Origin of the sequence: Streptomyces sp. NPDC088254 (assembly GCF_044740925.1) — a bacterium.
Lineage (GTDB): Bacteria > Actinomycetota > Actinomycetes > Streptomycetales > Streptomycetaceae > Streptomyces.
Map to the genome: position 1 here is coordinate 110888 of NZ_JBIURQ010000017.1, position 42774 is coordinate 153661.

Consider the following 42774-nt stretch of genomic DNA (forward strand, 5'->3'; position numbering starts at 1 on the left):
TTCGCCTACGGCTTGGGCACGGTGCAGCCGGCCGCGCTCAGGTTGAGCTGGTTGCCGCTGGTGAAGCAGGCGGCGAACAGGTACGTCTCCTGCGCGTAGTTGGTGCCCTTGCGGACGGTCACATTGCCGTTCGCGTCGACCTCACAGGGGTTGTTCTCGGTGCAGCGCCCGCCGTCCTCGTTGCCGGTGTTGTTCACCGCGACGACCTTGCCGGTGGCCTGGTCGATCACCGGGGAGCCGGAGGTGCCGCCGATGGTCTGGCAGGCGGAGGTGTAGCGGACCGAGTCCTTCCAGGTCCAGTCGCCCTCCTTCATCCGGTACACGAACCCGTCGATGTTGCAGCTGTAGAGCCGCTTCCAGTAGCCGGAGGCGACGGTGATGGCGGTGCCGGCCGTCGGGTGGGTGTCCTGGACGGTGAGCGCGCTGATGCCGTACGTGTTGCGGATCGTCGCGTAGGTGCTGGTCAGCTGGTAGATCGCGGCGTCGGTGTCGGTCATCGTGCCGTAGGCGATCTTGTTGGCGCGCAGGGTGGCGACGCGGGTGCCGGCGGAGTTGAGCAGGCCGAAGGAGCGGGTGGACGTCCGGTTGACGAGCACCTCGCCGGGCTCCGGGAAGCCGGTCTCCAGGCAGTGGCCGTTGGTGAGGACCAGCGCGGGGGCGGTGTCCAGGGAGTTGGGGAAGCGCACGACGGAACCGGAGCAGTTGCTGAGCGCGACGGTCCCGGCGAAGTTGACGGCCTTGAGGGTCGGCGAGGCGGCGGCCAGCTTCACCGTGGTGCTCGCCGGGGTCTGCGCCGCGTTCACGGCGGCCGCGGCGGGGGCGGTGGTCGTGGAGGCGGGCGCCGCGGTCGCGGGCGCCGCGCCGGCCCCGGCGATCGCCAGGGCGAAGAACGCGGCGACGAGAGGCTTTCTCATGTGGGGGGTCCCCTCTGCATGACAGGGCGACCGGAGATCGTCCGGCCGCCCACCGATTTGTCATGCGCATTGTTAGCGCGAGGGAGGGAGAGAACAAGCAGTGGCTTTCAGCCACGGGACGCCCACGGCCGGTCGGCCCGTGCCCTGTCCGGCCCAGGGCATGTCCGGAGAGCCCCGTCCGGTTCCCGGCGGACGACGCCGCTTTCGAACCACGCCCTGGCGGCGGCCCTTGACCGTCCCCTGGCCGCGCTCTTTCCCCTTGGTCCGCTCGGACGGCGTCACCGACGCGGACGCCGAGGCGGCGGGCGCCGGACTCGTGGCGCTCACGGTCGAGGACGCGACCGCGGAGGCCTCCGAGACGGCGGCCGAGGCAGAGGGAGTGTCCCGGGAAGCGGGAGCCCGCACACCGGGATCGCCGGAAGCGCTCACCGCCGTGGAGGGGGAAGCGGGCTCCACCGGACCGGCGGAGCCGTCCGTCGCCGAGCGGGTGCCCTCCGGGCCCGTCCGCCGCCCGCCCTCAGGGCTTGAGGACAAGCCCAGCGCCGCGACCACGGCCCCGCGGACACCAGGCCCGCGGCGCCCGCCGCGAGCTCCACTCGCCGTGAACGGCGCCCTCCGACCCGGCGGGCGTCGCGCCGCCGGCCGGCCCGCCCGGCCGAGGGGCCGACGACACCGGCCGACGGGCCGACGCGGGGCAGCTCGGCCGTCTCGTCGTACGCGTTCTGCCGGCCGTGGGCGGCGGCCGGATCCACGTACGCGTCGTACGCCGGCACGTCCGCCCCGCTCGGGAGGTACACGTTCGGCGCAACCCGGGGGGTTCCTTTTTCACCAGGCCTGGACATGGCCGCGCATTCCAGAGACCAGTGGGGCCGTCGGGACAGCGAGCGGCGATACCCGCCCAAAGCACTCGTCCCACGTGGCGGAAAACACCCCCCGAGAGCCGTTACCGAGCCGTAAGCTCCCAGACATGCAGGTGATCCAGTCGACCAAACTCGCCAACGTCTGTTACGAGATCCGGGGGCCGGTTCTCGAAGAGGCGATGCGCCTGGAAGCGGCCGGGCACCGCATCCTGAAGCTGAACACCGGCAACCCCGCCGCCTTCGGCTTCGACTGCCCGCCGGAGATCCTGGAGGACATCCTCCGCAACGTCTCCTCGGCGCACGGCTACGGTGACGCCAAGGGCCTGCTGGCCGCCCGCCGCGCGGTCGTCATGCACAACCAGACCCTCGGCATAGAGACGGACGTCGAGCACGTCTTCATCGGCAACGGTGTCTCCGAGCTGATCGTGATGGCGATGCAGGGCCTGCTGGACGACGGCGACGAGGTGCTCGTCCCCGCACCGGACTACCCGCTGTGGACCGCCGCCGTCTCCCTCTCCGGCGGCACGGCCGTGCACTACCGCTGCGACGAGCAGTCCGACTGGATGCCGGACCTCGCCGACATCGAGCGCAAGGTCACCGACCGCACCAAGGCGATCGTCATCATCAACCCGAACAACCCCACGGGCGCGGTGTACGACGAGGCGATGATCCGCGGGCTCACGGACATCGCCCGCCGCCACAACCTCCTCGTCTGCTCGGACGAGATCTACGACAAGATCCTCTACGACGGCGCCACGCACACCCCGACCGCCGCGATCGCCCCCGACCTGCTCACCCTCACCTTCAACGGCATGTCGAAGGCGTACCGGGTGGCCGGTTACCGGGTGGGCTGGATGTCGATCTCCGGCCCGCGCGCCCACGCCGACTCCTACATCGAGGGCCTGACGATCCTGGCGAACATGCGGCTGTGCGCGAACATGCCGGGACAGCACGGCGTGGTGGCCGCCCTCAGCGGCCGTCAGACCATCGACGACCTGGTGCTGCCCGGCGGGCGGCTGCGGGAGCAGATGGACACCGCCTACGAGCTGCTGACGCAGATCCCTGGCGTGACGTGCGTACGCCCGAAGGGCGCGCTGTACCTCTTCCCGCGCCTGGACCCGACGGTGTTCAAGATCAAGGACGATCGGCGGATGGTGCTGGACCTGCTGCGCCGCGAGAAGATCATGGTGGTCCAGGGCACGGGCTTCAACTGGCCCGAGCCGGACCACTTCCGGGTGGTGACCCTGCCGACGGTGACGGACCTGCGGGACGCGGTCGGCCGGATCGGCCGCTTCCTGGACGGCTACAGCCAGCACTGACACCGGACACGGCCGGCACCGATCCGGAACACGACTGACGGCGAACCGAACCAATTTCACCCTCGACTCAACTTTAGACGCAATCCAAGCTAGGATGGCTTCCTGGAAGCACTCAGGAGGCCCTCCCATGTACGAACCGATCCGCACCAAGTCGGTCCACAGCACGGCGGACGGGCCCAACCCCAGCTTTCCGCACCGGTCCCGCGAGGAGGAGCTGGACATCCAGCTCGCGGGCCATCTCGCGGCCCTGCTCGCCGTCACCGACGAACTGCGCGTGCTGACGCCGTCCGCCGACCTGGACACGGCGGCGGACCGGCTCGCCCAGCAGGTGACCCGACTGCGCGGCGGCCGGGCTCCGGCCCGCTCCACGACGTCCGGGGCGGGCGGGCCCCAGGCGGCGGCCCTGCACCGGCGGGCGCACACCCTCGCGGGGCGCGCCCTCGTCGTCGCCGCCTCCCGCGCCGACACGGCGGCCGCGATCCTCACGGCGGAGCGCATGGACGCCCACTCCGCCGCGCTGGCGGACGGACGACTGGCCACCGCCGGCTGACCGACCCCGCCCAGGGGTCCCCTCATCGGCCCCGGTTCGCGTGCACCCGCAGCGACGCGCGGACCGGGCGCCATCAGCGCACCCGGCCTTCTGCGTACATTCGGGTGGACCGCGCCCCGGAGAGCCCGCCGGACGACGGCGGCGCCGACGGGGCCTCGTAACGTCAGCGGACGAATACGCCGAGCGGTCGCGGCCGGTCCTCCCCGCCGTTCCCAGCACCGGAAGTGCCCGGAATCCCGCTCCGACCGCCTGGCTCCCCCTGATCGAGACCAGCAGGGAGCATCAGATGACGTCGACCGCGACACCCAGGTTCTCCGTCTTCACCCCCAGCCACCGGCCCCGGTTCCTCGACGAGTGCCTGGCGACTCTGCAGGCGCAGACCTGCCCGGACTGGGAATGGATCGTCCTGCTCAACAACGGGGCCCGCTGGCGGCCGGAACACCCCGATGACAGGGTTCGGGTGGAGATCGCCGACGATGCCCTCGGCGTCGGAGCGGCCAAGCGCAGGGCCTGTGAACTGGCCCGGGGCGAGATCCTCGTGGAACTCGACCACGACGACCTGCTGGCGAAGGCGTGCCTGGCGGAACTCGGCGAGGCCTTCGACGCGCATCCCGACGCCGTTTTCGTCTACAGCAACACCGCGCAGATCACCGAGGACGGCAAGCGGGACGACAGCCGCTTCAACGAGACGCACGGCTGGCACTACGAGGACGTACGCGTCGACGGCCGCAAGCTGCTGCAGGTCCGGTCCATGGCGCCGACCCCGCACAACGTCGCCTACATCTGGTACGCGCCCAACCACGTCCGCGCGTTCCGCAAGGAGGCCTACGACAAGGCCGGCGGCTACGACGCCACCCGCACGGTGCTGGACGACCAGGACCTGATGTGCCGTCTCTTCCACGTCGGCGACTTCCACCACATCCCCCGCTGTCTGTACCTCCAGCGGATGCACCCCGCGAACACCCAGCGCGACCCGGAGATCAACGCGTTCATCCAGCGGGAGACGGTCGCTCTGTACGACAAGTACATCGAGGCCAACGCCCTCGCCTGGACGTACCGCAAGGGGCTCCTCGCGCTGGACCTCGGCGCGGCCCGCCGCAAGCCCCCCGGTTACACGGGAGTCGACAGACATCCGGGTGAGGGGGTCGACATCGTCGCCGCCCTGCCCGACAGGCTGGACCTGGCCGACGATTCCGTGGGTCTGGTGCGGGCGGTGAACTTCCTCGAACACGTGCCCGCGAAGGTGCCGCTGATCAACGAGCTGTACCGGCTGCTGGCCCCCGGCGGCATGCTCCTCACCACGACGCCCAGCTCCGACGGCCGCGGCGCGCACCAGGACCCCAGTCATGTCGCGTATTACAACGAGAACTCGTTCTGGTACTACACGGACGACCAGTACCGCGCCTACGTGCCCGATCTCGAGGCCCGGTTCCAGAGCTCGCGGCTGGCCACCTGCTTCCCGTCCGAGTGGCACTCCGAGAAGAACATCCCGTACGTGATCGCCAACCTCATCGCGGTGAAGGACGGCGCCGAACGGTGCGGCGGGCCGCTGCTGGTCTGAGGGGGCGGGTGCCCCCGCGGCCGGAGCCGCGGGGGCACCGCGTGGAGATGGTTACGGCACCAGGGCACAGACCACGTAGGCGGTCACGGAGGTGTCCGCGTCGGTGACGGAGCCCTGCCACCCGGTGGGAGGCGTGACGGCGGTGCCTCCGATCGGGACGCTCCCGCTGAGGATGCCCGTGGCGGTCAGAGCGCCGCCGCCGGTGGCGACGTCGTTGTCAAGGCAGTTGGCAGTCGCGGTTCCGGCAGCGGTGGCAGTGATCACGTAGGAGCTGCCGACCGTGCCCTGAGCTCCCTGGGCTCCCTGGGCTCCCTGAGCACCCTGCGCGCCCTGAGCACCCTGAGCACCCTGAGCACCCTGCGCTCCCTGAGCACCCTGGGCTCCCTGAGCTCCCTGGGCTCCCTGGGCTCCCTGGGCTCCCTGGGCTCCCTGGGCTCCCTGAGCGCCGTCGGCACCGGCAGTACCCTGGGCTCCCTGCGCGCCCTGAGCACCCTGGGCTCCCTGCGCGCCCTGCGCGCCCTGAGCACCCTGCGCGCCCTGAGCACCCTGAGCACCCTGAGCACCCTGAGCACCCTGAGCACCCTGGGCTCCCTGAGCACCCTGGGCTCCCTGCGGGCCCTGCGGGCCCTGCGGGCCCGGCTTGCCGGGCTTGCCCTGGGGGCCGCGCGGGCCCTGGGGACCACGGTCGTGACCGCCGTGACCACGGCCGTCGTTGCCGTAGTCCAGGGCGCTCGCCCGCAGCACCGGGGCCTTGCCGGCCTCGCCGGCCCGGCGGATCGCGTCGGCGATGGCGCCGGTGGGGGCGTTGTTCGCGCGCAGGTGGGTCGCGGCTCGGCCGCCACCGGACCCGTGCATCGCGTCGGCGACGGCCACCGTGCTCGGGACGACGCTGAGGGCCACGGCGACCGCGCCCACCGACACCATCGTGGCGGACCTCAGGCGCGCGATTCGAATCGTTCTACGGTTCAAGAGAACCTTCCTCACGGAAGAGGGATCAGACCGCCGGCGCGCATTTCGCGCACTTCGTCTCACTTGCGTGCCTCATCCCCTTGCGGACACAGACGAGGCAGTTCTTCCCTTTTCCATTAAGAATGATTATGTGTTCGCCCTCCTCGTGGACAAGGATCACCCGAGGGGCGCGCGCACCTTTGGCGACCGCCCGCCACACCCCCAAAAGGATGGAATCGGACCCCCTGAGCCGACTCCCGCGAAGGCCCGGCGCCGGCGAGGGCGCCGACACACGGACGAGGTCCCGCACGCCGTTGTGCGGGACCTCGTTCCTGTGGTGCTCTCACCGCGGCCGACCGTGACGATGTTGCTGGTCAGGGCACGATCGGAGCCGGCCGCGGCGTCTTGGGGGGCTTTGCTCAGCCCAGGCGCTCCACCAGCGCGCGGTATTCGTCCCACAGCTCCTTGGGCGTGTGGTCGCCGAAGGTGTTGAGGTGCTCGGGGATCAGGGCGGCCTCCTCGCGCCAGACCTCCTTGTCGACGGTGAGCAGGAAATCGAGGTCGGAGTCGGCCAGTTCGAGGCCGTCGGTGTCCAGTGCGCCCTTGGCCGGCAGCACGCCGATGGGGGTCTCGACGCCCTCGGCCTTGCCCTCGAGGCGCTCGACGATCCACTTCAGCACGCGGCTGTTCTCACCGAAGCCGGGCCAGACGAACTTGCCCGCGTCGTTCTTGCGGAACCAGTTGACGTAGTAGATCTTCGGCAGCTTGGACTGGTCCTTGTCCTTGGCTACGTCGATCCAGTGGCCCATGTAGTCGCCCATGTTGTAGCCGCAGAACGGCAGCATCGCGAAGGGGTCGCGGCGCAGCTCGCCGACCTTGCCCTCGGCCGCGGCGGTCTTCTCGGAGGCCACGTTGGCGCCGAGGAAGACGCCGTGGTTCCAGTCGAAGGACTCCGTGACCAGCGGTACGGCGGTGGCGCGCCGGCCGCCGAAGAGGATCGCGGAGATCGGCACGCCCTTGGGGTCCTCCCACTCGGGCGCGATGATCGGGCACTGCGCGGCGGGGACGGTGAAGCGGGCGTTGGGGTGGGCGGCCGGGACGCCGGACTCCGGCGTCCAGTCGTTCCCCTTCCAGTCGGTGAGGTGGGCCGGAGTCTCCTCCGTCATGCCCTCCCACCAGATGTCGTCGTCGTCCGTCAGCGCCACGTTGGTGAAGACCGCGTTGCCCCAGAGCGTCTTCATCGCGTTGGCGTTGGTGTGCTCACCGGTGCCGGGGGCGACGCCGAAGAAGCCGGCCTCGGGGTTGATGGCGTACAGGCGGCCGTCCTCGCCGAAGCGCATCCAGGCGATGTCGTCGCCGATGGTCTCCACGGTCCAGCCGGAGATGGTGGGCTCCAGCATGGCGAGGTTGGTCTTGCCGCAGGCGCTCGGGAAGGCGGCGGCGACGTACTTGGCCTCGCCCTGCGGCGGGGTCAGCTTGAGCACGAGCATGTGCTCGGCGAGCCAGCCCTCGTCGCGGGCCATGACGGAGGCGATGCGCAGGGCGTAGCACTTCTTGCCGAGCAGAGCGTTGCCGCCGTAGCCGGAGCCGTAGGACCAGATCTCGCGGCTCTCGGGGAAGTGCGAGATGTACTTGGTGCTGTTGCACGGCCAGGGCACGTCCTGCTCGCCCTCCGCGAGCGGCGCTCCGAGCGTGTGCACGGCACGCACGAAGAAGCCGTCGGAGCCGAGCTCGTCGAGGACGGGCTGTCCCATGCGGGTCATGGTGCGCATGGAGACGGCGACGTAGGCGGAGTCGGTGATCTCGACGCCGATGGCGGAGAGGTCCGAGCCGAGGGGGCCCATGCAGAACGGGACGACGTACATCGTCCGGCCGCGCATCGAGCCGCGGAATATGCCCTTCTCGCCGCTGAAGATCTCCCGCATCTCGGCGGGGGCCTTCCAGTGGTTGGTCGGGCCCGCGTCCTCCTCCTTCTCGGAGCAGATGTAGGTGCGGTCCTCCACACGCGCGACGTCGGTCGGGTCGGAGGCCGCGTAGTAGGAATGCGGGCGCTTGACCGGGTCGAGTTTCTTGAAGGTGCCCTTCGCGACCAGCTCTTCGCAGAGCCGCTCGTACTCGGCCTCGGATCCGTCACACCAGACCACGTTGTCCGGCTGCGTCAGTTCGGCGATCTCGTTGACCCACGAGATCAGTTCCTGGTGCTGGGTGGGGATGACGGGGGGAGCCGCGATGTCGCGCGCCACGATCGCTCCTAGGTGAGGGATTTTGTCCTTGTCTGCCCCGTGGGGGCCGCGGCCCGGATGCTTCGCAGCTGCCTGCTGAGCGCTCATCCGGTGCCGACCGCACTCATTTGATCATCCGCCGTATGAGCGCATCTGTCCAGGGGACGTCACAGATGAGCAGCGTGAGGCTCGCCACGTGCACCGGCCGACCCCCTCCCCCACCTGCGGTCCGGCGTGAGATGATGGCCATCGGCGGCCTCCCATCTCGTCGCACGGATCCGCAACTTACGGTTCCGTAGGTACGATGCCGGGTATGACTGCGTCCGCCCCTGATGCGCCCACGGACCAGCCGGCCGCCGGCAGCGGTCCCGTGGCGCTCTCCCTGCCGCACCCGGTCAAGCCCAAGCTGCGCGGCTGGCTGCACCTCGGTATGTTCCCGGCCGCGCTCATCGCCGGGCTCGTGCTCACAGCCCTGGCCGGCTCCACCAGAGGCCGCATCGCCTGCGGCATCTACGCACTGACCGCCTGCCTGCTGTTCGGCGTGAGCGCCCTGTACCACCGGGGCGACTGGTCTCCGCGCATGGACGGCATCCTGCGCCGCCTCGACCACGCCAACATCTTCCTGATCATCGCGGGCACCTACACCCCGCTGACGATGCTGCTCCTGCCCGGCGCCAAGGGGCAGTGGCTGCTGTGGGGCATCTGGGCCGCCGCCGCCGCGGGGATCGTGTTCAGGGTGTTCTGGGTCGGCGCCCCGCGCTGGCTCTACACCCCCTGCTACATCGCCATGGGCTGGGCGGCCGTGTTCTTCCTCCCGGACTTCATGCGCACCGGCGGCATCGCCGTCCTGGTCCTGGTGGTCGTCGGCGGCCTGCTCTACAGCGCCGGCGGCGTGATCTACGGCATCAAGCGCCCCAACCCCTCACCCCGCTGGTTCGGCTTCCACGAGGTCTTCCACTCCCTGACGCTGGCCGCGTTCGTCGTCCACTACGTGGGCATCTCCCTGGTGGCGTACCAGCACACGTAGAGCGCGGGAAGAGCACTCCCATCCCGAAACAAAGAGGGCCACGGCTTGCGAGCCGTGGCCCTTCCGCGTTGCCCGATCCGACACCGACACCCTCGCTATTGACAGCATCTACATTTTGAGAGCTACTCTCATTTCATGGACTCTGTCACATTAGAGGCCGGGCCTTCCAGCCCGGACCCCCGACGCTGGTGGGCCCTCGGGGCCCTGGTCGCGAGCATGCTCACGCTCGGCTTCGACATCACGATCCTCAACGTGGCGCTGCCCACCATGGCCGCCGACCTGGGCGCGAGTACTGGGGAACAGCAGTGGATGGCGGACGCCTACGTCGTCGTCTTCGCGGCGCTGATGCTCCCCGCCGGGCTGCTCGGCGACCGGTTCGGCCGGCGGCGAATGCTGATCACCGGACTCGGCGTCTTCCTGGCCGGCTCGCTGGCGGGAGCGCTCACCGAGAACGTGAGCGCGGTCATCGCCGCCCGCGCGGTGATGGGCGTCGGGGCGGCGCTGGTCACCCCGCTCGCCCTGTCGGTCCTGCCCTCGCTGTTCGCACCCGAGGAGCGCGCCAAGGCCGTCGGCATCGTCTCCGCCGGTTCGACGCTCGGCCTGCCGCTCGGGCCCATCGTCGGCGGCTGGCTGCTCGACCACTTCTGGTGGGGCTCGGTCTTCCTCGTCAACGTCCCGATGGCCGCGCTCGGCATCGCCTCCTGCCTCCTGCTGCTGCCGGAGACCCGCGACCCGTCCTCGCCCAAGGTCGACGCCGTCTCCACCGCGCTCACCGCGGCAGGGCTCGGCGCCCTCGTCTACGCGATCATCGAGGCGCCCGGCCGCGGCTGGGCCGATCCGCTCGTCCTCGCCATGCTGGGCGCGGCGGTCGCCCTGATCGCCGCCCTGGTGCTGCGCGAACGCCGGACGCCCCGGCCCCTGCTCGACCTGGCGCTGCTCGCCCGCCGTGGGTTCCTGTTCAACACGCTCGCGGCGACCCTGGTGGTCTTCGTCCTATCCGGGCTGCTGTTCGTGCTGCCGCCCTATCTCCAGGCAGTCCTCGGCCACGACGCCCTCGGCACCGGGGTGCGTCTGCTGCCGATGATGGGCGGGCTGGTCGTGGCCGCCCGGGCCGCGCAGCCGTTCGTCGTCCGCCTCGGGGCGCGGACCGTGGTGAGCACCGGTCTGACGGTGCTGGCCTTCGCCGCGCTCCTGGGCAGCCGTACGACGGTGGACTCCGGCTACGGCTTCACCGCGCTGTGGCTGTCGGTCGCCGGGTTCGGCTTCGGCTTCTCCCTCGTGCCCGCGATGTCGGGCGCCCTCGGCACCCTGCCGTCGGATCGGGCCGGAAGCGGCTCCGGGCTGCTGATGACGCTGCGCCAGGTGGGCGGCGCGATCGGCATCGCCCTGCTCGGCAGCCTCCTGGCGAGCGCCTACCGCGGCCGCCTCGACGTCACCGGGCTGCCCACGGAGGCCGCCGACGCCGCCGGGGAATCCGTGGTCGCCGCCCACCTGCTCGCCGAGCGCACGGGCCTCGCCGAACTGACCGCCTCCGCGAACACCGCGTACGTCCACGGCATGGACGTCGCCCTCGCGGTGTGCGGGATCGCGGCGATCGTCGCCGCCCTGCTCGCCGCCGCGCTGCTGCCGAGCACGCCCCGGCCCGCGGCTCGGGATGCCGACGAGGCGCCCGGGTCCTCGGGCGTGGTCCTGGCGCCGGGTGATGTTCGACAATGACCTGCATGACGGCCGTACAGACCACCTCCCCCGGCGACCGGCCCCGGCCGGGACTCCGTGAGCGCAAGAAGATAAAGACCCGTGAGGCGATCCGCGCCGCGACCTACGCCCTCGTCGAGGAGCAGGGGTACGACGCCACCACGATCGAGCAGATCGCCGAGCGGGCGGAGGTGTCGCCGTCGACCGTCTTCCGCTACTTCCCGGCCAAGGAGGACATCGTCCTCACCGACGAGTACGACGCCGTCCTGCTGGAGGAGCTCCGCGGCCGGCCCGCCGACGAGCCGTGGGCGGACAGCATCCGGCACATGCTGCGGGAGGCCGTCCGCACCGGCGTCGAGGAGGACCGCGAGGTGGCACGGCTGCGCACCCGGCTGATGGTCGAGGTCCCCGCCGTGCGCTCCCGGATGATGGAGAGCATGTCGGCCACCGGCCGCATGCTGTGCACCGCCATCGCCGAACGCACCGGCCGCGACCCCGACAGCCTGGAGGTGCGGGTGTACGCGATGTCCCTCCTCGGCGGCCTGATGGAGACCTCGCTGTACTGGGCGGAGAACGGCCACCGGGACGACTTCGCCGACCTCGTCGACCGCTCCCTGCGGGTCCTCCAGCAGGGCCTGCCCCGGGAAGGCCCCTGAGAAAGGCCTCCGGGAGGGGCCGGGGCAAGGCCCGGGAAAACCCCGGCGAGCCCCGGCCCTCCCCGTGCCATCCTGACCGGGTGAGCACATCCGAGATCCACGTCGAAGTCGCCCCCGAACTGGCCCTGTTCGTCCCGCACGCCCGGCGGACCGGCGTCCACCCCCTCGCCGTCGACGGCGTCTCCACCCTCGGCCACGTCGTGGAGTCCCTCGGCGTCCCGCTGACCGAGGTCGGCGCCCTCGTCGTCGACGGCCGTGAAGCGCCGTTCTCGCACATCCCGGCGCACGGCGAGTCGGTGAGCGTCCGCCCCGTCGCCCGGCCCCAGCGGGTGCCCGGCGCGCCCCTGCGCTTCCTCCTCGACGTCCACCTCGGCACCCTCGCCCGGCGGATGCGCCTGCTCGGCGTGGACACCGCGTACGAGTCGACGGACATCGGCGACCCGGCGCTCGCCGCCCGCTCCGCCGCCGAGCGCCGGGTCATGCTCAGCCGCGACCGGGGCCTGCTGCGCCGCCGCGAACTGTGGGCCGGCGGATACGTCTACAGCACCCGCCCCGACGACCAACTCCGTGACGTCCTGGCCCGGTTCGCCCCCGAGCTGCGCCCCTGGACGCGCTGCACCGCCTGCAACGGTCTGCTGAGACAGGCCACCAAGGACGAGGTCGCCGACCAGCTGGAGCACGGCACGCACCGCTCCTACGACGTGTTCGCCCAGTGCCGGGAATGCGGCCGCGCCTACTGGAAGGGCGCCCACCACGAACAGCTGGAGACCATCGTGGAACGAGCGATGGCGGAGTTCGCGCCCACCGACTGACCGCGGCCGCCGGTCACGAAACCGCTCACGGCGTGAGCCTGTCCCGCAGGGCGTCCGCGTCCGTCGTCGGCAGCTCGCACACGAACCCCCGGCAGACGTACGCCGTCGCCGCGCCCTCCACCAGCACCCGGTCCGCGAGCAGCGGGAACTCCTCGCTGCCCAGCGCGCCCCGGGCGACCACCGCGCCGGGCGCGGTGCCGAGCAGCGCGGCGCGGTGCAGCTCGTCGGCGGCGGGATCGCTCCCGGCCCGGCCGACCACGGCCACCTCACGCGGCCCGTCGAGCAGCGCCTCCGCCACGGCCAGCCCCCACCCGACGAACCGCGGCACCCGCGGCCCGAGCGCCTTCACGACCCCCAACGCCCGCTCGGCGGCGGTGCGATGGGGCTCGGAGCCGGTGTGCGCCGCGTACGACAGCAGCGCGCCCGCGGCCGCCGACCACCCCGAGGGCACCGCGTTGTCGGTCGGGTCCTGCGGCCGCCGGATGAGCCGCTCGGCGTCCGCGGCGGTGTCGTACAGCGCCCCCGACTCGGGGTCCGCGAAACGGACCAGCACCTGGTCGAGCAGGAAGCCCGCGAACTCCAGCCACACGCCCTCCCCCGTCACGGAGGCCAGCGCGAGGAAACCCTCCGCCGCGTCGGCGTAGTCCTCCAGCACGCCCGCGTTCGCGCCGACGTGCCCGTCCTTGCTGGTGCGGGCCAGCCGGGCCCGGTCGTCGAGGTGCAGCCGTACGAGGAGGTCGGCGGCTGCGACGGCCGCGTCGACGAGGTCCGGGCGGTCGAAGTACGCGCCGGTCTCGGCCAGCGCGGCGATCGCGAGCCCGTTCCAGGCGGCGACGACCTTGTCGTCCCGGCCGGGAGCGGGCCGCGCCGCCCGCGCAGCGGTCAGCCGCTCCTTGATCGAAGCGATCTTCTCCGCGTCGAACACACCGTCCTGCTGCGGGAGTTGCAGGACGGAGGCACCCTCCTCGAAGGTGCCCGCCTCGGTGACGCCGAAGTACTGGGCGGCCTCCTTCGCGTCCTCGGCGCCGAGGACCTCCGTGAGCTGCTCGGGCGTCCAGACGTAGTACGCGCCCTCGATGTGCCGGCCGGTCCCGTCGTCGCTGTCGGCGTCCAGCGCTGAGGCGAACCCGCCCTCGGCGGTGCGCAGTTCGCGCACCATGAAGTCGGCGGTCTCCAGCGCGACCCGGCGCGCGAGCTCCGATCCGGTGGCCCGCCACAGGTGCGCGTACACCCGGCACAGCAGCGCGTTGTCGTACAGCATCTTCTCGAAGTGCGGCACGGTCCAGTCCCGGTCCACGGAGTAGCGGGCGAAACCGCCGCCGAGCTGGTCGTAGATCCCGCCGCGGGCCATGCGTTCGCAGGTGTCCCGGGCCATCTGGAGCGCGCCCTCGGCACCGGTGCGGGCGTGATGGCGCAGCAGGAACTCGATCACCATGGACGGCGGGAACTTGGGCGCCCCGCCGAACCCGCCGCGCTGCGGGTCGTACTCCCGGGTCAGACCGAGCAGCGCCTGCGCCAGCTCCTGCTCGCCCGGGGCGACGTCGTCGCCGTAGGCGATCTCCCGGCCCGCCAGGTCCCGCACGATCTTCCCGGCGACCTCGGCGACCTCCTCGCGCCGGTCGGTCCAGGCGTGCCGCACCCCTTCCAGCACCTGCCGGAAGGACGGCATCCCGTGCCGGGGCGCGGGCGGGAAGTAGGTACCGAAGTAGAAGGGCTCGGCGTCCGGCGTGAGGAACACGGTCATCGGCCAGCCGCCCTGCCCGGTGGCGGCCTGCACAGCCTCCATGTACACGGCGTCGACGTCGGGGCGCTCCTCGCGGTCGACCTTGACGCTGAGGAAGTGCTCGTTGAGGTAGTCGGCGGTCGCCTGGTCCTCGAACGACTCGTGCGCCATCACATGGCACCAGTGGCAGCTGGAGTACCCCACGCTGAGCAGCACCGGCACGCCCCGCCTGCGCGCCTCCTCGAACGCCTCCGCCGACCAGGGCCACCAGTCGACCGGGTTGTCGGCGTGCTGGAGGAGATAGGGGGAGGTCTCGTGGGCCAGTCGGTTCGCCATGACGTCCATCCTGCCGCAGTACCCCGCCCCCCGTACGTCAGGCGTGCGTCCGGGACGGCCGTGGCACGGCGCGGGGGCGCGCCGGGGGCCGCCCCACGGGGCACGGTGTGCGTGGGGCGGCTCTCAGGGGCCCTCGCGCCCCTGTGGGCGGGTCAGCCGTTCGCCGGGGACGCCTTGCCCTCGGGGCCGTCGCCGGAGGGGGCCGCGCCGGAGGGGGCCGCCGTCCGGTCCTCGGGCTTCTCCTCGAAGTCGACCTTGCCCATGTGCTTGCTCATGGACTTCATCAGGCCCCACACGGCCACGGCCATCACCGCGAAGACGATGAAACCGAGGACTCCGGGGGTGACCTTGTCCTTGTCCACCTCCTTGGCGAGGGTGGCGAACTGCGTCACTGCCAGGCTCACGCTTGCGCTCATGTCAGGCATTGTCGCGGATGCCCGCAAACAGGTCGTCCTCGGGGAGGGAGGTGTCCACCCGCGACTTCGCGAGCTCGTACTCCTCCGTGGGCCAGACCTCCTTCTGGATCTCCATCGGCACCCGGAACCAGCCGCCGTCGGGGTCGATCTGCGTGGCGTGCGCGATCAGCGCCTTGTCGCGGATCTCGAAGAAGTCGGCGCACGGGACGTGCGTGGTGAGGGTGCGCTCCTTCCGCCCGAACTCGTCCCAGCGCTTGAGCCACTCCCCGTAGGGGGACTCCAGCCCGCGGTCGAGCATCGCGTGGTGCAGCGCCTCGGTGCGGGGGCGGTTGAAGCCCTGGTTGTAGTAGAGCTTCAGCGGGCGGTACGCCGGGCCGTACTCGTCCTCCGGGTACTTCACGGTGTCCTCGGCGCCCTCGAAGGCGACCATCGAGATCTTGTGGGTCATGATGTGGTCGGGGTGCGGGTAGCCCCCGTTCTCGTCGTAGGTGGTGATCACCTGCGGGCGGAAGGAGCGGATCTGGCGCACCAGCTCGCCGGCCGCCCGGTCCACGTCCTCCAGGGCGAAGCAGCCCTCGGGCAGCGGGGGCAGCGGGTCGCCCTCGGGGAGGCCGGAGTCGACGAAGCCGAGCCACTCCTGCTTGACCCCGAGGATCTCGCGGGCCTCGTCCATCTCCTTCTTGCGCACCTCGTGGATGTGCTCCTCGATGTACGTGTCGCCCTGGAGCTTGGGGTTGAGGATGGAGCCGCGCTCCCCTCCCGTGCAGGTCACGACCAGCACGTCCACCCCCTCGGACACGTACTTCGCCATGGTGGCCGCGCCCTTGCTCGACTCGTCGTCGGGGTGCGCGTGGACGGCCATCAGTCGCAGCTGGTCAGTCAAGACTCAATCCTCGAAAAGTCGGCGCCCCCGCGGGCCGGGGTGCGGTCGGCGGCTTCTATAGTGACCGAATCGGGGGCTCGATAATTCCGGAGCGGGGCTCCGGTGCCGTTTTCGGGACGTTCGTCCCGCCCCGGCGGAGAGGACGATCATGAGTACGGCGACCACGCGACCGCCCCAGGGTCGTTACGGCCGCTCCTCCGACGAGCGCGCCGACCGCACCCTCAAGCTCGTCGGCGCCGTCCTGGGCGCGGCACTGCTCGCCCTGCTCGGCTACTTCGCCTACCACTACGTGGGCCAGAACAAGATCAGCGCCGAGGTGATCAGCTTCAAGGCCACCGCGAACTCGGTGCAGGCGCATCTGGAGGTCCGCAAGGACGCCGGCACGAGCGGCTACTGCACGGTCCGCTCGCAGGCCGAGAACGGCGCCGAGGTGGGCCGCGCGGACTTCCGGTTCTCCGGCTCGGACACCCGTATCGACCGCGTGGTCACGCTGCGTACGACGGCGCAGGGCACGACGGCGGAGCTGCTCGGCTGTCACGCGGACTGACCTCACGGTCCCGGCTGCGGCCCTCCGCCCGCCGGGGAGCCTGTCTTTCCTCCCCAATACGTACACGGTGACCTGCACCGACGTAATTCTGGTGGCTTATGTCCTCCCCCTTCGGCCCCTGAATTGTTAGGCTCGTGGTTTCGCCCATCCCTGGAGGAACATGCTTCCGGGCAGGGCGAGCTGTGTATTTCCCAGTACCGACGAGGAGCACCCTGTGACCCAGACCAGCGAGAACGTCACCTGGCTGACCCAGGAGGCGTACAACAAGCTCAAGGACGAGCTTGAGTACCTTACTGGTCCTGCGCGCACGGAGATCGCCGCCAAGATCGCCGCCGCGCGCGAGGAGGGCGACCTGCGCGAGAACGGCGGGTACCACGCGGCCAAGGAGGAGCAGGGCAAGCAGGAGCTCCGAGTGCGCCAGCTGACCCAGCTCCTGGAGAACGCGAAGGTCGGCGAGGCTCCGGCGTCCGCGGACGGTGCGGTGGCCCCCGGCATGGTCGTGACGATCGCCTTCGACGGTGACGAGGACGACACCCTGGACTTCCTGCTGGCCTCGCGCGAGTACGCGAGCGCCGACATCGAGACCTACTCGCCGCAGTCCCCGCTGGGGTCCGGCGTGATCGGTCACAAGGTCGGCGAGGACGCGGAGTACGAGCTGCCGAACGGCAAGACCGCCTCCGTGCGCATCCTCAAGGCCGAGCCCTACAACGGCTGACATCCCTGATCTCTGCCCGATGCCCCCCGGCGCCCCTGTGGCGCCGGGGGGCATCGCTCATGCGGTGGCCGAGCGGTACTTGCGCACCGCCAGTGTGCGGAACACGACGACGATCAGGACCGAGTAGATCAGCGAGGCCCAGACCGGGTGCTGCATGGGCCAGGCGTCGGACGGTGACTGGCCCGGGTTGGCGAAGAGGACCCGGCAGGCCTGGACGGTGGCGCTGAAGGGGTTCCACTCGGCGACATGGCGCAGCCAGGGCGTCATGTTGCTGGTGTCCACGAACGCGTTGGAGATGAAGGTGACCGGGAAGAGCCAGATCAGCCCGCCGGAGGTGGCCGCCTCGGGGGTGCGCACGGTGAGGCCGATCAGGGCGCCGATCCAGGTGAACGCGTAACCGAGCAGGAGCAGCAGCCCGAAGGCGGCCAGGATCCGGCCGGCGTTCGTGCTGCCGTCGGAGCCGGGGCGCCAGCCGACCAGGAGGGCGACGACGGCGAGGACGAGGAGGGTGAGCGCCGTCTGCACCAGGTCGGCGAGGGTGCGGCCGGTGAGGACCGCGCCGCGCGCCATGGGCAGGGAGCGGAAGCGGTCGATGAGGCCCTTGTGCATGTCGTCGGCGATGCCCGCGCCGGCTCCGGCGGTGGCGAAGGTGACCGTCTGGGCGAAGATCCCCGCCATGAGGAAGTTCTTGTAGTCGGTGGCGCTGGTGCTGCCGCCGATCTGCATGGACCCGCCGAAGACGTAAGTGAACAGCACCACGAACATGATGGGCTGAATGAGCCCGAAAATGACCATCTCCGGAATTCGGGACATTCTGATCAAGTTGCGTTTTGCAACGACCAGGGAATCCCGGACGGCCTGCCCTCGCGGGCGGTTCGGCACCGCGGCGGGGGCGGCTTGGACGGCGGCGCTCATTTCGCTTCCTCCTTGGCGTGGTGGCCCGTCTCGCCGCTCTTCGACTCGGCGACATGTCCGGTCAGGGACAGGAACACGTCGTCGAGGGTGGGGCGGCGCAGGCCGACGTCGTCCATCTCGATGCCGCGGGCGTCCAGTTCGCGGATCACCTCGGCGAGGAGCTTCGCGCCGCCGGTGACGGGCACGGTGAGCTTTCGGGTGTGCTCCTCGACGGCGGTCTCGCCCTTGCCGAAGCCGGTCAGCACCTCGGCGGCGGCGGGGATGTGCTCGCGGTCGTGGACCACGACCTCCACGCGCTCGCCGCCGGTGCGGGCCTTGAGCTCGTCGGAGGTGCCGCGGGCGATCACCTTGCCGTGGTCGACGACCGCGATGTCGTGCGCGAGGTGGTCGGCCTCCTCCAGATACTGCGTGGTCAGCAGCAGTGTGGTGCCGTCGGAGACGAGGCGCTTGATCACGTCCCACAGGAGCTGGCGGTTGCGCGGGTCCAGGCCGGTCGTCGGCTCGTCCATGAACATCACGGGCGGTGAGACGACCAGCGCGGCGGCCAGGTCGAGGCGGCGGCGCATGCCTCCGGAGTAGGTCTTGGTGGTGCGGTCGGCGGCGTCGGCCAGGTCGAACTGGTCGAGCAGCTCCGCGGCCCGGGCCTTCGCGTCCGCGGTCCGCATCTGGTAGAGCTGGCCGACCATCTGAAGGTTCTCGCGTCCGGTGAGGTATTCGTCGACCGCGGCGAACTGGCCGGACAGGCCGATCGAGCGCCGGACCGCGTCGGGATGCTTGAGCACGTCCAGCCCGGCGACCACGGCGCGGCCGCTGTCCGGGCGCAGGAGTGTGGTCAGGCAGCGGACCGTGGTGGTCTTGCCCGCACCGTTCGGCCCGAGCAGGCCGAGGACCGTGCCCTCCGGGACGTCGAGATCGACGCCGTCCAGAGCCTTGACGTCACCGAAGGTCTTCACCAGTCCTTCGGCATGGATGGCGCCTGGCATATGGGTCTCCTGAGTCTCCGCGTCGTCGGGGATCGTCGTAGGGATGTCGTCGGGGGGCGATCGGTCGGTCGGGCCATGTGACACACACCATAACGCGATGTATCGCGTCTCTCAATGGACTTACCCGAACGAGTGAAGGAGCGGTGATCAACTCGTCGGCGACCGGTCAGTCGATGACCGTGTAGCCCGCTTCACGCAAAGCCCGACCGACCTCGACGCAGTGCGCCGGCCCCTTCGTCTCCAGATGCAGCTCGACCTCCGCCTCCGAGAGCCCGAGCCGGGGATCGGTTCGCACATGGCTCACGTCCAGGACGTTAGCGTCCACCACTGACAACGCCCCCAGCAGTGTGGCCAGAGCCCCCGGCCGGTCCGTCAGACGCAGGCGAACGGCCAGGTAGCGGCCCTGCGCGGCCATGCCGTGCCGCAGGACGCGCTGCATCAGCACCGGGTCGACGTTGCCCCCCGACAGCACCGCGACGACCGGGCCCTCGAACGCGCCGGGATCGCTCAGCAGCGCCGCGACCGGGCTCGCCCCGGCCGGCTCGACGACCAGCTTCGCCCGCTCCAGACAGAGCAGCAGCGCCGCGGACAGCTCGCCCTCCGAGACCGTGCGCACCTCGTCCACGAGATCGCCGACGATCCCGAACGGCACGTCCCCGGGGCGGCCCACCTTGATGCCGTCGGCCATCGTCGCCGGATCGCTCAGCGACACCGGACGCCCGGCCGCCAGCGAGGGCGGATACGCCGCCGCGCCCTCCGCCTGCACGCCCACCAGCCGCACGTCCGGCCGCGTCGCCTTCACCGCGACCGCGATGCCCGCCGCCAGCCCCCCGCCGCCGATCCCGACGACGATCGTGCGGACCTGCGGGCACTGCTCCAGGATCTCCAGGCCGACCGTGCCCTGCCCGGCGATGACGTCCGCGTGGTCGAAGGGGTGGATGAACACCGCGCCGGTCTCGGCCGCGTACTCCTGCGCCGCCGCCAGCGTCTCGTCGACCACCTGGCCGTGCAGCCGCACCTCCGCGCCGTACTCCCGCGTCGCGCTGACCTTCGGCAGCGGGGCGCCCTGCGGCATGAACACCGTCGACCGCACGCCCAGCAACGACGACGCCAGGGCCACGCCCTGCGCGTGGTTGCCGGCGCTCGCGGCCACCACCCCGGCGGCCCGCTCCTCCGGCAGCAGACCCGCTATGCGCACATACGCGCCGCGCAGCTTGAACGACCCCGTCCGCTGGAGGTTCTCGCACTTCAGGTGCACCGGCGCGCCGACGAGCTGGGACAGGTGCCGGCTGCCCTCCATCGCGGTCGTCCGCGCCACGCCCGTGAGCATCTTCTGCGCGCCGCGCACATCGTCGAGGGTGACGGGCCGCAAGGAGTCAGCCGTGCCGTAGCTCATGACTCCAGCATCGCAGTTCACAAGCGGGAACAACCGCTGTGACCAACCACCGAGACCGGTTTCCTCAGCGCCGGTACGGCCCGCCTTCGGGCCGCGTACCCTGTCCCCCAACCCAGCACCCCTTTTCATGAAGCGAGCCCCCGGCCATGCCCACAACACCTGAAATGTCGATGGACATGACGACCGTCGGTGACACCGGTCTTCTCGACACGCTGCAGCACGAGGTCGCGGTGTTCGCGCGCCGTGCCGAACAGACCCGGCTCGGCGGCGTCGGGCAGGTGCGCAACTCCATGGACCGCGCCGCGTACCTGCTGCTGAACCGTCTCGACAACGAAGGCCCGATGGGCGTCAAGGCGCTCGCGGCGAGCATGGGCATCGACTCCTCGACCGTCACCCGGCAGGTGGCTCCCCTCGTCGACACCGGGCTGGTCAAGCGGACCTCGCACCCGGAGGACGGCCGGGCCGTGGTGCTGCAGCTGTCCCCGCGCGGGATGTCGCGTCTGGAGGAAGTGCGCTCCTCCCGACGCAGGTTGATGGCGGAACTGACCCAGGACTGGGCGCCGGAGGAGCGCGAGTCATTCTGCACGCTCCTGACGCGCTTCAACGGCGCGCTCTCCGCGCGGATGGCCGCTCAGGGGCTCCCCGGCGCGGAGCCGGCGCCCGCTTCCTGAGCCTCCCCCGAGGCCCCCCTCGACGGGATCCCGCGCGTGCGCGGCTCTTGACCGAAACCCCGCCCCGGGCCCTATATGAGACCGGGTCCCCGTACGCACACCGCCGGGACCCGTTCCCACGGGGTCGCCGACGGGCGGGAGGGCGCGGTGAGAGCACGTGACGAGGCGCGGGCGGCCCGCCGGGCCAGGGAGTTCCAGGCGTTCGTCGCCGGCGCGGGCGGACGGCTGCTGCACACCGCCACCCTGCTCACGGCGGAGGCGCCGGACGACAACCCGCGTGCGCGGCGCCTGCTGACGCTGGCCCTCGCGCACACGTACGCGTGCTGGGACCGGCTGCGCGGGGATGACCCGTACGACCGGGCCCGCCAGTACCTGGCCACCCGCTTCGCCCGCAGCGCCTGGCACCGTCACGGCGGCCCGCGCCCCACCGGAGCGCTGGCCCTGCTCACACCCCAGGAGCGCCTGATCCTGGTGCTGCGGCTGTACGAGGGCGTCGGGGAGGAGCAGGTCGCGGCCCTCCTCGGCCTCCCGCAGGAGCGCGTCCACGCCCTGTGCGACCGGGCGACGGCGACCCTGCTGCACCCTCCGCGCCCACCCGCCGCGAACCCGGCGGCGGCCGGGGCGGCGGCGAGGACGGCGACGCCGTGAGGACGCCGGACGCGGACGCCGCGGGGCCGGCCCCGGGGAGGCTCGGGTGAACCGGCCGGAACGGGAGGCCGCCGTACGGCGGATCATGGAGCGGACGGTGACGCGCGTGCCCCCGGGGCTCCACGAGGACGTCGTACGCCGCGGCGACCGCCTGCTGCGCCGCCGCGCGCTCGCCCGGCGGCTGCTGTGGCTGACGCTGCTGGCCGTGGCCCTGGCGTTCACCGTCTGGGCGGTCACGGCCCGGCCCTGGGTGGAGCCGCCGTCGGAGACGACCCCACCCCTGACGAACTGGTAAGGCTGCGGCAGCCCTTAGCCGAGGGCCTGCTGGAGGTCCTCCAGGAGGTCGTCGACGTTCTCGATGCCCACGGACAGGCGCACGAGGTCGGCCGGGACCTCGAGGGCCGAGCCGGCCGCGGACGCGTGCGTCATGCGCCCGGGGTGCTCGATCAGGGACTCCACGCCGCCGAGGGACTCGCCGAGCGTGAACACCTTGGCGCGGTTGCAGACCTCGACGGCCGCCTCCTCGCCACCCTCGACCTGGAACGACACCATGCCGCCGAAGGCCCGCATCTGCTTGGCGGCGACCTCGTGGCCCGGGTGGTCCGGCAGACCCGGGTAGAGGACGCGCGTCACGCGCGCGTGCCGGGTCAGCATGTCGGCGATCTTGGTGGCGTTCTCGCTGTGCCGGTCCATGCGCACCGACAGCGTCTTCGTGCCCCGCAGCACCAGCCAGGAGTCGAAGGGCCCGGCGACCGCGCCCATCGCGTTCTGATGGAACGCCAGTTCCTCGCCGAGCTCCCGGTCGCTCACGATCAGCGCGCCGCCCACGACGTCGGAGTGCCCGCCCATGTACTTGGTCAGCGAGTGCACGACGACGTCCGCGCCGAGCGCCAGCGGCTGCTGGAGGTAGGGGGTGGCGAAGGTGTTGTCGACGACGAGCCGCGCGCCCGCGTCCCGCGCGACCTGCGCGAGGGCGGCGATGTCGGTGATGCCGAGCAGCGGGTTGGAGGGGGTCTCCACCCACACGGCCTTCGTCTTCGGGGTGATCGCGGCGCGCACGGCGGCCGGGTCGCTGGTGTCGGCCACCGACCACTCCACGCCCCACCGGGACACGACCTTCGCGAACAGCCGGAACGTGCCGCCGTAGGCGTCGTTGGGGATGACCACGTGGTCGCCGGGCCGCAGCAGCGTACGCAACAGGCAGTCCTCGGCCGCCAGTCCGGAAGCGAACGCGAGACCCCGGACGCCGCCCTCCAGGGCGGCGAGGTTCTCCTCCAGGGCGGTCCTGGTCGGGTTGGCGCTGCGGCTGTACTCGTAGCCGCCGCGCAGACCGCCGACGCCGTCCTGCTTGTAGGTCGAGACCTGGTAGATCGGCGGGACGACCGCGCCGGTCAGGGGATCGGCGGTGTTGCCCGCGTGGATCGCGAGGGTCTCGAAGTGCTGACTGATGTGCCTGTCGCTCATGGGTCCCGAGAGTAATGCGCCGAGGCGGCGGGTGCTCGTCCCGACCGGGTTCGCCAATTGTCAGAGGCTTCTGGAACCCTTGAGACATGGAGATTCTCTGGGTCCTGATGGCGCTGGTCGTGTTCGGCTTCGTCCTGCTCCCGTTCCTGCGGCGTCGGCGGGGCGGGATAGAGCTGGTCCCGGCGGGCCACCCGGACGCCGCGGACCCGGCGAACTACGGCTTCGTCCGCGAGGAGGAGCTCGACATCCGCATGCCCGGCCCCGACCAGGACCTGCTGGACGTCCTGGCGGTGGTGCAGCGCACGCAGGACTACCGGGCGGCGCAGCAGTTGCTGGCGGGGACCGAGACGGAGGGCGAGCTGCGCTGGCAGCGCGTGCAGGCCTTCGCGGGCGCCGCGGCGCTGGAGCTGCAGCAGCGGCCGGGCGGCGTCTCGGATACCCCGGGCGGGCAGTGGCTGCGGGTGTGGCGGACCGAGGAGCCCAAGGACGCGGGCGGCGCGGCGGTGCACGCCGAGTTCCTGGTGCAGCAGGCGTGGCGGACGTCGACGCCGGGCACGGACGACTTCCGGATCATCATGGAGGAGGCCCAGGACGCCTGCGGTCAGGCGGCGTTGCTGGCCCCCGGAGACCCGATCCCGTACATCGTCGAGCTGTCGGTGGCGCGGGGGCTGGACTACTCGCAGCCGGAGTTCGAGCGGCTCTGGCTGAAGATCCTGGACCGCGCGCCCGCGCACATGGGGGCGCATCTGGCGGCCCTGCACTACTGGTGCGAGAAGTGGCACGGTTCGCGCGAGGAGGCGACGTCCTTCGCGGAGGCGGCCGCGGCCCGCGCGCCCGAGGGTTCGCTGCTCGCCGCGATGCCCTTGTTCGCCGTGTTCGAGCACCTGCCCGAGGTGAACCTGGTGAGCGGCTTCTACCAGAGCGAGGTGGTGCGCAAGGCGGTCCACGGCGCGCTGTTCGCCGTCCAGTCGGCCCGCCCCGACGACCCGATGGCGGCGCATGTGCGCCATCTGCTGGTGTTCTTCCTGGTGCGATCCGAGCGCTGGTCGGAGGCCATGAACCAGCTGATACACGTCGACGGCCATGTGGGCGCGCTGCCGTGGACGCTGTCCGCGGACCCGGCGGCGGAGTTCGCCGTGTACCGGGCCCTGGCGGTGGCGGGCTACGAGGCGAACGGCGGCAGCCCGGCGTCGCTGCCGCACTGAGCGGGCGCCGGCCGGGCGGCCTGACGGTCGCGCCTCGCGGCCGGACCTGGCGGTCCGGCCCGGGGGTCAGCCCTCCGTGCGGGCGGGGAGCCGCCATCCCGGGCGCGGGAAGTGGCAGGTGTACCCGTCGGGGTAGCGCTGGAGGTAGTCCTGGTGCTCGGGTTCGGCCTCCCAGAAGGGGCCGACCGGCTCCACCTCGGTGACGACCTTGCCGGGCCACAGTCCTGATGCGTCCACGTCCGCGATGGTGTCCTCGGCGATCCGCTTCTGCTCGTCGTCGACGTAGTAGATCGCCGAGCGGTAGCTGAGGCCGATGTCGTTGCCCTGGCGGTTCTTCGTGCTCGGGTCGTGGATCTGGAAGAAGAACTCCAGGAGCGCGCGGTAGTCGGTCTTCTCGGGGTCGAAGAGGATCTCGATGGCCTCCGCGTGCGTGCCGTGGTTTCGGTACGTCGCGTTCGGCACGTCGCCTCCGGTGTAGCCGACACGCGTGGCCGTCACCCCCGGGAGCCGGCGGATCAGTTCCTCCATGCCCCAGAAGCATCCGCCCGCAAGCACGGCCCTCTGCGTCTGCACAGCCATCACGGCTCCTCCCACGTCGGTCGGCCCGGTTCTCCGGGCTCACCGTGGACAACACACGCGGCCTCCCGGCGATTCCGTGGTCCGGGCGCACGCGCCGAGCCCCGGCGCGGGGCCGGGGCTCGGCGCGGGGCCGGGGCTCGGCGCGGGGCCCGGGCTCGGCGCGGGGCCCGGGCTCGGCGCGGTTCGCGGGCGGGACCGGATCAGATGGTGGCCGTGTCGATGACGAAGCGGTAGCGGACGTCGCTGGCGAGCACGCGCTCGTAGGCGTCGTTGATCTCGGAGGCGCTGATCAGCTCGATCTCCGCGCCGAAGCCGTGCGCGGCGCAGAAGTCGAGCATCTCCTGGGTCTCCTGGATGCCGCCGATGCCCGAGCCGGCGAGGGTCTTGCGACCACCGATCACCGAGAACAGGTTGAGCGCGACGGGCTCCTCGGGGGCGCCGACGTTGACGAAGGCGCCGTCCGTCCGCAGCAGGGACAGGTAGGCGTCCAGGTTCAGCGGGGCGGAGACGGTGGAGAGGATGACGTCGAAGGTGCCGGCCAGCTTCTTGAAGGTCTCCGGGTCGCTGGTGGCGTAGTAGTGGTCGGCGCCGAGCCGCAGGCCGTCGTCCTTCTTGCGCAGCGACTGGGAGAGCACCGTCACCTCGGCGCCGAGCGCGTGCGCGATCTTGACGCCCATGTGGCCGAGGCCGCCCATGCCGAGCACGGCGACCTTCTTGCCGGGTCCGGCGTTCCAGTGCTTGAGCGGCGAGTACGTGGTGATGCCGGCGCAGAGCAGCGGGGCGGCCACGTCGAGCGCGAGGCCGTCGGGGACGCGGACGACGTAGTTCTCGTCGACGACGATCTTCTGGGAGTAGCCGCCGTAGGTGGGCTCGCCGTCCTTGCCGACCGCGTTGTACGTGCCGACCATGCCGCCGCCGGTGCAGTACTGCTCCAGGCCGGCCTTGCAGTTCTCGCACTCGCGGCAGGAGTCGACCATGCAGCCCACGCCCACCCGGTCGCCGACGGCGAACTTCGCCACTCCGGGACCGACCTCGGAGACCACGCCGGCTATCTCGTGGCCGGGGACCATCGGGAAGATGGCCTCGCCCCAGCCTTCCCGGACCTGATGGATGTCGGAATGGCAGATGCCGGCGAACTTGATGTCGATCAGGACGTCGAACTCGCCGACCTCGCGGCGCTCGATCGTCGTGCGCTCCAGCGGAGCCTTGGCGGAGGGGGCCGCGTAGGCGGCGACGGTGGTCATGCCGAGGATCTCCTAGCAGTGGTTCGGGATAAGGGGTCCGGCCTGTCGTTCGGCCGGGCACGGCGTCCAGCCTGCCCGAAGGCGCGCGGCTCACCCAGGCCTCAGCTGTGCCTACGCTCGGTGTGCGTACCACTGGCGGGGTCAGGATCGGGGGCCTACGACCAGGAATACTGGGCGTATGGACGAACAGAGCGAAGCCGCCGCACAGGAGTCCGGCGGGCGGCTGGACCGGCGGGCCGAGCTCAGCGAGTTCCTGCGCACCCGGCGCGCCCGGCTGAAGCCCGGGGACGTCGGGCTGCCCGACTTCGGGCGCCGCCGGGTGCCGGGGCTGCGGCGCGAGGAGCTGGCGCAGCTGGCCGGGATGTCGGTGGCGTACTACACGCGGCTGGAGCAGGGCAACGGGCGGAACGTGTCCGCGGAGGTGTTGGGCTCCATCGCCCGCGCGCTGCGGCTGTCCGACGCCGAGCACGCCCACCTCACGCATCTCGCCAAGCCCAAGCAGCACAAGAAGAAGCCGGCGGCGCGCAGCCAGCAGGTGCGGGCGTCGCTGTGGCAGTTGCTGGACCGGATGGACGGGGTGCCCGCGTACGTGGTGGGGCGGCACACGCAGATCCTCGCGTGGAACCGGATGGCGGCGGCCGTCTTCGGCGACTGGGGCGAACTCCCGGCCGGGGAGCGGAACTGGGCCCGGCTGGTGTTCCTGCGGCCCGCCTACCGGGAGCTGTTCGTCGACTGGGAGCAGAAGGCGATCGACATCGTGTGCGCCTTGCGCATGGACGCCGGGTGCCACCCGGACGATCCCCGACTGTCGTCTCTGGTGGGCGAGTTGTCGGTGAAGAGCGAGGACTTCCGGCGACTGTGGGCGACCCACGACGTCAAGGACAAGAGCTTCGGCGTGAAGCGGTTCCGGCACCCGCTGGTGGGCGAACTGTCCCTGAACTTCGAGGGGTTCCGGCTGATGGGGGACGGGGAGCAGTCGCTGGTGACGTATCACGCGGAGCCCGGCTCGCCCTCGGCGGACGCGCTGCGGCTGCTGGCCAGTTGGGGCGCGGACGCGACTGCTCCGCGGGCCGGGGCCGGGGCCTGAGGGGCCGTCCGGAGGGAGGGACGCTGCGCCGGCGGGATCCCGGGCTCGGGAGCGTCAGCCCTGGTACGGCGGGGCAGCGCCCCAGCCCCACTTCGGCACCGGCTGCTCGGCCGGCGGTTTGGCGTCCGGCCCCGAGAAGTGCACGGCCAGGCGCGTGCCCCACTCGACGTACGCCAGGAACGCCGAGCGGAACTCCGCGTCCGTGGGGAGGCCCGCCTCGTCCGCCGCGTCCTGGATCAGGTTCACCCAGCGGCGCCGCTGGGGCTCGGTGATGTCGCGGCCGAAGTGCTTGGCGACCATGTGGCTGTGGCCGCCCCGCGTCGCGGAGTAGGTCTGCGGGCCGCCGAAGACCTCCGCCAGCCAGAGGGCGACGTGCTCGGCGTGCTCGGGGGCCAGGCCCGAGAAGGCGGGGGCGAGGAGGTCGTCGTCGAGCACCTTGGCGTAGAAGGCCTCCGTCAGGCGGGTGAAGGCCTCCGCGCCGCCCGCCCACGCGTACAGGGTGGGTTCGGCGGAGCCCCGGCCGCGCACCGAGGTGGGCTTGTAGTGCCGCATCTCCTCGATGTGCCCGACGTACGGGCGGATCTCGGCGAGGAAGGCGGGGAACAGGTCCGAGGTGCGGAAGCCTTCGAGGTGGTCCGCCGTGGACGTCCAGGTGATCCGCAGCACGAAGTGGGCGAAGTCCTCCTCGCAGCGCGTGAGTTCGTAGTCGACGCAGTGGGGGGAGGCTGCGAGGAGGGGGGCGGCGCGGTGGTAGGCGGCGAGGAAGTCGGCGGAGTGTTCCTCGGGAATGCGGTACCGGATGTACTCGATGACCTTGCTGACTGTCTCTGCTGCCGTCATGGGCCTACGCAAGCACGAACGGCCGCTGGAGGCTCGTCTTCCGGCGGGGCGTTCGCTCAGCGCTCAGCGAACGCGGCGGGCGGAGCGCTCAGGGGGGCTGGGGAGGCTGCCGCGAAGACGCCGATGCCGCCCCCGGGACGGGGACGGCATCGGGGAGGCGTGACTCAGCGCGGGCGGCTCAGGCGGCCGAACCCGCCTTCCACTGGGCCCAGTCCATGTTCCAGCCGTTGAGGCCGTTGTCCGGGGACACCGTCTTGTCGCCGGTGTTCTGGACGACCACGACGTCGCCGACCATGGAGTTGTTGTAGAACCACGCGCCGGGCGTGCTGCTGTCGTTGGCGCCCTTGGCGTCGGAGAGGCCGACGCAGCCGTGGCTCGTGTTCACGGAGCCGAAGATGGACTTCGCACCCCAGTAGTTGCCGTGCACGAAGGTGCCCGAGGTGGTCAGGCGCATGGCGTGCGGCACGTCCTTGATGTCGTACTCGCCCTTGCCGTCGTCGTCGGTGAAGCCGACCGACGCGCCGTTCATCCGGGTCTCCTTGAACTTCTCGGAGATCACCATCTGGCCCTCGTACGTCTTGTTCTCGGGCGAGCCGGCGGAGATCGGGATGGTGCGCACGGTCTTGCCGTTCCGCGTGACCTTCATCTGCTTGGTCTTCGCGTCGACGTAGGTGACCTGGTTGCGGCCGATCTTGAAGGTGACCGTCTTCTGCTGGACGCCGTAGACGCCCTTGGCGCCCTGGACGCCGTCGAGCGCGAGCTTCAGCGTGACGGTGGAGTTCTCCTTCCAGTACTCGTCCGGCCGGCAGTCCATGCGGGTGGTGCTGAACCAGTGGCAGGCGATCTCCTGGCCGCCGGTGGAGTTGACCGTGATGCCCTTCTGGACGGCGGCCTTGTCGGTGATCTCCTTGTTGAAGTTGATCGACACCGGCATGCCCACGCCGACGGTGGAGCCGTCCTCCGGCGTGAAGTTGGCTATGAAGCTGTTGGCCGGGGAGACCGTGGTGAAGGACGCGTTCTCGTGGGCCTCACGGCCGTCGGAGTCCTTCGCGGTCGCCGCGAGCTTGTAGGTGGTCGAACGCTCCAGCTGCCCGCTCGGCTTCCAGCTGGTCTTGTCGGCGGACAGTTCGCCCTTCACGGCGGTGCCGTCGGCGGCGGTCATCGTCACCGTGGTGAGCGTGCCCTTGCTCACCGTGACGGTCGCCGACTTGTTGATGGAGGCGTTGTTGGAGCCGTCCGCAGGCGTGATCTTGATCTGGGCCTCGGATGCCTTCTCGGCCGCCGCCTCGTCGGCTTTCGCCTGCGAGGAACTGCCCTTGTCGTCCGAGGCGCTGCTGTCGCCGCTCGAACACGCAGAGAGCACCAGAACACCGCCGAGCAGTGCGGACGCGGTCGCCAGACCCCTGCGCCGCCTACTGTTCGTCATCACACGCTTCTCCATCGTTGCCGATTCCCGTGACCCCGTGAGTCCCCGTCGAGAGTCCTCGTCAAGGGCTTCAACGCTACGACCCGTTCTCCCCGTTCCACTTCCGTGGAATGTGTGGGCCACACCACGTCCACTCGGTGGTGCGGGCCGCCTCGCGGCGGAAGGTCCGCCGGCATTCGTGGTGCGGATGTCGTCAGCGCGTCCCTTGAGACGAGGAAACCCCGGGCGGCGGTTGCCGCCCGGGGCCACGAGTTTCCCAAGACGCTCAGCCGATGCGCGAATCGCCGCCGCCATCACCGCCGTCGTCCTTGCCGTCGGCGCCGTCCTCGAACTCGTCGTCGATGTCCCAGTCGGGCGCGTCCGGGTCGTAGGCGACGGGTTCGCTGGACCAGGAGGCCTGTTGGAGTTCCACTCCGGGGACGTCGCCGACCAGGTCGAAGGGGTCGACGAGGTAGGCGAGGGCCTCGGCGGTGTCCTCCCGCACGGTGCTCTCGGCGTGCGCGCGCTCGCTCTCCGGCATCTCGGGATCCTCGGCGACCCGTCGCAGTGCGGCCTCGGTCACCGCGTCCGCATCGTCGATTTCCAGCACGAGTTCCACACGAAGCCGGACATATCGTGACGTCTCTTCAGTGTTCATGCACCGGAGCGTACGGCTCCGCCCTCCGGCAACTTTCCCACGACCCGCGCCTTTCACTAGCATCGGCCCACACGGCCAATTCGCCAGCGCCACAAGGGGATCGATATTCCGTGTCATCCGCTCGCCGTCCGTTGCTGACCGCCACCGCCGCGGGGACCCTGTTGGGCGCCCTGTGGTTCGTCCCGAACGCCAACGCGACGCCGGACGACCAGGCGAGAACGGCAGTGACGACACACGTCACCACGCAGGCGCGGGCCGTCTCGGCGCCGTCCCACACGTCGGCCGCGTCCCACGCCTCCAATGCGTCCGACACGACCGCCGGCGACGCCGCCGCCGCATCCGACGCGACCTCGGACGTCGCCACGACCGCCGACGGCGCCCGCCTCGCCGACACCGGCAGCTTCGACACCACGCCCTACGTGATAGGCGGGACCGCCCTGCTCGCCCTGGGGGCGGCTTTCGTGGCGTACTCGGTGCGGCGGGAGCGGCTCGGCTTCTGAGTCGCTTTTGGATCAACTTGACGCTTACATGACCCAACGTTCATAGTCCGCCCATGAAGAGATCATCGGGGGCGCGGCTGTGCGCCGTGACCGTCGCGGGCGCACTGTCGCTCGCCCTCATCACGGGCTGTTCTGACGACGGTTCGAAGAAGGACGACGCCAAGGGCGCCGCGGGGACCGCCGCGAGCACTCCCGCGTCGTCGGCGCCGGCCGCCAAGGCCCTGGCCAAGGCCGAGCTGGAGAAGCTGCTGCTGACGCAGGGTGAGATCAAGGGCTACAAGGTGGACTCGGGGGACGCCACCCTGCCGAAGTCCAAGAGCGTCGTGAAGGTCGACAAGGCGGAGTGCGCGCCGCTCGCCTACGCCATGGCCGCGCTGCCGCCGGGTGAGACGGACGCCGGTGCGAGCAACACCGTGGCCGAGGACAAGGCGGCGAGCCCGTCCGCCTCGAAGGACGCTGTCAGCAGCCTCGAGGACGCGTTCGACATCGCCACGACCTTCGTGGGCCTCTCCTCCTACGACGGCGACGGCGCGCAGAAGGCGTTCAAGGCGGTGTCCGACGGCATCGCCGCCTGCTCCGGCGGGTTCGGCATCACCGCCGACGGCGAGAAGCAGAAGATCACCAAGGTCACCGCCGGGAAGGCGTCCGCCGCCGCCGACGAGTCCACGGCGTTCACCGCCGTGGCCGACATGGACGGGGAGGGCACGGCCAAGTTCAACGTGGAGGTGGCGCGCAAGGGCGGCGTCGTCGCCACGTTCTACGCGATCAACTTCAGCGCGATGTCGAAGGGCGGGGAGTCCAAGGTCCCGGCCCCGGTGATCCAGGCGCAGGTCGCCAAGCTCAAGTAGTTCCTCTCACGCATCGGGGCCCTGCCGGCGGACGAACCCGGCAGGGCCCCGAGCCGTTTCCGCGCCGGCTACCGCAGCGGCCCCGTGACCGTCTCCACCGCCGCGACGAGCCGTCCGCCGCGCACGAAGGCGTCCGCCGCCGCGAGGTCGGGGGCGAGGAACCGGTCCGGGCCCGGGCCCTGGACGCCCGCAGCGCGCACCGCCTCGACGACCGCCCGCGTGGCCGGCGCGGGGGTGAGTCCCTCGCGCAGTTCGACGGCGCGGGTGGCGGCGTAGAGCTCGACGGCGATGACGCGCGCGAGGTTGTCGACGGCCGTGCGCAGCTTGCGGGCGGCCGACCAGCCCATGGAGACGTGGTCCTCCTGCATCGCGGAGGACGGGATCGAGTCGGCGGACGCCGGTACGGCGAGCCGCTTCATCTCGCTGACCAGCGCGGCCTGCGTGTACTGGGCGATCATCAGCCCGGAGTCGACGCCGGCGTCGTCGGCGAGGAACGGCGGCAGGCCGTGGCTGCGGTTCTTGTCCAGCAGCCGGTCGGTGCGGCGCTCGGCGATGGAGGCGAGGTCGGCGGCGGCGATGGCGAGGAAGTCGAGGACGTAGGCCACGGGCGCACCGTGGAAGTTGCCGTTGGACTCCACGCGCCCGTCCGGCAGCACGACGGGGTTGTCGACGGCCGAGGCGAGTTCCCGCTCGGCGACCAGGCGTGCGTGCGCCATGGTGTCGCGTCCGGCGCCGGCGACCTGGGGCGCGCAGCGCACGGAGTAGGCGTCCTGGACGCGGGGCGCGTCGTCCTGGTGGTGCCCGGTGAGTTCCGAACCCTTCAGCACGGCCAGCATGTTGGCGGCGCTGGCGCCCTGGCCCGGGTGCGGGCGGATGGCGTGCAGCTCGGGCGCGAGGACCTTGTCGGTGCCGAGCAGGGCCTCCAGGCTGAGCGCGGCGGTGACGTCGGCGGACTTGTAGAGGGTGTCCAGGTCGTCCAGGGCCATGATCAGCATGCCGAGCATGCCGTCGGTGCCGTTGAGGAGGGCGAGCCCCTCCTTCTCGCGCAGTTCGACGGGGGCGATGCCGTGCGCGGCGAGGAGTTCGCCGGCGGGGCGGACGACGCCGTCCGCGTCCTCGGCGTCCCCCTCGCCCATGAGCGTCAGGGCACAGTGCGAGAGCGGGGCGAGGTCGCCGGAGCAGCCGAGGGAGCCGTACTCGTGGACGACGGGGGTGATGCCGGCGTTCAGCAGGTCGGCCATGGCCTGCGCGACCTCGGGCCGTACGCCGGTGTGCCCGGAGCAGACGGTCTTGAGCCGCAGGAACATCAGGGCCCGCACCACCTCGCGCTCCACGCGCGGCCCCATGCCGGCGGCGTGCGAGCGGACGATGTTGCGCTGGAGCTGTGCGCGCAGCTCCTGGCTGATGTGCCGGGTGGCGAGGGCGCCGAAACCGGTGGAGACGCCGTAGACGGGCTCGGGCTTGGCCGCCAGGGCGTCCACGATCCCGCGCGCCGCGGCGAGGGCGGCGACCGCCTCCTCGGACAGCTCGACCCGCGCGCCGCCCCGCGCCACGGCGAGCACGTCGGACGCGGTGACGCCGGACGTCCCCACCACCACAGTATGCATATCCATATTCAGGAGCGTACGCAGTGAAGACGAAGATGTCACCAGGCGGTCGCCGCGCTCCTCGCCGCCGGTCGCAGCGACCGGCCACGGCGACCGGTCGCGTCACCGCCGGCGTCACGGCCGCCCGCGGAAGCTGCGGCGTTCGGCGGCCGGGCCGCGCGGCGGCTCGTCGGCGAGGCGCACGACGGGGTCGTCGGGTCCCTCCCGGCCCGCGACGACCGGACGGGAGGCCCGGACGGCCTTCGCCCGGTACTGGGCGGCGTCCGCGAGCCGGAACAGGCGGCGGGCGGAGCGCACGGGGCCGATCGGGTCGCCGGTGGAGGCGACGCCGCAGGCCACGCCCTCCCCCAGCTCCAGTTCGGCGGCCCGCCGGCACAGCTCGCCGGCGACCTTCACCATGTCGTCGGCGGACGGGCCGACCGCCAGCAGACAGAACTCGTCCCCGCCGAGCCGCGCGGCGATCGCTCCGGGCAGCATCGCCCCGCACAGCGACAGCACCGAGCCGAACCGTTCCAGCAGGCGGTCGCCGACGGCGTGCCCGAGGGTGTCGTTGACGCGCTTGAGCCCGTTGAGGTCGCAGACCGCGAGGCTGACGACCTCCCCGCCGGCCCGGTGCCGCTCGACGGCCTCCTCCAGCCGTACGTCGACCGCGCGGCGGTTGGCCAGACCGGTGAGGGCGTCGGTGAAGGCGAGCCGGCGGGCCTCCTCCAGCCGCTCGGTCTGCGCGATACCGGCGGCGACCACGGCGGCCAGGACGGTGGCGAAGTCGGCGTCCGCGCGCTCGAAGGCAGGGGCTCCGGCCGGCCGGGCCACGTACAGCTCGCCCCAGGCGAGGCCGTGCAGCACGATCGGCGCGACGACGCAGGAGCCCCGGCCCCGGCGGCGCAGGGCGGCCACCCGCTGGTGGCAGTACCCGGGCCGGCCGGCGGCGGCGCCCTCGGCCGTCTCCACCCAGGCGTTGGGCTCGCCGCCGGACACCCAGCGTTCGTGCAGGAACTCGGTGATCTCGGGGAACTGGTGCACCGGGTAGGCCTCGCCCTCCGGGAACTCCTCCTCGTCCGGGGCCAGCTCCCCCACGTTCACGAGGACGCGCAGCCGTCCGAGGTCCCGCTCCCACACCGACAGTGCGGCGAACCCGCCGGACAGCGCCCGGCACGCGCCGAGCGCCGCCGCCCGCCACGACTGCCTGGGCGACCGTGCGGCGGCCATCCCCTGAGCGAGCGCCACCACAGCCGCGAGCCGTCCGTCATCACCCATCACCCCAGGCTAGGGACATTCCCCACCAAACGCCGCGCTCAGCCCCGGTGGCCGGGGCCGGCCCGGCGGATCATGCCGCAGCCGGGGGCTCGGCGCCGACAAGCCGCCTTTGCATCCCTGCGGCTTGTCGGCGCCGGCCAGGCCCTACTCCCCCGGCCAGTGCGGCGTCCGCTTCTCGTTGAACGCCGCCACCCCCTCCGCGCGGTCACCGGAGAACGCCACCGCGCGCCACGCCGCGTCCTCGACCTCCAGTCCCGCCCGCAGGTCCAGCCCCTGCCCCAGCCGCAACGCCCGCTTGGCCGCCCGCAGCCCCACCGGCGAGTTCGCCGCGATCCGGGCCGCCAGCGCCAGCGCCTCCTCGCGGTCCCGCCCCGCCTCCACCAGGACGTCCACCAGCCCGAGCTCACTCGCCTCGGCCGCCTCGACCCGCCGCGCCGTGAAGATCATTTCGGCCGCCCGGGCCGCCCCCACCCGCCGGGGCAGCAACTGCGTCCCCCCGCCTCCCGGGATCACCCCGACCGACACCTCCGGCAGCCCCACCACAGCCGTACGGTCGGCCACGATCACGTCGCACGCCAACGCCAGCTCGAACCCGCCCCCCAGCGCGAACCCGTGCACCGCCGCGACCGTCGGCACCGGCAGCTCCAGCACCCCGGTGTATGCGCCCCGCGCCACCGGCCGCTGCCGTACGAGCTCCGCGTCGGTCAGCGAGTTCCGCTCCTTCAGGTCGGCCCCGACGCAGAAGGCCCGCTCGTGCATCGAGGTCACCACGACCACCCGTACGTCCCGGTCCCCGCCCAGCGCTGCGCAGGCCGCGCCGATGGACCGGGCCATCTCGCTCGACACTGCGTTCATGGCCTTCGGCCGGTCGAGGGCCAGCTCCGCGACATGCCCGTCCTCGTGCCGCCGCACCAGCACGAACTCCCCGAACCGTTCCTCGCTCATGACACCCTCCGGTTAACGCGGGTTAACAACTCCAGCTCGCCCGATCATCGCAGCCGCGCCCCGCCGGGGAAAGGGCCGGCCGCGTCCGACGCCGCCCGTCACCCCCTCTTGTCGACGGCCGGTTACCCGTTCGGGTGACATCCCGCCCGACTCTCCCCACACCACCCACGGGAGCGCATAACGTGCGTGCGCCACGGCGCATCGGGGGCGCACAGACGGGGGAGGCAACGCGATGGCGACGACACCGGTGAAGACGCACACCGAAACGTACGGAAGACCGCACGAACGGCGGACGGCGACCGGGGCCGGCACCGGCACCGGAACCGCGGACAGGACGGCGGAGCCGGTGGAGCACGTCCGCCTCTGGCCCCCGCGGGCCCGCGGCCGGCACCGCCGCCCCCGGCCCCGCAAGGTCCTGCTCGTCGCCGGCGGCCTCGCCCTCGCCGCCGGCGCGCTGAGCCTCGTACGGCTGACGCCCGACTCGCCCGTGCCCGGCATCGGCACGGCGGAGGCCGAACCGCGCCTGGAGCCCACCGCGGAGTCGACGGACGCGCCGTCCACGGCGACCCCGTCCGTCCCGGAGGCGCACCCGACGGCGCCCGCGCCCATGGGCGGCGGGCCGTCCGCGACGCCGGCCCCCGGCACGAGCCCCGCCGCCACCGGGTCCGCCGCCCCGGCCCTCACCCGGGGCGCCCCCTACGCGTCCTCGCGTCCGGCGACGACCCCGAGGCGCCCCGGACCGACCGGGTCCGCAGCGGACACCGCCCCGGAGACGCCGGGGACACCCGACGCGCCAGAGGCACAGGAGCCTGCGGAACGTCCGGAACCACCCCGGTCGACGGCCGCCCCGGTGCCGCCCGAGCCCGCACCCGCGCCCGGCACGGCGGCCCCCGTGCCGCAGCGGCCGGACCGCCCCGGGCTGTGCGTACCGGTCATCGGCCTCTGCGTGGACCCGCTCCTGGGCCGGTAGCCGCGCTCACCCCCCGACGGCGCGCCGGGTGAGCAGCCAGGGCTCGACCACGCCGAGCCCTCGCACCGGCCGCTGCCACATCGGCTGGAGGGCGAACCGGTAGGCGGGCGGCTCCTCGCCCTCCTTCTCGGCGGCCGCCGCCTCCTCGGCCGCCTGTGCCTCGGACGCGGGCGCGTCGCCGGTGCGGATCAGCTCCTCGGCGAAGGCGCTGTCGACCAGGACGGCGTCCCGCGGCGCTATCGACGTCAGCCGCGAGGCCAGGTTGACGGTCGTCCCGAACACATCGCCCATCCGGGTGGTCACCGTGCCGAACGCCATGCCGACCCGCAGCTCGGGCATCGTCTCGTCGTTGCTCATGGTCTCCACCAGCAGCAACGCGATGTCGGCGGCGGTGCCCGCGTCGTCGGCGGCGTACAGGACCTCGTCGCCGAGGGTCTTGATGAGCCGGCCGCCGCGAGCGGCCACCAGGTCGGCGGCGGTCGTCTCGAAGGCCTCGACGAGCTCGCCGAGTTCCTCCTCCTCCATGCGCCGCGTCAGCCGCGTGAACCCGACGAGGTCGGCGAAGCCGACGGCGAGCCGCCGGTCGACCATCTCCTCGTCGTCGGCGGCCTGCACGACCCGGCCCGCCGAGGCGGCGAGCTGGCGGCGCCAGACGTAGACGAGGAACTCCTCCAGCTCGGGCAGGAGCAGCTCGACGATGGGATACGTGACCTCGGTGCGGGTCATCCCCGGCTCGGGCGGCTCGGTGAGCCCCTCCAGGAAGGAGTCGATCTGCCACTCCGCCAGACGGGCGGTCGTCTGGCCCGTGGACCGCGCGACCTGCACCGCCATGGCCTCGCTCAACAGGCCCGCCTCCACGAGACCGGCGAGGCGGCGCAGGGCCAGGACGTCGGCCTCGGTGAGCGCCTTGGCCTGCCCTATGTCGGCGAAGCCCATCGCCCGCCAGAAACGGGACGCCAGCTCCATGGAGACACCGGCGCTGCGGGCCGCCTGGAACGGGGTGTAGCGGCGCTCCGCGCCCAGGATGAGCTGCTCCAGGCGCAGGGCGAGCGGGTCGTCGCCCGGCTCGGGGGCCAGGGGGTCCCCCCGCTCGGACGAGGCCGAGAGTGGAGGAGGGTCAACCCGGCCGTCCACGCCCTCGCCCTCGCCGGAGCCCGTGTCGTCGACGGTCACGCGTGCTGCCCTTCCGATCTACCGCGGTCAGGTATCGACCGGCCTCAACTCTACGGCAGCTGTGCGCTAGCTCACTCACTCCGTGGGGTTGGACCGATCCTTGAGTCGAGGCGCCTTTCTTTGTGTACGGGGTTGGTGCGGTCCTTGTTCGGCCACCGGGGTGGGGGATCTCTTGGTTGCCGGGTGCGGGCTGTGGGGGTTGATCGCGCAGTTCCCCGCGCCCCTTGGTGGGTGCAGTCACCCTGGACCCATCTCGCCCACGCGGCGGAGCCGCACGGCTCACAGCCCCGCGCCCCTTGGCCGGTCGCGCCCACGCGGCGGAGCCGCACGTGTCACAGCCCTGCGCCCCTTGGGCGGGTGCCGTCACCCTGCGGCCGGTCGCGCCCACAGGGCTGGTCTCACGCCGGCCTCAGGTGGACGATGTCTCCTGCTCCCACCGGTTCGCGGGTGCCTGTGTCCGTGGTGATCACCAGTCTGCCGTCGCCGTCGATCGCCGTCGCCTTGCCGGTGAGCTGGCGGTCGCCGGGGAGTTCCGCGCGGACCGTGCGGCCCAGCGTGGCGCAGCCCGCCGCGTACGCCTCCTGGAGGCCGCTGACGGCCGGGTCGCCGTCGGCCGCGCGCCAGCGGGTGTACCAGTCCTCCAGGGTGCGCAGCACGGACCGCAGCAGGGTGTCGCGGTCGGTGCTCACCGCGTCGGCGAGGACCAGGGAGCCCGCCTGCGGCACGGGCAGTTCACCGGACCGGAGCGTGACGTTGATCCCCACGCCGACGACGACGCCGTCCTCGCCCGCGCGCTCGGCGAGGATGCCGCCGGCCTTGCGTTCCTCGCCGCCGACGGTCACCAGCAGGTCGTTCGGCCACTTGAGTGCCGTGTCCACGCCGGCCGCGCGGGAGAGTCCGGAGGCGACCGCGACGCCCGTCAGCAGGGGCAGCCAGCCCCAGCGGCCGACCGGGATCTGCGCGGGGCGCAGCAGGACGGAGAAGAAGAGGCCCGAGCGGGGCGGCGCGGACCACTGGCGGTCCAGGCGGCCGCGGCCCGCGGTCTGCTCCTCGGCGACGAGCACGCTCCCCTCGTCCGCCTTCCCGGCGGCTGCGAGCGCGACGAGGTCGGAGTTGGTGGAGCCGGTGCGCGGCACCACGTCCACCGCGGTCCACAGGCCCCCCTCCCGGACGAGCCCGCGCCGCAGCGCGGCGGCGTTGAGCGGCGGGCGGTCGAGGTCGGACCAGCGGCTGGCGTCTGCTGCATCTCGCGGCGTCATGCAAGCCACCCTAGGTGTGTGAAACGCCGCACTGCCGATCGGTTGACCCAGCACTACTCTACGGATGAGTAACCGTCCCCCCTTTTGAGCAGGCAGGGAGCCGCATCCCGATGTCCGAGCCGGAAGAGCGCCAAGAGATCCACGGGAACCCGGGGATCGACATCCACACGACCGCGGGCAAGCTCGCCGACCTGCAGCGCCGCGTCCAGGAAGCGACGCACGCCGGCTCCGAGCGCGCCGTCGAGAAGCAGCATGCCAAGGGCAAGCTGACGGCCCGTGAGCGCATCGAACTCCTCCTGGACGAGGGGTCGTTCGTCGAGCTGGACGAGTTCGCCCGGCACCGCTCCACCAACTTCGGGCTGGATCAGAACCGCCCCTACGGGGACGGCGTCGTCACCGGTTACGGAACCGTCGACGGCCGCCCGGTGGCCGTGTTCTCCCAGGACTTCACCGTCTTCGGCGGCGCCCTGGGCGAGGTCTACGGCCAGAAGATCGTCAAGGTGATGGACTTCGCGCTGAAGACCGGCTGCCCGGTCATCGGCATCAACGACTCCGGCGGCGCCCGCATCCAGGAGGGCGTGGCCTCGCTCGGCGCGTACGGCGAGATCTTCCGCCGCAACACCCACGCGAGCGGCGTCATCCCGCAGATCAGCCTGGTCGTCGGGCCGTGCGCGGGCGGCGCGGTGTACTCGCCCGCGATCACCGACTTCACGGTGATGGTCGACCAGACCTCGCACATGTTCATCACCGGGCCGGACGTCATCAAGACGGTCACCGGCGAGGACGTCGGCTTCGAGGAGCTGGGCGGCGCCCGCACCCACAACTCCACGTCGGGCGTGGCCCATCACATGGCGGGCGACGAGAAGGACGCCGTCGAGTACGTCAAGCAGCTGCTGTCGTACCTGCCGTCGAACAACCTCAGCGAGGCCCCGGCGTTCCCGGAGGAGGCGGACCTCTCCGTCAACGACGAGGACCTGGAGCTGGATTCGCTGGTCCCGGACAGCGCCAACCAGCCGTACGACATGCACACGGTGATCGAACACGTCCTGGACGACGCCGAGTTCTTCGAGACGCAGCCGCTGTTCGCGCCGAACATCCTCACCGGTTTCGGGCGGGTGGAGGGCCATCCGGTCGGCATCGTCGCCAACCAGCCGATGCAGTTCGCGGGTTGCCTGGACATCAAGGCGAGCGAGAAGGCCGCGCGTTTCGTGCGCACCTGTGACGCCTTCAACGTCCCGGTGCTCACCTTCGTCGACGTGCCGGGCTTCCTGCCGGGCGTCGACCAGGAGCACGACGGCATCATCCGCCGCGGCGCCAAGCTGATCTACGCGTACGCGGAGGCGACCGTCCCGCTGATCACCGTCATCACCCGCAAGGCCTTCGGCGGGGCGTACGACGTCATGGGCTCCAAGCACCTCGGCGCCGACCTCAACCTGGCCTGGCCGACCGCCCAGATCGCCGTGATGGGCGCGCAGGGCGCGGTCAACATCCTGCACCGCCGCACCATCGCGGAGGCGGAGGCCGCCGGGGACGGCGACGCGACGCGGGCCCGGCTGATCCAGGAGTACGAGGACGCCCTCCTCAACCCCTATGTCGCCGCCGAACGCGGATACATCGACGCGGTGATCATGCCGTCGGACACCCGCCGGCACGTCGTGCGCGGGCTGCGTCAACTGCGTACCAAGCGGGAATCCCTGCCTCCGAAGAAGCACGGCAACATCCCCCTGTAAGGAGCCGCTGTGATCAAGGTCGTTCGAGGCAATCCGACCCCGGAGGAGCTGGCCGCCGCCCTGGCGGTGGTCCGCGCCCGCGCCGCGGCGGCAGCGGCCGAGCCGTCCGGCGCGGACCTCGCCCCCAGGGACGCGTGGTCCGACCCGTCCCGGATAGCGGCCCGTCGGGTCCCGCAACCGGGCCAGGCGTCCTGGGCCCGCACGTACTGGCCGAGCTGAGAGCAGATTTTTCAGGGGCGCGGGGACCGCGCACGGGAGGGTCCGCGGGGCGCCGATTTGAGTACCCGTACTCAGGCACCCTCCACTGGCCGAGCCCCACGCTAGTGGAATGCTGTGGTCCGATCCGAAGAACGAGCCGCCCGACGAACTCCGCGCCATGCAGGAGACGCTGAGGCGGCTCGGTCTCTTCCTCGCGGTGGCCATGCTGGTGGCGCTGCTGGTGCTGGCCCTCGGGTGAGGCGGCCGAGGGCCCGGCGCCGGCCGATACGCTTGACCGCATGACCGATCAGCCGCGCCGCCTCGTCCTCGCCTCCCAGTCCCCCGCCCGGCTGGGCCTGCTGCGGCAGGCGGGACTCGCTCCCGAGGTGATCGTGAGCGGGGTGGACGAGGACGCCGTCACCGCCCCCACCCCGGCCGAGCTGGCGCTCGCCCTGGCCGAGGCGAAGGCCTCCGTGGTGGCCGCGAAGCCCGAGGTCAAGGGCGCGCTGGTGATCGGCTGCGACTCGGTCCTCGACCTGGACGGCCAGGCGCTGGGCAAGCCGGCGGACGCCGAGGAGGCCACCGCCCGCTGGAAGGCGATGCGCGGCCGCGCGGGCACGCTCCAGACCGGTCACTGCGTCTACGACACCGCCGCCGAACGCTACACCTCGGCCGTGGCCTCCACGGTCGTCCACTTCGGCGAGCCGACGGACGAGGAGATCGCCGCCTACGTCGCCTCGGGCGAGCCGCTGCACGTCGCCGGCGCCTTCACCCTCGACGGCCGCTCGGCGCCCTTCATCAACGGCATCGACGGCGACCACGGCAATGTGATCGGCATCAGCCTGCCCCTCGTCCGGCGACTGCTGGCCGAGCTGGGCGTGGGCATCACGGAGCTGTGGTCACCAGCGCGGTGACCGCAGGGCCGCCGCCGGAGGGGCCGGTACCCGAGAGGCCTTGCCCCGGGCGACCGGCGCCCTTGGGTCCGTCATCCGGCGAACCGACGTTCGACGGACCGTGCCCGGACGGAGGGACGTCCGTCGGGCCGTCCCCCGGCGGGCCGGCGTCCGAGGGTGCGGTGGGCGCCGGTTCGGCGGCGGACGGGCCCTCCTGGCGGTCGTAGCCCATCAGGAGCAGGACGATCAGCCCGAGCACGACCATCATCAAGGCGAACGCCGACCGGCCCACCAGGCCCCAGCTGAAGGCGCCCAGCAGGCCGTGCACCACGGCGGCGCTGATCAGCAGGATGCGGCCGAGGCCGGCCGGCGGGCGGTCGCGGACCAGCACCAGCAGGGCGACCACCCCGCACAGGACGAAGTACAGGCCGAAGACGATCCCGCCGATCTTCGACGAGGTCGACATCACGTCAGGGTCCAGCCCCGCGAGGGACATGTGCTGACGGTCGACGACGATGCCGAGGAACCAGTTCAGGGCCGCCACGCCGAGCGCCTCGGCGAACAGCACCAGCGTCACCACCGCAGCCACCGGCCTGCGCACCACCGACCCCACCCACTTTCGACCCGGCCCCGAGCGGGGCCCTCGTTACTCCAAGTACGTGCGTTCGTGACATCGCGAACGCTACTAACGGGTAAACCGCGGGACAAGGGTTCCGCGGGCGGCAAAGAATCGTTGGGCCATTCGTAGGGACTCCACAAAGAAACGGAGTGGGCCGCAGCACGTGCTCACAGAGACCTTGGCCACAATGGAGGGCTAGGGTTTCCGGGAGGAGTGCTGCGTACGGCGGTACTACAAGGGATTTCGCGGTCGAGTGAGCCTCGCATCACGCTCCGTGTGGGCAAGCTCACCTCTGGGGACGGGTCGAAGAGGCGTGTCGGCTGTCCCTAAACTCGGCTTGTTTCAAGGAGGGAGCCTCAATCGTGCGCAAGGTGCTCATCGCCAACCGTGGCGAAATCGCAGTCCGCGTGGCCCGGGCGTGCCGGGATGCCGGTATCGCGAGCGTGGCCGTCTACGCGGACCCGGACCGGGACGCTCTGCATGTCCGCGCCGCGGA

General features: G+C 71.7%; 43 protein-coding genes. 22 read left to right on the forward strand and 21 right to left on the reverse strand.

Annotation, left to right across the window (positions count from 1 at the left end):
* Positions 1–5 precede the first annotated feature (5 nt).
* On the reverse strand, positions 6–914 hold the full coding sequence (locus ACIOC0_RS38340) for a serine protease (RefSeq protein ID WP_402161411.1): 909 nt from the start codon (positions 912–914) through the stop codon (positions 6–8).
* Positions 915–1881: 967 nt separating this feature from the next.
* On the opposite strand from ACIOC0_RS38340, the gene ACIOC0_RS38345 reads away from it, so the two are divergent.
* From ACIOC0_RS38345 to ACIOC0_RS38355, 3 genes are all read left to right on the forward strand, one after another.
* Positions 1882–3093 carry a pyridoxal phosphate-dependent aminotransferase gene (locus tag ACIOC0_RS38345; protein WP_130441481.1) on the forward strand — a complete coding sequence of 404 codons (1212 nt, stop codon included), beginning with the start codon at positions 1882–1884 and terminating at the stop codon, positions 3091–3093.
* Between the two features lie 127 nt (positions 3094–3220).
* Positions 3221–3643 carry a hypothetical protein gene (locus ACIOC0_RS38350; protein ID WP_402161413.1) on the forward strand — a complete coding sequence of 141 codons (423 nt, stop codon included), beginning with the start codon at positions 3221–3223 and terminating at the stop codon, positions 3641–3643.
* A 286-nt stretch (positions 3644–3929) separates the two neighbouring features.
* Positions 3930–5204, forward strand: a complete 1275-nt coding sequence (locus ACIOC0_RS38355; protein WP_402161416.1) for a glycosyltransferase — start codon at positions 3930–3932, stop codon at positions 5202–5204.
* Between the two features lie 51 nt (positions 5205–5255).
* Here ACIOC0_RS38355 and ACIOC0_RS38360 read toward each other — a convergent pair whose 3' ends face one another.
* Both ACIOC0_RS38360 and ACIOC0_RS38365 read right to left on the reverse strand, forming a co-directional pair.
* Positions 5256–6173, reverse strand: a complete 918-nt coding sequence (locus ACIOC0_RS38360) for a hypothetical protein (protein WP_402161418.1) — start codon at positions 6171–6173, stop codon at positions 5256–5258.
* Between the two features lie 398 nt (positions 6174–6571).
* The gene (locus tag ACIOC0_RS38365) at positions 6572–8395 is read right to left on the reverse strand and encodes a phosphoenolpyruvate carboxykinase (GTP) (protein WP_402161420.1); all 1824 of its coding nucleotides are present in this window, start codon (positions 8393–8395) and stop codon (positions 6572–6574) included.
* A gap of 292 nt (positions 8396–8687) precedes the next feature.
* Between ACIOC0_RS38365 and ACIOC0_RS38370 the strand changes: the two genes are divergently transcribed.
* The 4 genes from ACIOC0_RS38370 (at position 8688) to ACIOC0_RS38385 (ending at position 12564) form a co-directional block, all read left to right on the forward strand.
* A complete protein-coding gene (locus tag ACIOC0_RS38370; RefSeq protein WP_402161422.1) occupies positions 8688–9401 on the forward strand; it encodes a hemolysin III family protein in 714 nt (237 codons plus the stop codon).
* Between the two features lie 135 nt (positions 9402–9536).
* Entirely contained in the window at positions 9537–11117 is a 1581-nt protein-coding gene (locus tag ACIOC0_RS38375) for an MFS transporter (RefSeq protein WP_402161425.1), read from the forward strand.
* Positions 11114–11752: a TetR family transcriptional regulator gene (locus ACIOC0_RS38380; protein WP_352246801.1), complete on the forward strand. Its 639-nt coding sequence runs from the start codon at positions 11114–11116 to the stop codon at positions 11750–11752. The genes ACIOC0_RS38375 and ACIOC0_RS38380 overlap by 4 nt, the downstream gene beginning before the upstream one ends.
* A gap of 80 nt (positions 11753–11832) precedes the next feature.
* Positions 11833–12564: a Mut7-C RNAse domain-containing protein gene (locus ACIOC0_RS38385; RefSeq protein WP_389034191.1), complete on the forward strand. Its 732-nt coding sequence runs from the start codon at positions 11833–11835 to the stop codon at positions 12562–12564.
* A 25-nt stretch (positions 12565–12589) separates the two neighbouring features.
* Here the strand turns inward: ACIOC0_RS38385 and ACIOC0_RS38390 are convergent, their stop codons facing one another.
* The 3 genes from ACIOC0_RS38390 to mca form a co-directional block, all read right to left on the reverse strand.
* A complete protein-coding gene (locus ACIOC0_RS38390) occupies positions 12590–14623 on the reverse strand; it encodes a thioredoxin domain-containing protein (protein WP_402161428.1) in 2034 nt (677 codons plus the stop codon).
* A 152-nt stretch (positions 14624–14775) separates the two neighbouring features.
* Complete coding sequence (locus tag ACIOC0_RS38395) at positions 14776–15048, reverse strand: hypothetical protein (protein WP_402161431.1); 273 nt, start codon at positions 15046–15048, stop codon at positions 14776–14778.
* Positions 15041–15901, reverse strand: coding sequence for a mycothiol conjugate amidase Mca (gene mca / locus ACIOC0_RS38400; RefSeq protein ID WP_351339032.1), 861 nt, complete (start codon positions 15899–15901; stop codon positions 15041–15043). Before mca ends, ACIOC0_RS38395 begins: the two co-directional genes overlap by 8 nt.
* A gap of 169 nt (positions 15902–16070) precedes the next feature.
* On the opposite strand from mca, the gene ACIOC0_RS38405 reads away from it, so the two are divergent.
* Positions 16071–16469: a DUF4307 domain-containing protein gene (locus ACIOC0_RS38405; protein WP_130441457.1), complete on the forward strand. Its 399-nt coding sequence runs from the start codon at positions 16071–16073 to the stop codon at positions 16467–16469.
* A 214-nt stretch (positions 16470–16683) separates the two neighbouring features.
* The gene (gene greA / locus ACIOC0_RS38410; protein ID WP_352246814.1) at positions 16684–17184 is read left to right on the forward strand and encodes a transcription elongation factor GreA; all 501 of its coding nucleotides are present in this window, start codon (positions 16684–16686) and stop codon (positions 17182–17184) included.
* Positions 17185–17241: 57 nt separating this feature from the next.
* Here the strand turns inward: greA and ACIOC0_RS38415 are convergent, their stop codons facing one another.
* From ACIOC0_RS38415 to ilvA, 3 genes are all read right to left on the reverse strand, one after another.
* Positions 17242–18099 carry an ABC transporter permease gene (locus ACIOC0_RS38415; RefSeq protein ID WP_402161435.1) on the reverse strand — a complete coding sequence of 286 codons (858 nt, stop codon included), beginning with the start codon at positions 18097–18099 and terminating at the stop codon, positions 17242–17244.
* Positions 18096–19082, reverse strand: a complete 987-nt coding sequence (locus tag ACIOC0_RS38420; protein ID WP_402161438.1) for an ATP-binding cassette domain-containing protein — start codon at positions 19080–19082, stop codon at positions 18096–18098. The genes ACIOC0_RS38415 and ACIOC0_RS38420 overlap by 4 nt, the downstream gene beginning before the upstream one ends.
* 166 nt (positions 19083–19248) lie before the next feature.
* On the reverse strand, positions 19249–20478 hold the full coding sequence (gene ilvA / locus ACIOC0_RS38425; protein WP_402161440.1) for a threonine ammonia-lyase: 1230 nt from the start codon (positions 20476–20478) through the stop codon (positions 19249–19251).
* Between the two features lie 170 nt (positions 20479–20648).
* Between ilvA and ACIOC0_RS38430 the strand changes: the two genes are divergently transcribed.
* From ACIOC0_RS38430 to ACIOC0_RS38440, 3 genes are all read left to right on the forward strand, one after another.
* Positions 20649–21149 (forward strand): MarR family winged helix-turn-helix transcriptional regulator, encoded by a 501-nt coding sequence (locus tag ACIOC0_RS38430; RefSeq protein ID WP_402161499.1) that lies wholly within the window; start codon positions 20649–20651, stop codon positions 21147–21149.
* 147 nt (positions 21150–21296) lie between these two features.
* Positions 21297–21797: a sigma factor-like helix-turn-helix DNA-binding protein gene (locus ACIOC0_RS38435; RefSeq protein ID WP_402161443.1), complete on the forward strand. Its 501-nt coding sequence runs from the start codon at positions 21297–21299 to the stop codon at positions 21795–21797.
* A 46-nt stretch (positions 21798–21843) separates the two neighbouring features.
* Entirely contained in the window at positions 21844–22092 is a 249-nt protein-coding gene (locus ACIOC0_RS38440; RefSeq protein WP_402161446.1) for a hypothetical protein, read from the forward strand.
* A 14-nt stretch (positions 22093–22106) separates the two neighbouring features.
* On the opposite strand, the gene ACIOC0_RS38445 is transcribed toward ACIOC0_RS38440, so the two are convergent.
* The gene (locus tag ACIOC0_RS38445; RefSeq protein WP_402161448.1) at positions 22107–23261 is read right to left on the reverse strand and encodes a cystathionine gamma-synthase; all 1155 of its coding nucleotides are present in this window, start codon (positions 23259–23261) and stop codon (positions 22107–22109) included.
* Between the two features lie 86 nt (positions 23262–23347).
* Here ACIOC0_RS38445 and ACIOC0_RS38450 point away from each other — a divergent pair, with 86 nt between their 5' ends.
* Positions 23348–24466: a hypothetical protein gene (locus ACIOC0_RS38450; RefSeq protein ID WP_402161450.1), complete on the forward strand. Its 1119-nt coding sequence runs from the start codon at positions 23348–23350 to the stop codon at positions 24464–24466.
* 66 nt (positions 24467–24532) lie between these two features.
* Here the strand turns inward: ACIOC0_RS38450 and msrA are convergent, their stop codons facing one another.
* Together msrA and ACIOC0_RS38460 are read right to left on the reverse strand one after the other, a co-directional pair.
* On the reverse strand, positions 24533–25045 hold the full coding sequence (gene msrA / locus ACIOC0_RS38455) for a peptide-methionine (S)-S-oxide reductase MsrA (RefSeq protein ID WP_130441441.1): 513 nt from the start codon (positions 25043–25045) through the stop codon (positions 24533–24535).
* A gap of 200 nt (positions 25046–25245) precedes the next feature.
* Positions 25246–26289 carry an NAD(P)-dependent alcohol dehydrogenase gene (locus tag ACIOC0_RS38460; protein WP_402161452.1) on the reverse strand — a complete coding sequence of 348 codons (1044 nt, stop codon included), beginning with the start codon at positions 26287–26289 and terminating at the stop codon, positions 25246–25248.
* A 178-nt stretch (positions 26290–26467) separates the two neighbouring features.
* Here ACIOC0_RS38460 and ACIOC0_RS38465 point away from each other — a divergent pair, with 178 nt between their 5' ends.
* Complete coding sequence (locus ACIOC0_RS38465) at positions 26468–27376, forward strand: helix-turn-helix domain-containing protein (protein ID WP_402161455.1); 909 nt, start codon at positions 26468–26470, stop codon at positions 27374–27376.
* Between the two features lie 54 nt (positions 27377–27430).
* Here ACIOC0_RS38465 and ACIOC0_RS38470 read toward each other — a convergent pair whose 3' ends face one another.
* The 3 genes from ACIOC0_RS38470 to ACIOC0_RS38480 form a co-directional block, all read right to left on the reverse strand.
* Complete coding sequence (locus ACIOC0_RS38470; RefSeq protein WP_402161457.1) at positions 27431–28216, reverse strand: group II truncated hemoglobin; 786 nt, start codon at positions 28214–28216, stop codon at positions 27431–27433.
* A 178-nt stretch (positions 28217–28394) separates the two neighbouring features.
* A complete protein-coding gene (locus ACIOC0_RS38475) occupies positions 28395–29657 on the reverse strand; it encodes an Ig-like domain-containing protein (RefSeq protein WP_207228802.1) in 1263 nt (420 codons plus the stop codon).
* Between the two features lie 250 nt (positions 29658–29907).
* Positions 29908–30279, reverse strand: a complete 372-nt coding sequence (locus ACIOC0_RS38480) for a hypothetical protein (RefSeq protein WP_402161460.1) — start codon at positions 30277–30279, stop codon at positions 29908–29910.
* Positions 30280–30389: 110 nt separating this feature from the next.
* On the opposite strand from ACIOC0_RS38480, the gene ACIOC0_RS38485 reads away from it, so the two are divergent.
* A complete protein-coding gene (locus tag ACIOC0_RS38485) occupies positions 30390–30779 on the forward strand; it encodes an LPXTG cell wall anchor domain-containing protein (protein WP_402161463.1) in 390 nt (129 codons plus the stop codon).
* A 53-nt stretch (positions 30780–30832) separates the two neighbouring features.
* Positions 30833–31627: a hypothetical protein gene (locus tag ACIOC0_RS38490; protein WP_402161466.1), complete on the forward strand. Its 795-nt coding sequence runs from the start codon at positions 30833–30835 to the stop codon at positions 31625–31627.
* Between the two features lie 68 nt (positions 31628–31695).
* Here the strand turns inward: ACIOC0_RS38490 and hutH are convergent, their stop codons facing one another.
* The 3 genes from hutH to ACIOC0_RS38505 form a co-directional block, all read right to left on the reverse strand.
* Positions 31696–33234: a histidine ammonia-lyase gene (hutH, locus tag ACIOC0_RS38495; RefSeq protein ID WP_351097892.1), complete on the reverse strand. Its 1539-nt coding sequence runs from the start codon at positions 33232–33234 to the stop codon at positions 31696–31698.
* Between the two features lie 114 nt (positions 33235–33348).
* Complete coding sequence (locus tag ACIOC0_RS38500) at positions 33349–34491, reverse strand: diguanylate cyclase domain-containing protein (protein ID WP_402161468.1); 1143 nt, start codon at positions 34489–34491, stop codon at positions 33349–33351.
* Between the two features lie 144 nt (positions 34492–34635).
* Positions 34636–35436: an enoyl-CoA hydratase/isomerase family protein gene (locus ACIOC0_RS38505; RefSeq protein ID WP_402161471.1), complete on the reverse strand. Its 801-nt coding sequence runs from the start codon at positions 35434–35436 to the stop codon at positions 34636–34638.
* 232 nt (positions 35437–35668) lie between these two features.
* Here ACIOC0_RS38505 and ACIOC0_RS38510 point away from each other — a divergent pair, with 232 nt between their 5' ends.
* Entirely contained in the window at positions 35669–36406 is a 738-nt protein-coding gene (locus ACIOC0_RS38510; protein ID WP_402161474.1) for a hypothetical protein, read from the forward strand.
* A 6-nt stretch (positions 36407–36412) separates the two neighbouring features.
* On the opposite strand, the gene ACIOC0_RS38515 is transcribed toward ACIOC0_RS38510, so the two are convergent.
* Both ACIOC0_RS38515 and ACIOC0_RS38520 read right to left on the reverse strand, forming a co-directional pair.
* Positions 36413–37579 (reverse strand): adenylate/guanylate cyclase domain-containing protein, encoded by a 1167-nt coding sequence (locus tag ACIOC0_RS38515; RefSeq protein ID WP_402161477.1) that lies wholly within the window; start codon positions 37577–37579, stop codon positions 36413–36415.
* Positions 37580–37977: 398 nt separating this feature from the next.
* A complete protein-coding gene (locus tag ACIOC0_RS38520) occupies positions 37978–38838 on the reverse strand; it encodes a biotin--[acetyl-CoA-carboxylase] ligase (protein ID WP_402161479.1) in 861 nt (286 codons plus the stop codon).
* Between the two features lie 110 nt (positions 38839–38948).
* On the opposite strand from ACIOC0_RS38520, the gene ACIOC0_RS38525 reads away from it, so the two are divergent.
* The 4 genes from ACIOC0_RS38525 to ACIOC0_RS38540 all read left to right on the forward strand — a co-directional run bounded on the left by ACIOC0_RS38525 (position 38949) and on the right by ACIOC0_RS38540 (position 41680).
* Positions 38949–40568, forward strand: coding sequence for an acyl-CoA carboxylase subunit beta (locus tag ACIOC0_RS38525; protein ID WP_402161482.1), 1620 nt, complete (start codon positions 38949–38951; stop codon positions 40566–40568).
* 9 nt (positions 40569–40577) lie between these two features.
* Complete coding sequence (locus ACIOC0_RS38530; protein WP_130441418.1) at positions 40578–40787, forward strand: acyl-CoA carboxylase epsilon subunit; 210 nt, start codon at positions 40578–40580, stop codon at positions 40785–40787.
* A gap of 109 nt (positions 40788–40896) precedes the next feature.
* The gene (mmpB, locus tag ACIOC0_RS38535; protein ID WP_278044759.1) at positions 40897–41025 is read left to right on the forward strand and encodes a morphogenic membrane protein MmpB; all 129 of its coding nucleotides are present in this window, start codon (positions 40897–40899) and stop codon (positions 41023–41025) included.
* Between the two features lie 40 nt (positions 41026–41065).
* Positions 41066–41680, forward strand: coding sequence for a Maf family protein (locus ACIOC0_RS38540; protein ID WP_402161485.1), 615 nt, complete (start codon positions 41066–41068; stop codon positions 41678–41680).
* On the opposite strand, the gene ACIOC0_RS38545 is transcribed toward ACIOC0_RS38540, so the two are convergent.
* Complete coding sequence (locus ACIOC0_RS38545; protein WP_402161487.1) at positions 41652–42272, reverse strand: hypothetical protein; 621 nt, start codon at positions 42270–42272, stop codon at positions 41652–41654. The two genes, ACIOC0_RS38540 and ACIOC0_RS38545, sit on opposite strands and share 29 nt — an antisense overlap.
* A gap of 368 nt (positions 42273–42640) precedes the next feature.
* Between ACIOC0_RS38545 and ACIOC0_RS38550 the strand changes: the two genes are divergently transcribed.
* A partial coding sequence (locus tag ACIOC0_RS38550) for a biotin carboxylase N-terminal domain-containing protein (protein WP_311593543.1) occupies positions 42641–42774 on the forward strand: 134 nt, incomplete at its 3' end.

Bases quoted from the DNA above. Each gene is read 5' to 3' on its own strand.
- ACIOC0_RS38390 (WP_402161428.1), bottom strand. From the start codon at position 14,623: ATGGCGAACCGACTGGCCCACGAGACCTCCCCCTATCTCCTCCAGCAC.
- ACIOC0_RS38470 (WP_402161457.1), bottom strand. From the start codon at position 28,216: ATGACGGCAGCAGAGACAGTCAGCAAGGTCATCGAGTACATCCGGTAC.
- ACIOC0_RS38480 (WP_402161460.1), bottom strand. From the start codon at position 30,279: ATGAACACTGAAGAGACGTCACGATATGTCCGGCTTCGTGTGGAACTC.
- ACIOC0_RS38460 (WP_402161452.1), bottom strand. From the start codon at position 26,289: ATGACCACCGTCGCCGCCTACGCGGCCCCCTCCGCCAAGGCTCCGCTG.
- ACIOC0_RS38430 (WP_402161499.1), top strand. From the start codon at position 20,649: ATGGACATGACGACCGTCGGTGACACCGGTCTTCTCGACACGCTGCAG.
- ACIOC0_RS38380 (WP_352246801.1), top strand. From the start codon at position 11,114: ATGACCTGCATGACGGCCGTACAGACCACCTCCCCCGGCGACCGGCCC.
- hutH (WP_351097892.1), bottom strand. From the start codon at position 33,234: ATGCATACTGTGGTGGTGGGGACGTCCGGCGTCACCGCGTCCGACGTG.
- ACIOC0_RS38475 (WP_207228802.1), bottom strand. From the start codon at position 29,657: ATGGAGAAGCGTGTGATGACGAACAGTAGGCGGCGCAGGGGTCTGGCG.
- ACIOC0_RS38520 (WP_402161479.1), bottom strand. From the start codon at position 38,838: ATGACGCCGCGAGATGCAGCAGACGCCAGCCGCTGGTCCGACCTCGAC.
- ACIOC0_RS38350 (WP_402161413.1), top strand. From the start codon at position 3,221: ATGTACGAACCGATCCGCACCAAGTCGGTCCACAGCACGGCGGACGGG.
- ACIOC0_RS38500 (WP_402161468.1), bottom strand. From the start codon at position 34,491: ATGGGTGATGACGGACGGCTCGCGGCTGTGGTGGCGCTCGCTCAGGGG.
- ACIOC0_RS38405 (WP_130441457.1), top strand. From the start codon at position 16,071: ATGAGTACGGCGACCACGCGACCGCCCCAGGGTCGTTACGGCCGCTCC.
- mca (WP_351339032.1), bottom strand. From the start codon at position 15,901: ATGGCCGTCCACGCGCACCCCGACGACGAGTCGAGCAAGGGCGCGGCC.
- ACIOC0_RS38345 (WP_130441481.1), top strand. From the start codon at position 1,882: ATGCAGGTGATCCAGTCGACCAAACTCGCCAACGTCTGTTACGAGATC.
- ACIOC0_RS38465 (WP_402161455.1), top strand. From the start codon at position 26,468: ATGGACGAACAGAGCGAAGCCGCCGCACAGGAGTCCGGCGGGCGGCTG.
- msrA (WP_130441441.1), bottom strand. From the start codon at position 25,045: ATGGCTGTGCAGACGCAGAGGGCCGTGCTTGCGGGCGGATGCTTCTGG.
- ACIOC0_RS38540 (WP_402161485.1), top strand. From the start codon at position 41,066: ATGACCGATCAGCCGCGCCGCCTCGTCCTCGCCTCCCAGTCCCCCGCC.
- mmpB (WP_278044759.1), top strand. From the start codon at position 40,897: ATGCTGTGGTCCGATCCGAAGAACGAGCCGCCCGACGAACTCCGCGCC.
- ACIOC0_RS38375 (WP_402161425.1), top strand. From the start codon at position 9,537: ATGGACTCTGTCACATTAGAGGCCGGGCCTTCCAGCCCGGACCCCCGA.
- ACIOC0_RS38505 (WP_402161471.1), bottom strand. From the start codon at position 35,436: ATGAGCGAGGAACGGTTCGGGGAGTTCGTGCTGGTGCGGCGGCACGAG.
- ACIOC0_RS38525 (WP_402161482.1), top strand. From the start codon at position 38,949: ATGTCCGAGCCGGAAGAGCGCCAAGAGATCCACGGGAACCCGGGGATC.
- ACIOC0_RS38355 (WP_402161416.1), top strand. From the start codon at position 3,930: ATGACGTCGACCGCGACACCCAGGTTCTCCGTCTTCACCCCCAGCCAC.
- ACIOC0_RS38370 (WP_402161422.1), top strand. From the start codon at position 8,688: ATGACTGCGTCCGCCCCTGATGCGCCCACGGACCAGCCGGCCGCCGGC.
- ACIOC0_RS38340 (WP_402161411.1), bottom strand. From the start codon at position 914: ATGAGAAAGCCTCTCGTCGCCGCGTTCTTCGCCCTGGCGATCGCCGGG.
- ACIOC0_RS38420 (WP_402161438.1), bottom strand. From the start codon at position 19,082: ATGCCAGGCGCCATCCATGCCGAAGGACTGGTGAAGACCTTCGGTGAC.
- ACIOC0_RS38415 (WP_402161435.1), bottom strand. From the start codon at position 18,099: ATGAGCGCCGCCGTCCAAGCCGCCCCCGCCGCGGTGCCGAACCGCCCG.
- ACIOC0_RS38490 (WP_402161466.1), top strand. From the start codon at position 30,833: ATGAAGAGATCATCGGGGGCGCGGCTGTGCGCCGTGACCGTCGCGGGC.
- ACIOC0_RS38450 (WP_402161450.1), top strand. From the start codon at position 23,348: ATGGAGATTCTCTGGGTCCTGATGGCGCTGGTCGTGTTCGGCTTCGTC.
- ACIOC0_RS38445 (WP_402161448.1), bottom strand. From the start codon at position 23,261: ATGAGCGACAGGCACATCAGTCAGCACTTCGAGACCCTCGCGATCCAC.
- ACIOC0_RS38510 (WP_402161474.1), top strand. From the start codon at position 35,669: ATGGCGACGACACCGGTGAAGACGCACACCGAAACGTACGGAAGACCG.
- ACIOC0_RS38395 (WP_402161431.1), bottom strand. From the start codon at position 15,048: ATGCCTGACATGAGCGCAAGCGTGAGCCTGGCAGTGACGCAGTTCGCC.
- ilvA (WP_402161440.1), bottom strand. From the start codon at position 20,478: ATGAGCTACGGCACGGCTGACTCCTTGCGGCCCGTCACCCTCGACGAT.